Consider the following 55979-nt stretch of genomic DNA (forward strand, 5'->3'; position numbering starts at 1 on the left):
AGAGCGCCGACGACTACGAGGCGCTGCTACCCTGGAAGCTGGGCAAGCGGGAGCACGAAAAAAACGTCTAGGTCAAGTCTGCGGGAGGGACGTGCTTCGCTGATCGCTTACCAGAATCTGGCCTTCGCTCACACGTTCGGTGAGCTATTCCAGGAGGTTCTCATCGGATCTCGCGGTGAAGGGCATCCGCTGTCAGTGTTCACCCATGCGGACGGTGAGCAGTTCCAGGAGATCACTGCGGATACAAAGCTGAACCGCCTCAGAATCTGGCCTTCGCTCACACGATCGGTGAGCTATTCCAGGAGGTCCTCATCGGATCTCGCGGTGAAGGGCATCCGATGTCAGTGTTCACCCATGCGGACGGTCAGTAGTTCCAGGATATCTTCATCGATGCGATGGTAACGAGCATTCGCCCAAAGTCTTCCCATGCGGATGGTAAGCCGTTCCAAGGGGCCAACTTTCACTCGAACGTGCGAACCGATGGACCATAGCGTTCACTCATGCTTACGGTAAGCAAATTCAGGTGATACGTACCGGATGCAAACACAGCGTCTGCGATTACCCGGCGTCCCCGCATACCCGAGAGGATGCGAACAGCAAACCGGGTGAATGTTCGAACCTCTCGGCTTGCTCCGACCGAATTCTGGATGCTTTTGGTGAGTGAATTCGGCTTCACTGTCATAGAACATAGCTGTCATCAGTTGCGGCTGACCAGCGCGCCGATTTAACTCTCTCGCCTGAGCACCAATGCTCAATCTCAGTGTCCTATACTTCGGCTAGGCAAACTGTGAAAGTGTGACGGGCTGCTATGGCCAACGTTAGACATATTCAAGTTGGGTGCTCCGAGTCAGGCGAACGACAGGACGTCCCGCCGGAAGAGGGAAGTCGCAACTTTTTTGACAACCGAGAGAAGTCCTCACCATCCTGGATGCGCTCACCATTCACAAGGTTTCGAACCGGTGAGACAGCGGTTTCTCGATGTGTCACCGTGGCGGAATGGCAACTTGATTAAAGATCCTTCATACCGCCCGCACTGCCTCCTGGAAATCCTCACTTTGTATTTGGCTAACCGTTCGCTCAAGGTCTCTCCAGCTCTGGGAATCGCTCTTCGATTACCTGGAATCCCTCGCCATCCTTGAAGAACTCACCTATCCGCAAGGCTTCGAACCGGTGAAATATTGCGGGTTAGAAGTATCACCGTGCGGAGTATTGATTCGGCAGCTACCGATGACAGTGCATAGCACCCGTGACTTAGTTGGTAACCGCCCCCTGTCACGAGCCGGGCACACAGAGACGAACCGTGAAAACGGGCGACGACTCTTCTACGTGTGCTACCAGCGGCCCCGCATGCAAACTGCGCCGAGCCAGCATTCTCCGCGCGCGAGGATTCTGTCCGCAAACATCGTCGCTTCGTCCGTGCTTCATATTCTCGTCAGTGCTTCCGAATCGATTGACTTCGCCGACAACTGCGAAGCTTACCGATGGACAATTCGCATACGCCAGTTTTTTTTGCACACTCTCCTCGGACCCCTTATGCACAAAGGCAAGTCGCGACTTTTATTTAGCAATGCCAATCTAGCGAGTGGCTGTAATAGAGGAAAATTCGCGCGATTTGCGTTGCTCGGATCTTGCGCTCCTATTGCCGCCGCCCGCTCCAGCTATGCCTGACACGGTAAAATTCCATATCGCGAGATATGAGGTCGCAACTTTATTGTCCGTTTTAGGCAATTTTCCAAAAGTCGCAACTTTATTGTCCCGCGATACCAGATTAGAACTTCACCTTCAACTGAAACCCGATCGTGAATGGCAGATCGTCCGAGGGGATAGGCGGAATCACGATGAAGTTAGCCCCGACGCGCTTGTAATCGACCATCACGATCGGCGCGACCACCGGTCCGATCGTGTGGTTTCGGCCCAGGCCCCAGTTGCCGTAGTTATATCCCGAGATGATCCCGCCGATCGCCGCGATTCGTACGATGCCCCAGTGTGCAAACTCGGGCGCCCAGACGCCGGCGCCATAGTACGAAGGCCGACGCAGCGAGTTGCGAAAACCGCCGGCCGTCACCGCCCATTGATTATTGAGCCAGCATTCGACGCCAAGGCCAGGATTGAACTGCTCGAAGTGAGTATTGGGGTCGGGGTTGATGTGGTACGAACCGAGCATTGCGTCGACCCATACGCCGCCCTCACACCAGTTGCCCGCATGCGCCGCGGACGCCGCCGCCAGGCTCGCGGCAAGCGTCACGGCTGTGTGTCGAACGTGTTTCTTAATCTGCCGAAAATGCATGAGTTCTCCGTCACCGGTCGAGCGCCGGTGTCATCTGTGTTCTGGTTATTCTTGCTTGCCGTCCGTCGCGCACTGTACCTCAACCGGCACAGGCGATGTTGAGGACACGCTCGGACGCGCGGGCACAGGACGTGCCACGCGGCGCAGATGCAACCATAGCGGACAACCGATGGCAGAGCGGTGAACACGCGGCAGATGTTCACCTTCAACGTCTGAAACAGATCTAGAGGCCGAGATCGGACAGGCCAGGATGATCGTCGGGACGACGGCCAAGCGGCCAATGATAAAGACGGTCAGCCTCGCGGATAGGCAGATCGTTGATGCTGGCATGACGGCGCGCCATCAGTCCGTGCTCATCGAACTCCCAATTCTCGTTGCCGTATGAGCGGAACCAGTTGTTCGAGTCGTCGTGCCATTCGTAGGCAAAGCGCACGGCGATGCGGTTATCCGTGAATGCCCATAGTTCCTTGATCAGGCGGTAGTCGAGTTCTTTTGCCCACTTGCGGCGCAGCAGTCCGACGATCTCCGCGCGCCCATGCGTGAACTCGGCACGGTTGCGCCAGACGCTATCCGCTGTGTACGCGAGCGACACGCGCTCGGGGTCACGGGTGTTCCAGCCGTCTTCCGCGGCGCGCACTTTCTGGATTGCGGTTTCACGCGTGAACGGCGGTAGTGGCGGGCGGGTTTCGATCGGGTCAGCCATAGTGGTTCCTCAGTCAGGTTGCGGTGCGCCGGGATGGCGCTCGTTTGCTCGGGGACCTGCTCGCGGATTGGCCTGCGAGTTTGTCTGATTCGCTTACGGACTCGGTGTCGAGCAGGGCTTGGGCGGCCGCTTGCGCGTCGAGCGCGGCGTCGGCCTTGCCGCTCACCAGCGCCACGGCGATGGCGCCGTCGAGCAGGATCAGCCATTGGCGCGACAAGGGCGCGGCGCGGCGGCCGTCCATGCCCGATTCGGCCGCGTATTCATCGCACTGGGTTCGCACGAACGCGAGCAGGCGTTCCTTGTGTTCACGCGCGACGATCCGGATTGGATCCTCCGCGGAGGCGATTTCGCCGGCGGCGTTCAGAAACGCGCAACCGTGAAAGTCCTCCGACGCAAACCATTCGCGCAGCACATCGAACATGCCGAGCAGGTGTTTGCGCGCTGTCTTGCCCTGCCGCAGCGTGCCCGCGATAAACCAGTTCATCCAGCGTTCGTCGCGCCGCTCCAGCGCAGCGGCGACAAGCGCGTCTTTCGATTCAAAGTGCGTGTAAAAGCTTTTGCGCGCGGTGCCGGACTGCTTGACGATCGCCTCCACGCCGGTTGCGTGGATGCCACCGGCGTAGATCAACGCTTCCGCAGCGTCGAGCAGCCGTTCACGCGCGCTGCCGGACGCAGCCGATTCAATTTGGTTTTGAGTAGCCATGTGCGAAGGGTAGAACGATCATTCTCCTTCGTCAAGTTTTTGTGCGCTTCAGCGGATTGGGTACGCTTGCTGCTATCGTGATGACGATCGATCAACTGGAACGAATCTCATGAGTCGCTCTACTATCCGCGCAGTGTTTGTACGCGCGCTGCTCAGCACAACGCTGCTGACGGCGATGGCCTGCACGCCTCTGCAAGTGCTCACCCATACGGTCAGCCAGAACGAAGCGCGCGTGCCGGTGGGACGCTACGACCTCGATCAGGACCATTCCAGCATTACCTTCGACATCGATCACTTCAAGTATTCGCGCTTTACGATGCGCTTCGACCGTAAGAAGGGACAGCTCGACTGGAACGAAGGGGGGCTGGACAAGAGTAGCGCGACGATCACGATCGACGCCGCTAGCATCGATACGAATGTGCCGCTACTCGACAAGATGGTGAAAAGCGCGAGCATGCTCGACGTGTCGCGCTATCCGGAGGTGCGCTTCGCCAGCACGCGCTTTGAGCGCACTGGCGAAGCGCGTGGCACGTTGAGTGGCGATCTGACGATTCACGGCGTCACGCAACCCGTGACATTGGACGTGACGTTCAACGGTTTCGCGCCTGATCCGCTCACGAAAAAAGACACGCTCGGTTTTTCCGCAGACGGTCATTTCAGCCGTGCGAAGTTCGGCTTGGCAACGTGGTACCCGGCTGTCGGCGACGATATTCATGTGCGCATTCAGGCCGAGTTCGTTAAAACGCCCGCAGGCGCATGAGCACGGTGCGGGCGTTTCGTTTCAGGCAGTACAGTTGAGCGCGATGTCGTTTTAGCTCACGCAGTGGTCCAATCGAGAATCACCTTGCCGCTCTCGCCTGAGAGCATCGTGGCAAACGCTTCCTGATAATCGTCGACCTTGAAATGGTGAGTAAGGATCGGCGACAGATCCAGTCCGCTTTGCAGCATCGCGACCATCTTGTACCAGGTCTCGAACATCTCGCGGCCGTAAATGCCCTTGATTTCGAGGCCCTTGAAGATCACCTGGGTCCAGTCGATCGCAGTCTGCGCGGGCGGAATGCCGAGCAGCGCAATCTTGCCGCCGTGGTTCATCGCTTCGAGCATGCTGGTGAATGCGCTCGGCACACCGGACATTTCCAGCCCGACGTCGAAACCTTCGGCCATGTGCAGATCCGCCATCACGTCGCGCAGCGATTCACGCGAGACGTTCACCGCACGCGTCGCACCCATCTTGCGCGCGAGTTCGAGGCGATAATCGTTGACGTCGGTAATCACCACGTTGCGTGCGCCGACGTGTTTCGCAATCGCCACTGCCATGATGCCGATCGGCCCGGCTCCGGTGATCAGTACGTCTTCGCCGACCAGGTTGAACGACAGCGCGGTATGCGTAGCATTGCCGAACGGGTCGAAAATCGCGGCGAGATCGTCGGAGATTTCAGGCGGAATCTTGAACGCGTTGAACGCGGGGATCACGAGATACTCGGCGAACGCGCCTTCACGATTCACGCCGACGCCCACCGTATTGCGGCACAGATGCCGGCGTCCCGCGCGACAGTTGCGACAGAATCCGCAGGTGATATGCCCTTCGCCCGACACGCGGTCGCCGATCGCAAAGCCGCGCACTTCCTGGCCCATTTCGACGATTTCACCGACGTATTCGTGACCGACATGCATCGGCACCGGAATCGTCTTTTGGGCCCAGTCGTCCCATTTCCAGATGTGGATATCGGTGCCGCAAATCGCGGTGCGCGTGATGCGGATCATCACGTCGTTGTGACCGACTTCGGGTTTCTTCACATCCGTCAGCGTGAGGCCCGGTGCGCGTTCGAGTTTTGCCAATGCTTTCATGTGCGCCTCCGCTTCAGATGATGCCGAGTTGACGGCCAACGCGCGCGAAAGCCTCGACGGCGCGATCGATTTGTTCCGCCGTATGCGCGGCGCTCATTTGCGTGCGGATTCGCGCGCGGCCTTTGGGCACCACGGGGAACGAGAAGCCAATCACATACACGCCTTCCTTCAGCAACGCGTCGGCCATATTCGATGCGAGTTGCGCGTCGCCGAGCATGACCGGAATGATCGGGTGTTCGCCGGGCACGAGCGTGAAGCCGAGCGCGCTCATCGCGCGTCGGAAGTGCGCGCCGTTTTCGCGCACGCGCGCGCGCAGTTGCGCACCCTCGCCGCTTGCGAGCAATTCGAGCACTTTCAGCGTAGCCGCAGCAATGCTCGGCGTCAGCGTGTTTGAGAACAGATAGGGACGCGAACGTTGACGCAGCAAATCGACAACTTCCTGACGCGCCGCGACGTAGCCGCCCGATGCGCCGCCCAGCGCTTTGCCGAGCGTGCCGGTGATGATGTCGACTCGCGACAGCACACCGCAATGTTCCGGCGTGCCGCGCCCATGTTCGCCGACAAAACCGACCGCGTGCGAATCGTCGACCATCACGAGTGCGCCGTAGCGATCTGCGAGATCGCAAATGCCTGCGAGGTCGGCGATGATACCGTCCATTGAAAACACGCCGTCGGTGGCGATCAGCTTGAAGCGCGCGCCGGCGGCGTCGGCTTCTTTCAGCCTGGCTTCGAGATCGGCGAGGTCATTGTTCTTGTAGCGAAAGCGCTTCGCCTTCGAAAGCCGCACACCGTCGATGATGCTCGCGTGATTCAGCTCGTCGCTGATGATGGCGTCGTTTTCGTCGAGCAGGGTTTCGAACAGACCGCCGTTCGCATCGAAACAGCTGGAGTAGAGGATGCAGTCGTCGGTTTGCAGGAATGCGGCCAGTGCTTTTTCGAGGTCTTTGTGCACGGTTTGCGTGCCGCAAATGAAACGCACCGACGCCATGCCGAAGCCGTCGTTATCCAGACCAAGCTTTGCGGCCTCGATCAGCCGTTCGTCGTTGGCGAGACCGAGATAGTTGTTCGCGCAGAAATTCAGCACGTCCGTGCCGTTCGTGAGACGCACATCAGCCGACTGCGGGCTGGCGATCACGCGCTCGTTCTTGTAAAAGCCGTCAGCGCGAATTTGCTCGAGAGTGCCGCGCAGATGGGCAAGGTAAAGGTCACGCATGAACCAGACTCCTGAAAGGGTAGTGCGCCCGTGGCCGGCATGTCCGGCATGTCCGGCATTTGCGACGTCGAGACGGGCTGTTATAGTCGGCTGTCAGTTTTATCGGATATTTTCGTTTTTCCGAACTAAAATCCGGTATGTCGAACAACTCTAAACGATAGGTCAGTAAATGGCAAGTTCGGGAATCCGCCGCGCAGCAGCCAACGCGGCACCCACTTCCGGCGCGAACCCAGTCCCGGCGATCGCCGCGCCGCCTCGTGTCGGCGAACAGATTCAGCGTCTGCGCGCCGAACGGCGCATGACGCTCGACGACCTGTCGCGCGCGGCCGGTGTGTCGAAATCGATGCTCTCGGAAATCGAACGCGACAAGGCCAATCCGACGATCGCGGTCGCCTGGCGTCTGACGAACGCGCTCGGCGTCAGTCTCGATTCGCTGTTCGCGCCGCAAAAGGCGCCAGAGGCGATCGCCGTCTCCGGTCCGCACGACATCCCGACGTTGAGCGGGCACGAGGCCAAGTATCAGCTGCGTGTCTGGGGGCCGATCGAATTGGCCGGCAAGTTCGAGTGGTATGAGCTGACGTTGCAACCGGGCGGGGCGCTGGTGTCGAACGCGCACGAACCCGGCACGCGCGAGCATCTCACTGTCCTGCAGGGATCGATCGAGATCGAGGCGGCCGGCACGACGAAGCGGCTCAAGGCCGCCGACACCGCACGCTATGTCGCCGACGAGCCGCACGCGATCCGCAACGCTGGAAAGGGCGAGGCGAAAGCGTTGCTGGTGGTGATTCACGGCTGAGGTGCGGGCTCACCGTTGTTGATTATGGGCTGACTCGGGAGCGCTCGGGCTGAATTGTCCGTTCGGCTGAGGTTGCACGAGACACTGTATATTTGTACAGTACAGGGTATCGACTGGAGCCGATAATGAACGACCTGACGACCGACCAAGCCGAGCATGCTCTGGCCGCGCTGCGCTATCAAACCGCAGCGCGCGATCTTGAACACATCGTGCGTAACATCGCCGCGCGCTACATCGTCCAACAGGTGCCCCTCTCCTGGCGCCTGCTGCATGCAATCGAAGCCGAAGCATTGGCGGATCTCGGGTTTGCCAGCCGGCACGACGCGATCATGCTCGGCCTGTTCCAACGACCTTCCGAATTGCCTTATCCGGAATCGGACGAGACGGTGGACTTCGGCACGTCCACTGCGTTGCCGGCTGTGTTCGCGTTTGCCGTCTCTGCCTATGAAGAGGCGGCACGCCGCACCGCACAATCTTCGTCTGAAGACACTCCGCTAAAGCGCGCTCGGGCTTGGGGCGACTGACTTCAACGCTGCACTTTCATGGGTTGCCATCTACAATATGCGCAACTAACGGAAAGATTGCGTATGTCACCTCCTCATCTGTCCGACCCGATCCCGCGCCCTGCGCCGTCAACCGATCTCTTCGATCAGGAACGCGAAGACTGGCGCCGCGATCCACAAATCGCGTTCGACGCATGGCTTGCCAAGCAGCATTTCAGGCGCTCTTCTGCTGAAGTCTATCAAGCGCAGTGGGGACTTTTCCTCGACTGGCTTGCCGTTCGCCAAAAGAGCCTGGTCACGGTCGATACGCAAACCATCGCTGAATTCGTGGGCGGACTTGCGATCCGGAAACCGCAACGCGTCAGGTATTTACGGCTGATTGAACGGGTGCTGGACCATGTGCGCGAAATCGAAACCGCGTCGACCAATCCAGCCCGCTTCATTGCTCAGGATGGCGAAGCAGCATGGCGAAATGCACGCGACAACGAGCCGACCGGTTTTCTCAACCACGCCGAACGAGCCGCGCTCATTGCGCATCTGTTTTCGCCCTTGTCCGCCTTGTCCGCCGCGCAGCGGTGGAGAGAGCGGCGCGACCGTGCTTTGATTGCTGTGTTTCTCGGCGGTGGACTCAAGACGGGCGAAGCTGCGGCGCTTACAGTTAGTTGCGTGAATGCCGGCTCACCCTGGGTGGCGATCGAGTCTGCGAATCCGATGCTGACGCGGCGTACCCGGCTTGCGCCCTTCGCGGCGGCCATCCTCGACGCATGGCTTGCCGAACGGCGCCTTTCCGAACTGGCCGGCAATCTGGTCTTTCCCGCTTCGCCTTCAGGGCGCCCGATGCACAAGGCGACAATGCTGCGCGCAGTCGACGCGTTGATCGACGCGGCTGGAATTGCTGCGTCGCGAGTGTCGCGCGCCAGTCCGCAAACTTTGCGCAACACTTTCGCGGCAGACCTGTTCGAGAGTGGGGTTGAGGCAGAGCTGGTCGGGCAATGGCTGGGATTTGTACAGGCAGTGTCCGCCAACCGTTTGTATCGGGCGTGGCAAAAGTGGATGGACCAGCAGGATTCGCCGGTCGTTGATGAACCGGATCCATCCGCGTCGCCATTGCCCGCGCCCAGGCAGGACGGGCGTTTGACGAGGAAAGGGTGATCAGGCGAACCCTGAAAATACTCACCCTTGGGGTCCCGAATTTCCTCACCTTTGGTGATTTATCCGCTATTACGCCCGCGTCGAACGGTCATGCCGACGCCGCAATCGAACCGTTCGACAAAAACCGGCTAACCGCCTGCAGTCTTGACTCACCGAGGCCTGAAGAGTGATCGCATTCCGGACACTGCAGTTCGAAGTGGTGATCCACTTGCGATAGCTCAGGCTCACCTTCCTCACATTTTGGGCAGCGCAGCGGCAACATGACATGACCGTCCGCCGCGGTGCCGATCACCGTCAGCTCGTCGGTCGTGAGCCTGCCGGCTTCGACCAGCGAACACAGCAGACTCGCGATCGCGGGATCGATGCCTTGCTGGCTGCGCAGCGAGGCAACTTCTTTCGTCAAAACATCCACTTCGTTCGATTGCTCGCGTAATTGCGCGTCGAGCCGGTCGCCGCGCGCCTTGGCTGCGGCGATCTGCTGGATAAACTCGAATTCCTTGCGGCTTGCGTCCCGCACCCCCGACTGATAGGTGGCCGCCATGTTCCGTAGGGAGTCGAGTTCGACCAGCATCGGCTTCACGCGGCGCTCGGCTTCAGCGACGGCATCCTTGATCTGTTGCGCATAGTGTTCGGTGCTCTGCCGCAATTCGACATGCAGCGCGTCGATTCGGTCACGGAGTGCCGCGTTGGTCGCCTGTTCGGTATCGAGGCGTTGGCGCAGTGTTTCGTTTTCGCCATCGAGTCGGCGCACCGTTGCCTGCAAGCCTTCCTGATGTGCGGTTCCATGCGTTGTGGTGCTGGATAGCTCGGTCTCGAGTGCGCGAACGCGTTCCCACGCCGCTTCAGCTCTCAGTTCACTGCGCTTGATGGCCTCTTCCGAGACGTCGCGGCGAATTTCCGCTTCTCGTGCGCGTTGGTCGGCGGCGGTGACTTGAGTCTGAATTTCCTCGCGTTCACTGTCGAGGGTTGAGCGGGCATGCACGACGGCTTCTTCAAAGAGTGCGCCCAGCAGTTCTCCGGCGCGATCTTCGAGTGCTTTAGGGATAGCGCCGGCACCGACTTTTACGCGTGACACAGATCTGATGCGTTCCCAGAAGTGGTCGATGTCCTTCGGGATGTCACTTGCGCTGCCTGTTTGGGTCAGGTCGCGAACGGCCGCCATGGACGGGCGAATTCCCAGATCGAAAAAAAGTCGCTTGCAAGCATGTAGTGACAGTTCCTGCCGCCTTGCCCCGCTAGTCCTCAACGATTCAAGCTCGTCACGGATGGCTTGTCGTTCCTGATCCAGATTCATGTATACCTCGATGTCGCTCGAATTGGATGAATCATAACAATTTACGTATTGTTTGCTACGTATTTGTTGGGAGAGCGTGTTGTTTCGCTACGTGGCGTGTTTTAGGGCTGCTGGTAGGTCGCTAGATTGGTGCAAGCTAGTTTTTTCCGTGAAACAAAACGAAGACTAGCCAATAAGTCATTGTAACCAAAGAGATTTCATCAGTTTCTTTCTGATCGCTCACTGTTTCACGAGCGCGTCATGTGAGCTGAGGTGGTGGAAAGGTCTTGTCCGAAGGACACGCGGGGAAATGCTAGAGAGTAATAAAAGTAAACACCTTTGAACCCATGTTAAAACCGTTAACGCCATGGCAAACCCATACCAGGCAGGGGTTTCAGCCCGGCAAGGTGAAGCTTTACGGGAGGGGTGGTGAGGTCTTGCGGGAGGGTTGAGTGATGAGGTTCGGGGGCCTCGGTGAGTGGGTCCGGGACGGAACGTGAGCGGGTTCAGGAGCCACCCTAAAAGTGCGGTTTGGCTAAAGGTGAGATTTTGCGGGACCTGAGCGTCCGGGATCGCCCGGCAGCGCTCAAAAGTTGGTTCTGAGTCTGACAGCCCTGAAGGTGAGGGCTTTCGGGACCTCCGTGAACCTCAATTTTTGACCTTATTTGGGCCTCGTAAACCCCTTTGGTGAGTCAAGACAGGAGAAAACGCGAACCGAAGGTGAGACTTTCCGGGGCCGAGGCGTCATTTTTGCCTCAATTTTGGGCAATCTGGCGCTTAAGGTGAGGGTTTGCGGGAGCTGAGTGGGATTTCGACCGAAATTCTGTCTGCCGCATCGATGGAGCCGTTAGTCACCCTTGCGCAAAGGTGAGCGAATTCGGGAGGCGCGGTTCGAGGCGATCGCCAGCTCGTCAAATTACCTGTTTTGGGCCTGAGGTGAGGTTTTTCGGGAGCCTTTTTTGGGGCTCGTGATCGCTAAGGTGAGGAAATACAGGACCAAAACCGCCACGATGGGCCGGAAAAGCCCTACGGACGCTGTCAGAGCAGTTCCGATTTTGTGGCTGCTGAATTGTTAAGGTGAGGTTTTTCGGGGCCCCTCAGGTTGCGACTGGAAACGTCAGATTTCCCCGAAATGCTGTTAAAGGTGAGGATATACGGGGGCGTGTGCCCATAGCTCGGCTTGCGGCGATTCCATAAGTCAATGAAATCATTGAATAATTTTTGTGCGGCGCGCAAGGGTGAGGTTTTTCGGGGGAGCTTTTCTATGACCTGCGCGAGCCTCCTCAATGCTCATCGGTGAGGCTTTTCGGGAGTATTTATCGGTGTTTTTTCAGCTCTCCAGGTCTGGAGGCCGCGTCGTTCCCAGCGCTCGGCAGACGTTAAGGTGAGCTTTTTCGGGGGGAGTTTGTTGGGAGTTGGACCTCACGTTCGCGGTGTGAGGTGTTTGTTTGTCAGGTTCGGCCGCTTTTGCTCAAATGGATATGCGGCGATTGCCGTGCGTATCGTCGCCGCGAAGGCCATGCGGTCGCAATCGACGGGTGTGCCCACCGGCGGGTTTCGTGGCGGCGCCGGGCGTGCAGGCCGTCTGGCGCGCGTTGGCGAGTACTTCTCGCGTCCAACCCTGGATCCAGAGGGGCTGCGCTGGGAATAGTCCCGCGCGCGAGACCGTCGGCTTGCTGCCACCCCAGGTTTTCCCCGCGCGTCTCCCCTCCCCTATCGGCTGAAAATGAGCCGACGCCTGTTCGCGTCATCGATGCGACTCGAATACGCTCGGCTCGCAACATGCGTACCACCAAAATTCACGAGAATTTTTTGAGGTGAGAAGATTCGGGATCGAATGGCTCCGGTTCGCGGGAGGTCAGAAATCAGTCAGCATTTCGGGAGGCCGCGACCTGTAAGGATGCCCTGAACCTGGCGTGAAACGGGTGAGGTGAGGGTTTTCGGGAGTTGCTCGAGGTGAGTTGCGCCTCGTAAACTCACTTCACCGGGAACGGTGAGACCCGTGCTATAGACGCGTATCACCACAGCCGGTATGCTCTCGCCAAATCCCTCCTCGACCAGACGCATGGCCACTAAGCGCGCGAAGAAGACAGACGTAGTCAGCCCGAGCTCGGCCGAATTGCGCAAGGCCGTCGAGGCGATTGCGATCCAGCCCAAGAGCGGCAAGATCACGCTCCTCACCCGCAAGCTGTTCAACGTTCTCCTTGCCGTCGCTCAGCAAGCTGACGAGTCGGGCGACACGTATCGGGCCTTGCTGTCCGACATCGTCGCCAATTCGGCATTCGATTCGAATGACACCGCGCTCGTCAAAGAGCACCTGCGGCGCATGGTGTCGGTGCAGGTCGAATGGAGTACCGGCACGTCCAGCCAGAAGCCCGGACGGAAATGGGGTATTTCCACACTGATTGCCGACGCGGAAATTCTCGAAGACCCCACCACCCGCCGCGTCTGGGTGGAGTTCTCGTTCGCACCGAAGATCAAGAAGAAGCTGCTCGACCCGGTTCAGTATGCGCGGCTAAGTCTGCAGTTCCAGAGCCAGTTGCGCAGTAGCGCGGGTCTCGCACTTTATGAGATTTGCGTTCGCTACTTGACCAATCCGAGCCATCTGACGATGCGCGAAACGTGGGAATGGTGGCGCCCTATTCTCTCTGGTACACCGGACACCGAAGCGGGTGACGAGGCGAAGCGCGAGTACAAGTACTTCAAGCGCGATTACCTGCGCCCGGCCATTGCCGAAGTGAATGCGGTCACCAACATCTTTGTCGAATTGATCGAGCACCGGGAAGGGCGGCGTGTTGCCGAGATCCAGTTCCGCGTGACGGAGCGCAAGCAGCCCATGCTTGCACTCGACGAACACCCGAATGTGTTCGACAGTACGCTGGTCGACCGGATGGTGAAGATCGGCATTCCGCTGAAAGAAGCGCAAACACTGTACGCCGATAGCGAAGAAAATCGGATTCGCGCGGCTCTGCAGATGACCGAGCAACGCATGCGCAGCACGTCGTTGCCCGCTGTGCGCAGCGCACCGGCACTGTTCAAGGACGCGTTGAAGAAAGGCTATGCGCCGCCGGTCGAAGCGCTGCCGTCCGGTAGCGGTGGCAAGGCTGCGGTGGCCGCGCCGGCGGACGACCTGAAAGCGCGTCTGCTTGGCGAGTACTCGGCGGTTCGCCGCAAGGAAGCGCGCGAGCTTTACGACGAACAAGGTGAGTCCGAACGGGAGATCGCGCGGAAATCGTTTGAGGAAGACGTGTTGCCGGATCTCGGCACACACATGCGTGACGACTGGCGTCGTCGTGGACTGGACTCGAAGATCGTCGAAACGGCATTCTTCGATTGGCTGGCTCGCAAAACCTGGGGCGAACCTACCGATGGCGACCTGCTCGCCTTCACGCTGAGCCAATCGCGCGCGGCGTAATCGTCAACAGCGCGTCAACCGCGCGTCGAGAGCGCATCAAAAAAACGGCGGCCACTTTCGTGCGCCGCCGTTTCTTTTCCTGCTGGTGCTTTTCCTTCGTTACTTCAGCATCTTTTCAATCTGACGAAGAATGTCGTCACGCTTTTCGCGTGTGAGACCCTTCAGGCGCAGTTCGATTCGATCGTCTCCATACGATTTCAGATCGCCGACTGCGACACCGCCGAGCTTGATTTCCAGACGCTGCGCATAGCGCTGCCGGCCCGCCGGCTTGGTGCTTTCCTGCGCGCTCGCCCTGCCCTTCACGATGTCCGCGACTTGCCGCGTGCTCAGGTCGTCCGAGAGGATTTTGTTGATCAGGCGCAGCGTAGCGTCGGCGCCGCGGGCCGTGTGATAGCGGCCCACCTGATAGGCCATGTTCGAGCCGAAACGGTCCGGTCTTGCGACCATCTCATGCATCACCACCTCGGGCAGCTTCGCGATCGACAGGGCGACCGCGACGGTCGACTCGTCTAGTCCGAGATGTTCGGCGAGCTCCTTCTGGCTCTGGAAATGCCGGTCGTCCAGAAAGCGTTTCCAGACGACGGCGTTGTCGAACACGGTCTGCGAATCGCGTTGGACGTTGAGGTCGTAGCCAAGCTTATAGCTTTGCATGCCAATCGGCAGATCGATCACGATCGCCTTCACCGATTCCTTGTTCGCTTCTTTAAGCGCTCGCACCCGCCGTCCGCCGTCGCTGACGAAGTAGGTGCCAGGATTATCGTAATCAGGAATGACGTGAATCGCCTGCTGCTGGCCCTGCTTCGCGAGATTGACAGCAAGCTCGGCAATCGACGCCTTCAGATAGAAATGGCGCGGATTGAATGGGCTCGGCTTGATCGTTTTGAGCGCAAGTTCGATGACCTGGCCCGGCCTGTAAGCGTGCTCGATTCGCCACGTACGGTAGGCCATCGACTCATTGGTGATTTCGGCGGCATCGACTTCCGGGACGTCCTGGGACATGACCGGCTGGATGGTGCGGCTCGGTACATCGCCCGTCGTGGCGCCATTCTTGACCAAACCGTCGATCGCATTCAGGCGGTCGAGAGCGGTTCGCTTTTCGCTGCTGGTCGTATCAGGACGTGCTTGAAAGCCTTTGGCGAATTGGGAGGGTTTCATTCAGGGTCCTTTCTTTATGCGCATAAACTCAGGGGAGCAAGGCTGCGATCTCGTTGGCGCACGCCCTTACTTCGATGGCGGCGAGCTTGGCGCCGCGATCGTTCATCTGAAGCACGGTCTGCCCTAACGCCATTGCCTGCTTATAGGCTTCCCGCGTCGGGATCTGGGTCTTGAGCAGCGGGAAACCGAGCTCTTCCAACGCGCGCTTCAGTTCGCGCGTCAGCATCCGTTTCTCTTCGGTCTTATTCAGCAGAAAGACTGCGCGCAAGTCCTCGTTCATGACCTGGGCTTGTTGCACGAGCTTCACCAGTCCGACGCTCGACCAATAGTCTGCAGGTGACGACGACGTTGGCATGATCGCGACGCTCGCCGCGAGCAACACGACGCCAGACACTTTTTCTGTGATGGAGGGAGGACAGTCGACGACGATGATGTCGTAGTCCGCCACGAACTTCTTGATCTCGCGGTGGATCTGGCTACCGGCTTCGGAGAGGTTGACCACCGGAAAGGGGATACCGGTGTCGCCATCTGATGACGCACTGGCCCAGTGAATCAGTGTGTTTTGACCATCTGCGTCTACGACGAGGACGCGTTTGCCCTTCTCATGGAACGCAGCGCCGAGGTGCATCGCGATTGTGCTCTTCCCGACCCCGCCCTTCTGCTGAGTTACCGCGATGATTTCTGCTGCCAATCTTCACCTCCTCTTTTTAGACGCAGATGGATTTTACCTGGATGAATTCGCATTTCAATCGTTTTTGTGTAAACGCGAGAAGAATTAGCCGTTTGGGATAGGTTTATGCGCATAAAGGAAGTGGCGTGGTTGAGCTAAGGGGAAAGGGCCGTGAAGTGCTGTCGGCAGCTACTGGTTTGCGGGAGTCTGGGGGATGCCGGACGCGGTGGGGTATCGCAGGGGAGAGGTTACGATACGGTCAAGTGCGATGTGGGGTGACGCCCCGGGGTATAGCTGGAGGTGTCTGTCATCTCGGATTCGACGCTACCCCACTTGGGTGCGTCGCTTTAGTAGGGCGCCGGCTGATGACGACAAGAAACATATGCCGCTCATGAGCGTGACCGCGAGCCATTTTGAGTCAGTGGCTTTATGCGCATAAAATCTTCGGGCGCTATCCATGGGTCGAGCCGTCGCTGGTGTTGAGGTAAGGCCGGACGAATGGAGACATGATTCTGTCGGCACGGCACGGCACGGCACGGCACGGCACGGCACGGCACGGCACGGCACGGCACGGCACGGCACGGCACGGCACGGCACGTGGGACTGCCTCCATACATACAGAGGCAGTCCCACACAACAGAAGTCAAAGCGTACCGCAGCGCGGCGCGTGCCGCCCCAACGCACATGACGACAACCTTCCTAGGCGCGCTTTATGCGCATAAACCGAACGCCACCATCACCGGCAGGCAATGCCCCCTCCCTTACCGCGCGAAATCCAATCGTCCCGCGCCGCCCCACGGCCCCACCCGATTCCCGGTACCCGCTAAAATCCCCCACAAAAACCACCCTCAACCCAATCCAAACCACCCTATCCGCACAACCATGATCACCATCTACCACAACCCCCGCTGTTCAAAATCGCGAGCCACGTGCGACCTGATCACTGGCACGTACAACAGCGCAAACGAAGCAACGGAAATTGTCGAATACCTGAAACAGCCGCTCACGGTCGCGCAGCTAGAGCAACTCAACGCGCAGCTAGGCTGCGCTGTGCGCGAAATGATCCGCGACACCGAAGTCGAATACAAAACACTCGGACTCTCCGACGCCACGCTGAGCGACGCTCAGTTATACGAAGCATTGGCGAAGCATCCTATCCTTTTGCAACGACCGATTGTCGTGCGAAACGGGCGAGCCGTGATCGGCCGCCCGCCGGAAAATGTCGAAGCGTTATTCGCCTAGGCGTCGAGACTTTACGACCTAAGTGACCTAGGCTTTGGCAGGCAACGCAGCGTCCTTCGTCACGATCTTTGTCGGGATGATGCGCAGTTCGCTGAATGTGTCGGCAATACGTTGTTGTTCTGCAAGTACGCCCGCGTCGACGGGCTTGTAGATGTGTGCGTAGTGCCGCAAACCCGCTTCGATCACGCCTGCGTCGAGCCCCTGAATCGGCGCGAGCTGAGCGGCTGCTTCGCTGTAGTGGCCGCGTACCCACGCGCCCTCTTTACCCACCTCATCCATCACGATCGCAAGTACGTCACCGTTTTGCTGCGCAAACGGCCGCGCGCTCAGGAAGAACTGGTGGTGATTCACGATACCTTCGGCGTCGGCAAGCAGCCGGGCATTCGACTGGCGTTTAGCGGCCTCGAGGAACGGGTCCCAGATCGCCCATGCGTCGATCGCGCCGCGTTCGAAGGCCGCGCGCGCATCGGCGGGCGCAAGAAAAACCGGTTGGATGTCGCTGTACTTCACACCGCTCTTCTGCAAAGCGGCGACCAGAAACCAGTGAACGTCCGAGCCTTTATTGAGCGCGATCTTTTTGCTCTTCAGATCGGCCAGCGTTTTGATCGGCGCGTCCTGATGGACAAGAATGCCTTCGGCATGCGGCGTCGGGATTTCATAAGCGGTGTAGACGAAGTTTGCGCCGGCCGCCTGCGCGAACACCGGCGGCGCCTCGCCGACATAGCCGAAGTCGATCGCACCGACATTCAATCCTTCGAGTAACTGTGGCCCGGCGGGAAACTCGGTCCACTTAACCGTGATGCCAAGCGGTGCGAGCCGCTTTTCGAGCGTACCGTGCGCCTTCAGCAACACGAGCGTACTGGCCGCTTTCTGATAACCGATACGAAATTCTTTCGCGTGAGCGTCAGCGGCGAAGACAGACCTGGAGACAACAGGTAAGGCCGCCGCGGCCAGCGAGGCGCCCACGCCGGCGATAAACGCGCGGCGGTTGAGCAACGGATGACGGGACATAAAAGTGCTCGTTAAAAGACGGACGCAAAACGGACCGATTGGCTCTGACGATAATTCGTCTGCAAGCCGGGACGAACCGATAAATTCGCATAAGCAAATCACGCCGGAGGGCACGGACTCGCCAGCGGTGCTTATCTGCATGCCGCGCTGCGTCAAGTCGCAGTGCCCCGCTACAATCCTTCATGCGCGCGCAGTCGCGGCGGCGTCAATCGAAAAAGGGACATCGTGAATATGACGACAACACTCGCGGCGTGGTCATCCCACGACACTCAACTGATTGTGTCGTGCGTGCTCGGGCTTGCACTGATCATCATTTTCATCAGCGTGCTGAAGCTCGCGCCGTTTTTGTCGATTCTGGTCGGTACATTCGCGGCGGGCTTTTCGGCCGGTCTGCCGCTGGAGGCGGTGGCCAGCGCATTCAGCAAAGGCGCCGGCGCCTTGCTCGGGGATGTCGGCATCATCATCGCGCTCGGCGCGATGCTTGGTGCGCTGATGGCCGAATCGGGCGCGGCCGACCGGCTTGTCTCGACCATCCTCAAACATTCCACGCCACGCACGCTGCCGTGGATGATGGCGCTGGTGGCGATCATCGTCGGCTTGCCGCTGTTCTTCGAAGTCGGATTGGTGATGATGGTGCCGATCATTTTCGTGATGGCACGCCGCTCGCAGCAGCCGATCCTGCGCATTGCGATTCCCGCGCTCGCGGGCATGACCACGCTGCATGCGCTGCTGCCGCCGCATCCGGGTCCGCTGATCGCGGTAAGCGCGCTCCATGCCGATCTCGGGCTGACGCTCGGTTTCGGCCTGATCGTCGCGATTCCGGCGGTCATTCTCGCGGGCCCGGTCTACGGCATCTGGTTATCGAAACGGATGCACGTGGTCGAACCGAAAGAGATGGGCGAACTTTTCACCGCGCATCAAAGCACAGGTGAGCCGCCGAGTTTCGCGATCTCGCTCATCACGATCCTGTTGCCAGTCGTGCTGATGCTTGGCCGCACGGTCGCCAAACTTCTGCTTCAACCTGAGACCTTCCTGTTCAACACACTCAATTTTCTGGGTGAGCCGTTGGTTGCATTGGGCCTCACCGTGCTGTTCGCCGTGGTGGCGCTGGGCTGGTCGCGCGGCATGGCACGCGACCGGGTCGGCGGCATTCTGCGCAAGAGCCTGCCGCCGATCGCTGCGCTGCTGCTGACCATTGGCGCAGGCGGTGGCCTCAAGCAGGCGCTCGTGGTGGCGGGCATCAGCACGACGATCGGCAAGATTGCCATTGGCGCGCATATGCCGCTGATTCTGCTGGCGTGGCTGATCGCCGTCGCGCTGCGGCAGGCTACGGGTTCCGCGACGGTTGCGACCACCACGACCGCCGGTATCGTCGCGCCGGTCGTCGCGGGACTCAGCACGACGCACAATTCGCTGATGGCACTCGCCATCGGCGCCGGTTCCGTGTTTTTCTGCCACGTGAACGATGCGGGTTTCTGGATGGTGCGCGAGTATTTCGGACTGCAATTGAAGCAGACCGTTATGGTCTGGTCGGTGCTGCAGACGATCGTATCCGTCGTCGGCCTCGCATTGACGTTTACGTTGTGGACCCTGTTGACCTGAAGCTGGCATAGGGATCGCAAGCGGTGGCAGGAATTGACGCTCAGCTGGCAATTCCGCATGACCCTGTCCGCTTACACTGCTTTTGCACAAGGCGAGGCGCAGTCCCGCACCTCACTCCCCCTGCCGATGCGGAGCCACCATGCTTGAACTGAGACCGTCCTGCGAAGGATGCGGCAAATCACTGCCGCCGAACGCGCCCGACGCGATGATCTGCACGTACGAATGCACCTTCTGTGAAGTGTGTGCGCTCAGCGCGCTGCGCAATGTATGTCCGAACTGCGGCGGCAATTTCCAGCATCGCCCGATCCGCACCCGTGCTCAATTGGTCAAACATCCGGCTCGAGCCGAAGCGCATCCCGTCTTCATCGATGAACCGTCGCACGCAAGCTTCTTCGAGCGTTACCGGAACACGCCGCCTGGCGATCGCTGAACAAGCCAACGGCCGCGGGCAGCGTTCAAGGTGGCCGCCGTTCGCCGCGCAGCCTTCGAGACCGCCGCTCGGCGCACCGCTAAAAGCCGGATGCCGCGCTTCAATCGTCGCTGCCGCCTGCCCCAGGCGTCGCAATCCCGCTCGCCGTGCGCGCCGCCACGCGCAGCAGACGGATCTGTTTGCGGTAATTGCGGCAGCCGCTGCAAGTTGGCAGATGCAGCCGGATCGCGACCCATTCGCTGGTCGTCAAACGGCGGTCGAGTGCGTCCGACAACAGGCGCGTGATGTGCTTACACTTCCCCATTCGCATCCTCTCTGGATAGGCCTTTTTCGCTCAGGCAAGTACGCAAGCGAAGGCGCGCGCGGTAGATCAGCACGCTGCAGTGATTGGCGGTCATCTGCAGTTCGGCGCAGATCGCTTCGGTTTCTAGATCGAGGAATTCACGCATCATGAACACGCGCCCGATGTGCTCGGGCAGGTGTTCCAGACACTTCTCGAACAAGGTCCAGAATTGCTGCTGACGCAACGCGGTTTCCGGCGTCGGCCATGGTTGCGGCTTGGACTCGCGCGACCAGTGGCCGTTGTCCTTGAAGAGTTCGCGATCGAGCAGCGCCTCGCCGTCGATTTCGGATTCGAGCGCCGACAGGTTCACCGTGCGCTGCCGGGCGCGCAAGGTGTCGACGAGCTTGTGCCGCAGGATGCCGAATACCCACGTCTTGTGCTCCGATTGCGCGGCAAACCGGTCGGCTTGCGTCCAGGCAGCGGCGAGCGCCTCCTGGACGGCGTCTTCGGCGGCAGCGGCGTCGCGTAGTTGCAAACGCGCGAAGCGCAGCAGGTCGCGCCGCAGTTGCGTGAGATAGACGGGGTCGTCGAGCGCTGGCCCGCTCACTTGCGCCATGGCAGGCTCCGTGGCTGCGCTTGCGGTTGCCGCACGTTTTCTTTTGAATCGTTGTGGTTCATAGGCAGGTCGCTCTCCTCGCGCTGTTCCCGGACGTGTGCGCCATTCTCCCGCACGTTCCTGCACAAGCGAATCGGTATTGAACATGTGCCCGCCAGCAAGCGATGACCTGATCACCTTAGTCGTGCCGCAACGGGATTTATGACAGAAAAAAACATTATTGCGCAAAATGAAATCAAGGCTGTCGTGACGAACCTTAACGTTCAGCCTAGACGTGAGACGTGCGGGCGGGCACGTCTCAAACTCGCCGCAAATGCATGTCCAGATTATTTCATTATTTGAAAAAAAGTCTTCTTGTCTTCGGTATTTTTAGGCGGACACTGAATCGCTATTCTTCAATCCATCGATCGAACCCGATCGCGAGCCAAACGCTGAAGAGGAATAGCACCATGAAACGCATTCTTACCGCCCTGATCGCATCCGTCGCCCTGTTTGCTGCTGCTTCGGGCGCGGCTCAAGCTGCCGCACCGGCACAATGCAACGGTCCGGCATCGTACTGCAACGTGTTCTTCGGCAACTAATGGTCTGGTGGACGCCGCCGGACAGCGGTCCGGTGCAAGCCTGCTGACGAGGCGGGTTCTCGAAGTCAAAAAAAGGGTGCCGATGAGGGCGCCCTTTTTGCATTTAGGCCGACACGTTTGACGTGCGTTCAAGGCATCCTCGGAACATGGCGGCAGGGCCTCTCCATTGGCGTGCGAGTGTCGCGAAACAGAAAGCGGTACGCAATACGCGGCACTCCGAAGCAACACCCGCGCCCGGCGGACAAATGCGCCGAATGCTCACTCTTCTAACGTGTTACAGTGGGTCAACAGCTTGCAGTTCTCCTGCGCGTCCTAGGCAGTCCCTCAGGCATCAGCCTCTCATCACAGTGCCCTGAATCCAACGGGGTCCTTTTCTTCTACTCTGCTTTGCGGTGTCGTCAGGCGTGGCCTGACAGAAGCGGCCGTTGTTTACGCGCATCGTCGATCGACACCTGTTTTCCGCTGAAACGCCGCAACTCGCCCGGCGTCGCGCCAACCATACAGCGACCCATTTCAAGCGAGATCCTTCACCGGAGACGACCACCATGAGCAATACCATCAGAAGCTACCGGGGCCTCGAGATTTATCCGCTGGTTTATCCACACCAGCCGCGCTCTCCCGACGGCGCCCGCCATTACGACGCGGGTTTCGACGCCGCGGTGCGAATCTGCCGGCGCGGCACCGACGACACCTTGACCAGTAGCCGCGTATTTCGCGTGCCGAGCCGTACGCCGTTTGGCGCGGCAGGCGATGCGCGCATTGCCTCGGCGAGTTACGCGGAACGAGTGATCGACGGCATGGTTGTCGGCCAGTCGATCGCCGGGCTTTGATGCGCGCACCGATGGCAAGTCACGTTTCCAGGCGCCCGCAGGGCGCGAATTCCACACCGCTGACTGGTCGCGCGAACTACCAGGTCGCCGCGTCGTCACGTCGTACATCCAGCGGGACGGTGCCGACGCTGAAAGTGATCCGGTTGAGCGACGAGCGCGTGATCTACCCCTTTCAGGGCCACGCGGACATGCCGTTCTTTGAAAATGCCGATGCCGCCCAACTGTTTGCCGAGACGTACGGCTGGCAGCTTGTGGATGGCGACATCGCCGTTCCGGAATGAATGATCAGACTTATGATGACTGGCTGGATTTTCATCCGACCGGGCAGCGAAGAATGTCCATTTGCCTCAAATCGCTCAAGACCGAAAGCATGCTTGATTGACAAGGCAAAAGTACCAGTTATCCACAAGGTTATTCAGTAAATCTGTGGATAACTTTGGGTGCAACCGGGTTATCCACCGGTGACAGCTTTCGTGGTCTGATCCTGCACAGCCAGAAGAGGGTGTTTTTGTACTCGCCGTCGCCATGCCGCGAGGCTTTTGCCTATGATGGACAGTTCGTACCCTTTTGCGCGTCAAGCGCCTCACCTGAAGGAAAGCGAATCATGGCCCATCACATCGCAGTTGTCGTCGGCAGCTTGCGTCGCGAGTCGTTTAACCGGCAATTGGCGCAAGCCGTGATTTCACTCGCGCCCGCGGACTTCACCTTCGAGTTCATCGACATCGGCTCCTTGCCGCTCTACAGTCAGGACCACGACGCCGACTATCCCGAAGTCGCCAAACATCTGAAGCAGCGCGTCGAAGCTGCCAACGGCCTGCTGTTCGTCACGCCCGAGTACAACCGCTCCATGCCAGGCGTTCTGAAGAACGCACTCGACTGGGCTTCGCGGCCGTGGGGCACCAATTCGTGGCGCGGCAAGCCGGGTGCGGTATTGGGTACCTCGGTCGGCGCGACCGGCACGGCGCTGGCGCAACAGCATCTGCGCAATGTGCTGGCTTACCTCGATGTCCCGACGCTCGGCCAACCTGAAATGTTCATCAAGCATGACCCGGCGGCCATCAACGAGAAAGGCGAGATCGTGAACGACGGCACGCGTAAGTTCTTGCAGACTTTTGTCGATCGCTATGTTGCGTGGGTCAAACTGAACACCGCTGCCTGACTGCCAATTCGGGTAAATTCGGGCGGTTTTGCAAACCCCCGTTCAGACTGAAAGCGCCGACGTTGCCGCAACCTCGCGGCACGCCGGCGCTACGGCTCCCCCGTTTAGACGTGGTGGTGCCCCGTGACCCGTTCCCAGCCATGACGCACGGCGAGCTTGAAGCGCTCCCACGTGCTGTCCGGCGAAGTAGTTTCCCAATGACGCCGGGCTTCCGGTTCGACGTCATCCCACGGCCTGTCGCGATAACGCGCGTCTTGACCGATCTCCGTACCGTAACGATAGGCCGGCACGTAATCTTCGTACCGCCCGTTTCCAGCCGCGTATTGCTCGTCGTAGTGCGCGCGGAAATCTTCTTCGTATTCCAGATACTCATTCGGAATCTGCTCACCTGAACCCGCAGTCGGCTGCCCCGCTTCGGAGACAACTTCCGATGGCCGCATGATCGCGCCTGAGCCTGGCATCGAACCGGCAGCGATCGCGTTGCGTTCCGCTTCGCTGACCAGCGGGTCGATGACAGGCTCGTCGACCGGGCCGAACACCGGCCGCTCAGCCGGCGGCGGGACGAACGGCTCGGCGTCAGTGCCCATGAGCGGTGACGGATAGAGTGGATCGGACGTGCTTGCAGGCCGAGTGGTTGAACTCGCCGTGGTTGCCTCGCGCGTTGCCACGCCGGGCGTCGCTACGCTCGATGTGTGCGGCGTGCCGGGCATCACGGCGCCGATGCCGAGTTCGTCGAGTATCGAATGATCGCGGCTCGATTCCGGCTGCGTATCCCAGTCGGGCGAACGCTCGCCGATGTCGGTTGCGCCCAGCCTCGTCAATGTATTGCGAGCGAGTTCCGCGTGCGATTCGCTTGCCGCGCTGACACAGACCAGTACGGCGCCGCGTCGCACGGCTTCGGCGTAGCGAGTCGTTTCCGGCGGGCGGGAGCCTGTCGCGAACAGACTCGAAAGAAAGCGCTCGATGTTGGCCAGTATGCCGGAGTTGGCAACCTCATCGGTTGCGGAGCCAACGGAGGGTTCCGGATTCGCCTGCAACTCGATCGTTTCGCGTGCAAAACCGGTCTGTACAAGCGTGTTGCGCGCGGCTTCTGCTTGAGAATAAGTGTCGAATAAACCAATCACGATGTGTCGCATGGCTGTCTCCCGGCGTATTTCGGTGGAATGGACGGCGCAAGAACGCGTCGGCCTCCTTCCCTGAAAAAACGCCGCAACGATCATGCCGGGCGGCCACGATCTAGCCGCACGCCCGCTACGGCCTGTCTGCGCCGATCTGGCCACGCACGGACCGTGGCATACCGCTGCGCGCTTTTACAACCGCCGGTAATTGGCGGCGACGCTGAAAAGGCCGGCTTTAGCCAGCTGGATGCGCCGCCGCAGACGGGTCCGTGCCCGCATGCGCCAGGTCGTGCTGGACCGCTTGCAGGAGCTTTTCCAGCAATGCGATATCGAAAGGTTTGGACAGCACTCGCACGTCCACATGCCGCGCACGGTCGAGTTCTTCCGCGTAGCCGGTGACCAGAATGACCGGCAGCCTGGTGTCGAAAGCCAGCACGGCTTCGGCCAGATCAATGCCGTTCATCGTGCCGGGCATGTGGATATCCGACAACACCAGATCGAACGGCAGCGGCTCGCCGGTGCGTGCCTGCCTGGCGTGGGCGTCGTCGAACAGGCGCAGCGCGGTATCGGCGTTGAACACACACGTGACCTGGTGGCCCATCATCTGCAACAGAGCCTCGGTGCCGGCGGAGACTTCGTCGTTGTCCTCGACCAGCAGAATCCGCAGCCCTTGCGGCGTGCCGCTTTCCTCGACGCCCGTTTCGGCCGGCAATTCGGCCTCGGGCGCGGCGGTGGCGCGCGGCAGATAGAGGCGCACGGAGGTGCCCGCGCCGATTGCGCTGTCGATCGCGGCGAGTCCGCCGGAGCGCTCGCAGAAGGCGAAAACCTGCGGCAGCCCGAGACCGGTGCCCATGCCTTTCGGCTTTGTCGTGAAAAGCGGTTCGAAGGCGCGCGCGAGCACTTCAGGCGGCATGCCGCCGCCGGTATCTTCGAGTGAGAGTTGCACGAAGTCGCCGGTCAACGGAAAACCGTCCTCATGGCGGAAATTGATATTGGCGCCCCGCACGGTGAAGCGCCCGCCATTGGGCATGGCGTCGCGCGCGTTCACGGCGATGTTGATCAGCGCCAGCTCGAGCTCGGCGACGTCGACACGCATCGGCCAGATATCGGCGCCGAGGTCGATCACCAGCGAAATTTTCGCACCGAGCGACGCGCGCAGCAGTTCGCGGCACGCCGGCAACCAGCGCTCGAGCGCCAGCGTCTCATTGCGCAACGGCTGCTTGCGCGCGACGCCGAGCAATTGCCGGGTGAGCGATTGGCCGCTCTTGAGAGCCCGCTCCATCGCTGACAATTCCCGGTCGAGCCCCGGCGCGCCGCGCCGCCGGGCGATCTGCAGGTTGGCGGAGACGATCATCAGCAGGTTGTTGAAATCGTGCGCGACGCTGCCGACCAGATTGCCGAGCGCCTCCATCTTGCGCGACTGGCGATACGCGGATTCGATCGAGCGGCGCATCGAGGCTTCGGCCTGCCAGCGCTCCCACGCTTCCTCTTCGGCACCGAGGCGCCGCAGCGACAGCCAGATCACGCACCACAGCACGATCGACGGCGTGAACATCGACAGGATCAGGACGCTCAGATGCCGGTACCAGGCGGCCCAGATCGCCGAGGTGCGATAGCTGCACGATACGTACACCGGATAGGCGCCGACGCGCCGGAACGCGAGGATGACATTGTCGTCGTCGATGTCGGAACGCATCCGTACGACGCCGGCCCTGCGCCCTTGCGCGAGCGCTTCGGCCAAAGGCGAATTCGGCGTCATCGCCGCCGGCTCGTGCGGGCGGCGTGGAAAGTGCGCGAGGATTGCGCCGTCGCTGCGTAGCAGGCTCATGGTCATCGGCGTACTGTCGTTGCCGCCGAGCAGTTCCCGATAGAACGCGTCGAAATAGCTGGGCCGCAGGGCCACCGAGACGACCCCGCCAAACGAGCCGTCTGCGGCGAGGCGCTCCACACCGGTGTTGAATACCTGCTCGCCCACCACATGCCCCGCCATCACCTTTGAGACATGCTCGAGGCCTTTGCCGTCGCGAATGCCGGTGAAATCCTCGCGATCGGCAATCGTCAAGGCCGGCGCGGGATAAAAACGGCTGGTGGCGAGCAGATCACCCCCATGGCCGAAAATCGAAACGGCCGCCACCTGAGGATACCCACCGCCCATGGTGCGCAGCTTCTCGTGAATCTCGCCTTCTTTAGCGCGAATGCCGTCGTCGTCCAGATTCTGTGTCAAATCGACGATGCGCGAGTCGAGCGTCTCGTTCATGTCGAACACCTTCAGCGCGTGTTCTTCCGCCACGCGCACGGTGCGCAGCGTTACGTCGGTCGCGTCGGCCATGCGCGCGCGCAGATCGTTGAACGCCATTGCCGCGACGTACACACACGGCAGCACGATCGCTGCAATCAGCAGCGCGATCAGCGTGATGCGCCGGACGTGGAAATTCTGTTCCGGCACGGCGGGGAACCGCGCCTCGTGCTGGGGGCTAGCGGGAAGGCGGCTCGCTTTGGACGGGTCGAACCGGTCTGGTGTCATGGTCGATAACGCTATGGTCGTTCGGGACGAAAGGGCCGGGAGTCGGCCACATACAAAAAGCATAGACATGTCGCGGCAGTACTGGTTACCGTCACACATGGTCGGCGCCTGATTTGTCTACTGTTTGAATCAGTGACGAATCGAGAAGCGCAAACGTACACAAAAGTATAAATGTAAAAGAAAACCTTCAAGATCTACCAAAATATTTTCAGAAATAGTGTCTATTGGGAAAATCTCTTTAACCAACGCGATATTGGTGTATTGCCTTTCCGCCGTTTTGCTTCGAAAATCGACGTAACTACAAATAATGTGTCCGCCATGCTCGGATGCATATGCCGCGAGGGCCGCCTGACAACGCGTACAACGCGTGACGGAAGGCGCTCGCGGAAACACGCGCGCGGCAAGGGGACCATCCTGATCCATGAAGCCGCGCGGATTCATCTACGGGGTAGGCTTCGAACATGCCGGTCATAGCCGTCGTCCACCGTGCTCGCACGCGTCCATGCGTGCTCACGGGTTCCGTCAAAAGCGCCTCGCCGCGCGCGCTCCCCGTTCGTCTGCAAGCTGTATTCTCGCAAGCCTCAGCCCGCTTTGCCGCTGGTCGACAGACCTCGCGCTAAAGAAATCGCCTCTGCCCGCCGTTAACGCGCTAGAGCTAATTCCGCTTACCGACCCGCCCCATGCCTTTGCCTATTGTGATCGCCGACGATTCGTTGCTTGCCCGCAAGGTGCTCACCAAAGCATTGCCGCCGGACTGGGATGTCGACGTGTCCTATGCAGCGAACGGGCGCGAAGCGCTCGGGCTGTATCGCGAAGGCAAAGCGTCGGTGATGTTCCTCGACCTGACGATGCCCGACATGACCGGCTATCAGGTGCTGGAAGCATTGCAGCACGAGGACCTGAACACTTTCGTCATCGTCGTCTCTGCCGATGTTCAGCCGATGGCCCAGTCGCGCGTGCGCGCGCTTGGCGCCGCCGCATTCATCGCCAAGCCCGTGACGCCCGAGGCGGTACTTCCCATCCTCAAGGAGTACGGGTTGTATGTCTGAGCCAGTCCTCAACGAAGACCAGCGCGACGCGCTGCAAGAGGTCGCCAATCTGGCGATGGGCCAGGCCGCGACGCGTCTCGCGCGCCTGCTCGATGCATTCATCGAATTGTCGGTGCCGCGCGTGAAGGTGGTGGCCGTGAGCGATGCGGCACAGGCGCTGCGCGAGATGACCGGGATCGAGGACACGGTGAGCGCGGTGCGCCAGGGTTTTCGCTCCGACATCAAGGGCGAAGCGCTGGTGATCTGCCGCAGCGACAGCATCGACAAGTTGTGTTCGCTCGTGAGCGATCCGTACTCGCGCTCGAGCTACGAGGCGGTGAGCCAGAAAGAACTCGTGTTCGACGTCGCGAACGTCCTGACGGGCGCGTGTGTCTCGTGCATTCTCGACCAGCTCGGCCGCACGCCGGTTTTCTCCGCGCCGGGCCTGCTCGGCGAAGCGATGACACTCGACGAAGTGTTCCAGCCCGGCGTGCTGCAATGGGAAGTCGCGCTGCTGGTCGAAGTCAATTTCGCGCTCGAGGACCAAAGCTTCCGCGCGCACCTCGTGATGCTGATGGCCGAAGAATCGATCCGGCATATGAACGAGGCGCTCGACGCGCTGTTGTCCAGCCTATGAATGTGCCCACGGACTCGTTGAGCGATCTGGTCGTCGAACGTGTCGGTTTCGGCATTTTCGTGCTCGATCGCGACATGAACGTGCTCATGTGGAACCGCTTCATGCAGGATCACAGCGGCTTGTCGCCGGAACAGATGGTCGGCAAATCGCTCTTTGCCCACTTTCCGGAACTGCCGCGCGTGTGGCTGTCACGCAAGATCGAAAGCGTGTTTCAGCTCGGCAGTTTCGCGTTCAGTTCGTGGGAGCAGCGCCCGTATCTCTTCAAGTTCGATCACGACCGGCCGATTACGGGTGGCGTCGATTTCATGCAGCAGGACTGCACATTCATGCCGCTGATGCGCGATCGCGAGGTGGTGGCCGTGTGCGTGACCATCTCGGACGTCACGCACGTCAGCATCGTGCAGCGCGAGCGTGAAGAGGCGGTCGCCAAGCTGCAGGAATACGCGGACCGCGACGGCCTCACGGGCATCGCCAACCGGCGTTTTTTCGAAGCGCGCCTGCGCGACGAGTTCACGCGCTGGCAGCGCTACGGCGGCGAGATGTCCGTGCTGCTGTTCGATCTCGATCACTTCAAGAAAATCAACGACCAGTTCGGCCACGGCGTCGGCGATACGGTGTTGCGCGTGATGGCGCAGCGGGTCGCCGAGGTGGTGCGGGTGCAGGACACCTTCGGGCGTTTCGGTGGCGAGGAGTTTGCCTTGCTGTTGCCATGCACGCCGCTCGAAGACGCAATGCGGGTGGCGGAAAAGATCCGCTGCACGATCGCCGACACGCCGGTCGAAGTGCAGGGCGCGGGCGTGCCGGTGACGGCCAGCGTCGGCGGCGCGGCGGCGCGCGTGGGCGTGCCGGCGTATGACGTGCTCATCAACGAAGCCGACGCGGCGCTGTATAGCGCGAAGCGGCAGGGACGCAACCGCTCGGTGGCTTTCTCCTGAGCCTTTCCCGCCAGGCCGCCGTACGGCGCACGTTACCCGCCTCCTCGCGCTCCGGCCCTCCTTCTGCCCCTTATTGACCCCAAAACTGCGGCATCTCACAAAGGTTGTTATACTTTTCGCCGTTTCCGGCATCCCTGCCGGGTGTTTCGCGCGTGTCCGCGCGCGCGGGCCGTTTGCCCCGCGCCTGTCTTGCGGGTAGGCATTAAAACTTCTTGAACGCCTTTCAGCGGGCGCCTCCAGCGGAGATCGTCTTGGCTGTTTCCAATCTTGTCGTGGACGAACCAGAAATCGACGCCGCTGCCGCTACGTCCGGCAGCTCGTTTTATCTCGCGATGCGCATCCTGCCGGCTGCGCAGCGCGACGCGATGTATCAGGTCTACGCTTTCTGCCGCGCTGTCGACGACATTGCCGACAGCGACATGCCGCGCGCCGAACGCGCCGCCGCGCTCGAGTGCTGGCGCGCCGACATCGATGCGTGCTACGCCGGCGCACCGCGTGCTTCCTTGCGCGCGCTGACGCGGCACATTCATACGTTTCACCTGCAACGCGAAGATTTTCACGCGATGATCGACGGCATGGCGATGGACGCCGCCGCCGACATCTGCGCGCCCGACGAGGTCACGCTCGACCTGTACTGCGATCGTGTCGCCAGCGCGGCGGGCCGCCTATCGGTGAGGATATTCGGGATGCAGGAAGAGCCGGGGCGTTTGCTCGCGCACCATCTGGGCCGCGCGCTGCAACTGACCAACATTCTGCGCGATATCGACGAAGACGCCGGTATCAACCGCTGCTACCTGCCGCACGAATTGCTGGCGCGCGAAGGCATCGCGGTGACGAGCCCGACGCAGATCGCCGACGATCCGTCGCTGCCGCGCGTCTGCGCGACGCTTGCCGAGCGTGCCAAGGAGCATTTCGCTGCCTCCGACGCGATCATGGACCGCGAGCCGCGCAACCATGTGCGTGCGCCGCGCATCATGTCGGGCGTCTATCGCGTGCTGCTCGATCGCACGCTCGAGCGCGGCTTCGACATTCCGCGGACGAAGGTCAGCAAGCCGAAACTGCGCCTGCTGTGGATCGTCGCGCGTTACGCGCTCTTCTGAGCTGATGCCAAAGCTCGTCCATGTGATCGGTGCCGGCCTCGCCGGCCTGGCTGCGGCGGTGCAATTGCAGCGCCGCGGCGCACAAGTCGTGTTGCATGAAGCGGGCCCCCTGGCAGGTGGCCGTTGCCGCTCGTATTACGACCCCAAGCTGGGCGCCACCATCGACAGCGGCAATCACATGGTGCTGTCCGGCAATTTCGCCACGCTCAACTATTTGCGCGCGATCGGCGCCGCCGACGAACTGGTCGGCCCGGCCCAGCCCGAGTATCCGTTCGTAGATCTGGCGACGCGGGCGCGCTGGACCGTGCGCCTGTCGCCGGGCCGTCTGCCCTGGTGGATCTTCGACTCGAACGCGCGCGTGCCGAATACCGGGCCGAGCGACTATCTGGCGCTTGCGCCGCTGCTGTTCGCCAAGCCCGGGCGCAGCGTGGCGCAGACCATGCGCTGCAATGGCCCGCTGTGGGACCGCCTGCTGCGGCCGCTGTTTCTCGCGATGCTCAATGTCGAGCCGCGTGAAGCGTCGGCGGAGCTCACGGGCGCGATGGTCAGGGAGACGCTCCTCGCCGGTGGTCTGGCATGCCGGCCTCTGGTGGCGCGCAACGGTCTGGGCAGCGCCTTTGTCGACCCGGCGCTGCGGTTGTTGCAGCACGGCGGCGCGGGCATCCGGCTCGGCGCGCGACTGAAGGACATGGAGTTTGCCGCCCCCGGCAGCGTTTCGGCACTGAATTTCGCCGACGAGCGCATCGCGATCGAAGCAAATCAGGCGGTGGTTCTCGCGGTGCCGCCGGAAATCGCACAGACGCTCGTGCCCGGTTTGCGCTCGCCGAATCGCTTCGCCGTGACCGTCAACGTGCATTTCGCGGTCGAGCCGCCGTTCGGGATGGCACCGATCACCGGGCTGCTCAATGCGACGGCCGATTGGCTGTTCGCCTTCGAGGGCCGCGTGTCGGTCACGATCAACGCCGCGGATCGCCTGCTCGACACACCGCATGAAGCGCTCGCGAAAACCATCTGGGCCGAAGTGGCTCAGGCCGCCAATTTGCCAGCCGAGCCGATGCCGGCCTGGCAGGTCGTGATGGAAAAACGCGCGACGTTTGCCGCGTTGCCGGACCAGGAAACGCTGCGCCCCGGCACGCGCACTCGCTGGAACAATTTGATGCTCGCGGGCGACTGGACGGCCACTGGCCTGCCCGCGACGATTGAAGGCGCGATCCGCTCCGGCCAGAAGGCCGCGGACACGTTGCTGAATCAACCGATGGAACGCCGATGAACGACTTATCTCAAGCCCAGCCGCTGGACGCCGTCCTGCCTGAATTCGCCGATGCGGCGCCGACTGTGTCGAGCGCTGCGCCGGTCGCCGCGCCGCAAGCGTCCGCCACGCCGCTCGACGCCGCGATTACGCGGGCGACCGATGCGATCCTCGCCGCGCAGAAGCCGGACGGCCACTGGGTCTACGAACTCGAAGCCGACGCGACGATTCCCGCCGAATATGTGCTCCTCGTCCACTATCTCGGCGAAACGCCGAACGTGGAACTAGAGCAGAAGATCGGCCGCTATCTGCGCCGCATCCAGCTGGCGGACGGCGGCTGGCCGCTTTTCACTGACGGCGCGCTCGACATCAGCGCCAGCGTGAAGGCGTACTTCGCACTGAAGATAATCGGCGACTCGCCGGATGCCGAGCACATGGTCCGCGCGCGCGAGGCGATTCTGGCGAATGGCGGCGCGGAAACGGTGAATGTGTTTACGCGGATTCTGCTGGCGCTGTTCGGCGTGGTGTCGTGGCGCGCCGTGCCGATGATGCCGGTGGAAATCATGCTGTTGCCGGTGTGGTTCCCGTTCCATCTATCGAAAGTGTCGTACTGGGCGCGCACGGTGATCGTGCCATTGCTGGTGCTGAACGCGAAGCGGCCGGTGGCGCGCAATCCGCGCCGTGTGCGTATCGACGAACTGTTCCGCGGCGCGCCGGTCAACACCGGCATGCGCGAGCGGGCGCCGCATCAGCATCTCGGCTGGTTCCGTTTTTTCCGCGGCGTAGACGTGATGCTGCGCATGATCGACGGCCTGTTCCCGAAGGTGACGCGCGAGCGTTCGGTGCGCGAGGCGCTGCGTTTCGTTGACGAGCGGCTGAATGGCGAAGACGGCCTCGGTGCGATTTTCCCGGCGATGGCCAACTCGGTGATGATGTACGACGTGCTCGGCTATCCGGCCGATCATCCGAACCGCGCAATCGCTCGTCAGTCGATCGAAAAGCTGCTCGTCATCAAGGATGACGAAGCATATTGCCAGCCATGCCTCTCGCCGGTGTGGGATACCTCGCTTGCGGCGCACGCGCTGCTTGAAACCGGCGAAGCGCATGCCGAGCAAGCGGCTGAACGCGGGCTCGCATGGCTGCGTCCGCTGCAGATTCTCGACGTGCGCGGCGACTGGATTTCGCGCCGTCCGAACGTGCGTCCTGGCGGCTGGGCGTTCCAGTACAACAACGCGCACTATCCGGACGTCGACGATACGGCCGTGGTGGCGATGGCGATGCAACGCTCGGCGGCGGTGACGCAATCGGATGTCGATCGCGAAGCCATTGCGCGCGCGCGCGAGTGGGTGGTCGGCATGCAGAGCAGCGATGGCGGCTGGGGCGCGTTCGAACCCGAAAACACCCAGTATTACCTGAACAACATTCCGTTCTCCGATCACGGCGCATTGCTCGATCCGCCGACCGCAGACGTGTCGGGCCGCTGTCTGTCGATGCTCGCGCAACTCGGCGAATTTCCGCAGGGCAGCGAACCGGCGCAACGCGCGTTCGATTACATGCTGAAGGAACAGGAATCGGACGGCAGCTGGTACGGCCGCTGGGGCCTGAACTACATCTACGGCACGTGGACCGCGCTGTGTTCGCTGAACGCCGCAGGCCTGCCGCACGACGACCCGCGCATGAAGCGCGGCGCGCAGTGGCTCCTGTCGATCCAGAACGAAGACGGCGGCTGGGGTGAGGGTGGTGAGAGCTACAAGCTCGACTATCGTGGTTACGAGCGCGCGCCGAGCACGGCTTCGCAAACCGCATGGGCGTTGATGGGCCTGATGGCGGCAGGCGAGGTGAATCACGAGGCGGTTGCGCGTGGCGTCGAGTATTTGCAGCGCGAACAGCGCGAGCACGGCCTGTGGGACGAAACGCGCTTCACGGCAACCGGTTTCCCGCGTGTGTTCTATCTGCGTTACCACGGCTATCGCAAGTTCTTCCCGTTGTGGGCGTTGGCGCGCTTCCGTCATCTGAAACGCAACGGGCTGACGCGCGTCGCGGTCGGGATGTAACGGATGGCGCTTTCGACAACGCCGTCAGCCGATGCCGCCCGCAGTACCTTGCCGGTGATCGTGGTGACGGGTATGGCGTTCGAAGCGCGCATCGCGCGCGGCGAGGGTGTCGAGGTGGTCTATGCGGCACGCGCCGATCTGCTGGAGCGGGCGTTGAGCGCAGCGGTCGCGCGCGGTTGTTCCGGGATCGTCAGTTTCGGGACGGCGGGTGGGTTGGCGCCCGACCTGGAGCCGGGCACGCTGATTGTCGGGGAGGCTGTCGTGGGGCCGTTTGGGCGGCTCGAGACTGATCGGTTATGGGCTGACAGGCTCGCAGCCGGGCTATCGATAGGGCCGCTGGCGGCGCGTTTGCGGCGTGGTCTGACGGCTGCCGTGACTGCGCCTTTAGTCTCTGCTGACGACAAGCGGGTGTTGCATCGCTCGACGGGCGCTTTGGCCGTCGACATGGAATCGCATATTGCCGGTGCGATGGCGGCCGCGCATGGTGTGCCGTTTGCGGTTTGTCGTGCGATTGTCGATCCGGCCTGGCGGACGTTGCCTTCCGCTGCTACCGCCGGCTTGCGGGATGATGGCACCACGGCTTTGGGGCCGATCTTGCGGGAGCTGCTGCGGCAGCCCTCTCAGCTCGGGGCGTTGATTCAGGTTGCCGTCGATGCGCGGGCGGCGCGGGTTTCGCTGGTGCAGGCGAGGCGTGCGATGGGGGAGGCTGGGGTTTTGCGGATGGCTACTGCCTGAAGGTGTGCCCTGACGGTGTTGGCCTTTCCTTGTTTTCTTAGTGGTTTATTAGCGTTGCCCCTGTGCGGGGCGGCACCTACTTTTCTTTGCCTGCTGCAAAGAAAAGTAGGCAAAAGAAAGCAGCTCAAACCGCTAACTCTTAAGCGGGTCCCCCGCGCAGTTGCGGTAGTGGTGCATCTGGAATCTGTGTTCTCGCACATTCCGCCCTGGTGACAAGGCTGTCATTCTTCCGGCGGCGCTCCGCGCGCCGAAGCGCTCTTCATCAAACCGCCTCCTTCGCTCAGACGCGCTATTCGTATTGATCGCCACCGTTTCCGTTTGCTGCGCTTCGGCGCGCCCCGGCGCGCTGTGCGCGCGTCGAGGCTCCTGACTCAAATCCCTTATTGCGTCGCCGGGACGGCTTCCTGCGGGTTCTTGCCCGTCGGCGCAGTTTGCGGTACCTGTGCCGGTGCCATTGCGCCCGATGCGGCCGCAGGTGCAGTTGCTGGGGCGCTCACTGTGTCGCCCTTCGGCATCACCGCCGGGGCGCCTGTGGCGCTTCCTGATGCCGCGTTCGGGGCTTCGGGTGCGTCGCCCGGGTCGGCGTAGTTCGGCAAACCTGCCGCTGCGCCTGAAGCACCCTTGGCGGGCGCGGCCGCGCCGGAGTCGTCCTGGTCCTCGTAGTTCGGGAGCGGCACGGCGTTTTCGCCCGTGCCGCGCAGGCGCGCTTTACGTTGCTGGGTATAGGCGTCGCGAACGAAGGAATACTTGTCGAGCGCTGCCTGCTGCAGTAGGTCGGATGCGCCAAGCAGGTCGGAACGTACGCTCACGAACTGCAACACGTACAGGGGATTGCGCACCGCCGGCTCGATGTAGTTCAACGGGTTGAACTTCACGTCCACGATCAATCCCATGCTGTCACGTACCGTGCTCGGACCAAACAGCGGCAAAACAAGGTACGGGCCCGACGGGACGCCCCAGTGGCCCAGCGTCAAGCCAAAATCCTGGTTGTGCTTCGGCAGGCCGGCCGGCGTCGCCCAGTCGAGCAGGCCGCCGAGTCCAAAGGTCGAGTTGAACGCGAAGCGCACGAGATCTTCGGTCGCGTCGGTGATCTTCAGTTGCAACAGATTGTTGGCGGCGTTGGTCAGGTCGCCCAGATTCGAGAAGAAGTTGCTCACCGCCGTTCGCAACGGCTGCGGCGTCACCTTCTGGTAACCCTTGGCGACCGGAACGGCGATGAAGCGGTCCACGCCGTCATTGAAACTGAAGATCGCGCGGTTTGCCGGCTCGAACGGGTCGCCCGGTTTGCGGTCGGGGCCGGTGGCGCAGCCAGCGATCAGACTGGTAGCCGCCAGCGCTAGCACGGTGGTTCGCATCTTCATACTTATATTCCTTTGTGCTTCGCGCGACGTGGCCGCGGCTTGCCCATCAGCACGGGTTGGAACACCACCGCGCCGATCAGGGTGCAAAACAACGAGAGCGCCAGCAAGCGTCCCATGCTCGACGTCCCCGGGTGGTGCGACAGCCAGAGGCTGCCGAACGCCGTCGCCGTGGTCGCCGCGCTGAACAACACGGCATGCGTAAGGCTCGACTGCAAAAGGCTGGTCTGGCCATGGCGCCAGGCCATGACAAAGTAGATCTTGAATGCTACGCCGACCCCCAGCATTAGGGGCAACGCAATGATGTTCGCAAAGTTCAGTGGCATACCAAACACCACGCATAACTCCAGCGTCACGAGGGCGGACACCAGCAGCGGAACCAGGGTGCGCAGCATATCGCTGAGCCGCCGCAACGCGATCCACAGCAGGATGGCAATCGACAGCAACGCGTAGCCGGCAGCCTGCAGGAACGCCTTGATGATCGTGTCGGCGGAATTGAGGATCGAAATCGGGCCGCCGATCGCGTCCGGTTCGGCCTTCTTCACCGCGTGGACAAAGCGGGCGAGCGTCGCGTCGTCGTTCGGATCAGCACCGGCTTTTATCCTCGGTGCGATGTCCACGAGCGCGCGGCCGTCCTTGGAAACCCAGTTCGTGTATATCTCCTTGGGCAGGTTGTCGCGAGTAATCTCGGTCGGCTGCAGCAAATCCGCCAGTTGCTTCAGCGCAATACGCAGCGGCTCGGACATCGCGGTTTCGGCGCGGTCGCGTGTGGCAGCGTCGGCGGCGGCCAGTTTTTGCAGCGTCGCGGACAGATGCTGGGCTTCGGCGGCGCCTGGTCCCGGGTGGTCGTCGGCGGCGAGCGAGAGCTGGTTCGATGCGCGCTTCAACGCGGCAACGCGTACCGTGTCCGTGGCTTGAGGCGAGGGCTGTTGCTGCAACGCGGGCAAGAGTTGCTGCGCGGCGCTCGCAATCAGCATCAGCTTTTGCTGCTGCTCGGTCGGAACGAAGGTGTCCAGCGTGGTCACGCGGCCCACCTCCGGCAGCGCGCGCAGACGCGCGGCCGTCTTGTCCGCATCGGCGAGCGTGGGCGCCAGCACATTCACGTTGTTGACCGCCGCTTCCGGCGAATCCTTCAACGACAACAGCGTCGCCATCGATTCCGTGTGCGGGTCCTTCAGATGCAGCGGGTTGAAGTCGAAGCGCAAATGCGTGAGCAATGGGGTGGCGCCGAGCACGACGATGAGCGTGCCGATCAGGACCGGCTTGCGGTTGCGATCGAGGAAATCGTCGACAGGGGCGAGCTGCTTGAAGCCCGGCGAAGTGGGTTCGCTCCGCGGTCTGAAGACTTTCAGCAGCGCCGGCAGCAGCGACATGTTGGTGAAGTACGCGACGAACATGCCGACGCCGGCGATCTCACCCAATTCCGACACGCCGCGGTAAGCCGTTGGCAGGAAGGAGAAGAAGCTCAGCGCGACCGCCACGGCCGCGAGGGTCAGCGGCACGCCGATGCTGTGCGCCGTATGCATGAGGGCCGCGGAAATACGCTCGTCGCGATTGCGCTCCTCACGATATTTGACGCCGAACTGCACGCCGAAATCGACCCCGAGCCCGACGAACAGCACCATGAAGGCGACCGAAATCATGTTGAGCGCGCCGACCATCATCAAGCCGAGTGCCGCAGTGATCGCGAGTCCGACGAACAGCGTGATGAACACGGCGACGATCATGCGGCCCGAGCGCAGCGCCAGCCACAGAATGACCAGCACGACGATGAAGGTGCCGATGCCGTTGAGCACTGCACCGTCCTGGACCGACGCGAATTCTTCGTCCGCGAGGGGCTGTTGACCCGTCAGGCGGACCGTGGCGCCATAGCGCGTATCGAGGTGCAGCGAAGCGGCGGTGTCGCGGATCGCTTTGGACGCGGTCGCACCGGGCTCCAGCGCGTCGTAGTTCACGACCGGCTGCACCGTGACAAAGGCGCGCGCCGGATCCGTGGCGGCGCCCTTGTCGACCAGGGCACGCCACGAGAACGCCGCCGGCTGGCCGGCCAGCACGCGGTCGAACGTGGTCGCGCTTTGCGACAACAGATGGCTCATGTCGGCCAGCTTCACCTGACCGAGCTGCAATGGCAGCAACAGGCTCGTGGTGAGCGTGCCGGCGAGGCCAGTCAGGCTCGGATCGTGCGCGAGTGCATTGACGAGCGGACGGGACTGGACGAGCTGCGAGGTGGTCGACAGGACCTCATCGGTTGACGGGAACAACAGACCATTGTGTTCGAAGAACGGCCCGCCGGCGGGCTGCGAGACGGCAATGAACTCCTTCGGATCGGCTTTGAGCGCGGCCGTCAGGGCATTGGCGGCCGCGTCGGCGAATTCCGGGGCACGGGCTTCGACCACCACCAGCACGGTGTCACCGCGATGCGGGAAGGCCGTGTCCATGGCATGTTCGAGCGACGACCATTGCTTGTCGGTCTCGACCAGACGGCTGATATCCGTGTTGATCTTGAAGTTATGGGCTACATAGATGCCGCTCAAAACGGCGAGCACGAGCGACACGGCGATGATCCGAAACGGATGACGCACCGAATAGGCAACGAGACGGACAATAGATGACTTCAACATGTAGGCGGAGAGGGCCTTATCGCGGGTGGCGTTTTTAACGAAAGTGCACAAGTATACAGAGCCGGAGCGGTTCGACTCCACTTCGCTAGCAAGGACGGCTCCCGGGCGGTGGTGAAGGGGTGGGAACGCAATATCGGTATACTGGTCTATCCTGCTTTCGCTGCGGGCTCGTTAGCCTGCCGGCGCTTACTTTTTTGGGGTTTGGCGAGCGTATGAAACGTTATCTGTCTGCTTTTCTGGCCGCGGCCGTGGTGTCCACTGCGGTCTATGCGCAAAGCGCGCCGGATGCGGTGGTGAAGAGTGCCGTCGAAGGCACGGTTGCCGCGATGAAGGCTGATCCGCAGGCACGCGGCGGCGATATGGCGAAGATTACGGAGCTGGTCCAAACGCGATTTGTCCCGGCGACCGATTTTCAGCGGACCACGCGGATCGCGGTAGGTAAGGCATGGAGTACGGCGACCCCCGAGCAGCAGAAGCAACTCTATGAACAGTTTACGTTGCTGCTGGTGCGCACGTACGCAGCCTCGCTGTCGCAGTTGCGCGATCAGGATGTGAAATTCAAATTCCTACCGGCCAGCGCGTCAGCCGGCGACAAGGACACGGTCGTGCAGTCGCACGTGATCAGCAATGGCGGCGACGATGCCATCGATTACCGGATGACCAAGGGCGCCAACGGCTGGAAGATTTACGACATCAACATGATGGGCGCCTGGCTGATTCAGGTGTACCAGACGCAGTTTGCTGACCAGCTAGCCAAAGGCGGCGTTGATGGTTTGATCAAGTTCCTGACCGCGCACAACGCACGAAGCGCAGGCTGAAGTTACGCAAAAACGAAAAAGCGCGGTGGCCTGATGGCCACCGCGCTTTTTTTTACACATCCACATCACAGGGCGGACAAAACCGCCCCTGGCACAGCTTAGTGTGCGGAAGCGGAAGCCGCCGTCTGCACCTTCTTGCCCGTACCAGCACGCCCAATTTCTTCGAGCTTGATCTCGACGTGGCGCGAGAACACGTACTCAGCCGGACGCTGCTTATCCAAAGCAATATCCTTGGTGAAAGCACCGGAAGTCTTCGGGCCGCGCAGGCTAACCTTCAACGCCTTCAACGGATGCGCCACCGTATCCATCACGGCAGTCGCTTCAAAGCCGCAGTGCACCATGCAATCCGCGCACTTCTCGTAGTTGCCCGTACCGTACTTTTCCCACTCCGTGGTTTCCATCAATTCCTTGAAGGTCTTCACGTAGCCTTCGCCGACCAGGTAGCACGGCTTCTGCCAGCCGAACACCGTCCGCGCCGGGTTGCCCCAAGGCGTGCACTCGTACGTCTGATTGCCGGCCAGGAAGTCGAGGAACATGCCCGACTGGCTGAACGACCAGTTCTTGCCGTTGTTGCCGCGCTTGAAAATCTCGCGGAACAGATGTTTGGTCTTGTCGCGGTTCAGGAAGTGCTGCTGATCCGGCGCGCGTTCGTACGCGTAGCCCGGCGAGACGGTGATGCCGTCCACGCCCATCGGGCCCAGCGTGTCGAAGAATGCAGCGACGCGTTCCGGCACGGCGTCGTTGAACAACGTGCAGTTGATGTTCACGCGGAAACCGCGGCGCTTCGCTTCCTTGATCGCGGCGACAGCCTTGTCGTACACGCCTTCCTGCGACACCGAGTGATCGTGCGCCTGCTGGTCGCCGTCCAGGTGAACCGACCAGACGAAGTACGGATTCGGCTCGTAGTCGTCCATCTTCTTTTCCATCAGCAACGCATTCGTGCACAGATACACGAACTTCTTGCGTGCGATGATGCCCTTCACGATCTGCGGCATTTCCTTGTGCAAAAGCGGCTCGCCGCCTGCAATCGAAACGACCGGTGCGCCGCATTCGTCGACTGCGCCGAGGCATTCTTCGAGCGACAGACGCTGATTCAGGATGGGATCCGGATAATCGATCTTGCCGCAGCCATTGCAGGCGAGATTGCAGCGGAACAGCGGCTCCAGCATCAATGCGAGCGGGTAGCGTTTGTTACCAGAGAAATGCTGACGCATGATGTAAGCGCCGACCCGGACTTTCTGTAGCAGCGGAATAGACAAGACGTCCTCCTTAAACTTCGCGTGCAGCGAGTGGTTGCATCAATTTCGATGGCAACTTGAATTCGACTTTCTCTTCACGGCCCGCCATCGTCGTGACACTGACAGGCCCCAATGCGCGCAGCGCATCGATTACGTTCTTCACCATCTCTTCCGGTGCCGAAGCACCGGCCGTGATGCCGACAGTCTGCACGTTCGCAAACCACTCCGGCTTCACTTCCGAACCGTCGGCGACGAGATAGCTCGCCACGCCGGTTTCGCTGCCTATTTCGCGCAGCCGGTTCGAGTTCGAACTGTTGGTTGCGCCGACCACGAGCAGCACCTCGACCTCTTTGCTCAGTTCGCGCACCGCCGCCTGGCGGTTTTGCGTCGCGTAGCAGATGTCGCGCGTGTCAGGACCGACGATGTCGGTGAAACGGCGCAGCAAGGCGTCGATAATGCCCCGCGTGTCGTCGACCGACAGCGTGGTCTGCGTGACGTACGCGAGCGGCGTATCGAGCGGCAGGTCCAGATGCGCGACTTCGGCTTCGCTCTGCACCAGCAGCACCTTGCCCGGAATCTGGCCGATCGTGCCTTCCACTTCCGGATGGCCTGCATGGCCGATCAGGATCAGGGTACGGCCCGCAGCCACATACTGGCGCCCTTGCACGTGAACTTTGGTGACGAGCGGGCAGGTCGCGTCAAGTACGTCGAGGCCACGTTGTTCCGCGTCACGCTCGACGGTCTGCGCGACACCATGCGCGCTGAAAATCGCCACGGCGCCTTGCGGCACCTCGTCGAGCTCTTCGACAAAGCGCGCGCCTTTCTGGCGCAGGTTGTCCACCACGTGGCGATTGTGAACAATCTCGTGGCGAACATACACGGGCGCGCCGTGTTGCTGTAACGCGCGATCGACGATTTCGATTGCGCGAACAACACCCGCACAAAAGCCGCGGGGCTGAGCAAGGATGACTCGCATAAATTGGCGAACTCCGACTGACGCGGGTTTCGAAGAAGTCGGTAATTATGACTTTATCGCCGCGACCATCTATTTAGTTGACGTCTTGAGCCCCGGCGCCGAGCCGGTACAGCAAAACCAAACGCGCATTCTAACGCTATCAGGCGGGCTTTGCTTTGGTGCACCCGCCAAGGTGTTGGGCTGCCGCTGCAGCACGTATTCGGTGTCCGGCGCCGCATCCGTGGCGCGTGCGGCAACAATTGCACACTGCACCGGTTTGGCGGAACCCTTAAACTACGTGGTCCTGCGGCGCACGTTTGCGGCCGCATTACAGAAAGGTTTCGAGGCTCGCTGGATGGACGTCGATCAATACGAAAATTTTCCGGTCGCGAGCGTGCTGCTGCCAAAGGCGCTGCGCGCGCCTATCGGCATTATCTATCAGGTTGTCCGCACCGCCGCCGACATCGCCGATGAAGGCGACTGGAGCCCGGCCGAACGGCATGCCCGGCTCGCCGACTTCCGCGCCGGCCTCGACGCGGTAGCGGAGCGGCGCGCGGCGCCGGTGCACCCGCTCCTGTTCGGCAAGCTCGCCAGCGTGGTCGCCCAGTATAAACTGCCGCTCGCGCCGTTCTACGATCTGCTCCATGCATGCGGTCAGGACATCGACACCAGCCGTTACGCGGACCGGGCCGCGCTGCTCGACTATTGCCGCCACTCTGCAAGCCCGATCGGGCATCTGATGCTGCATCTGGTAGGGGCTGCCACGCCGGAGAATCTCGCCGATGCCGACGCAATCTGCACGGCCTCGCAACTGATCAGCTTCTGGCAGGACGTCGCCGCCGACTGGAAAAAAGACCGCCTGTATCTGCCTCTCGCGGACCTGCGGCGGTTCAATGTGACCGAGGCGCAGATCGCGAGAGGCATAGTCGACGATGCCTGGACGAAGCTGATGGCCTACGAAATTTCGTTCGTCCGGGCCACGCTGGTGCGCGGCGCGCCGCTCGCATTGCGTATCCCGGGGCGCTTGGGCGTCGAGCTGTGCGGCGCCATCCACGGCGGCCTGCGCATCCTCGAGCGGATCGAAAAGGCCGGCTACGACGTGTTTCGCGAGCGGCCGGTGCTCAACACTTTTGACTGGTGCGTCGTCGCGGTACGCACTGTGGTGATGCGCCTGTCGCGGCGCGTCGGCGTGCAAGCGGGTTCACTTGAGGGTAATGCTTAATGGCGGTGGTTCTGTTTCTCCTGTCGTGTCTGTCCCTGCTGATCTGGTGCGTGTTGCTGTTCGCGCGCGGCGGTTTCTGGCGGGCGCGTCCCGCCACGCCGCTCACCCTCGAAGCGCGCGAAACATGGCCGGCAGTCGCCGCCGTGGTGCCGGCACGCAATGAAGTCGATGTGATCGCTCAAGCGGTGACCACCTTGCTCGAGCAGGACTATCCGGGCGAATTCCACGTCATCGTCGTCGACGACCACAGCACCGACGGCACCGCCGACGCCGCCCGCGCCGCCGCGTTGCAACTGCAATGCCCGGATCGCCTGACGGTGCTGAGCGCGAAGCCGCTGCCGCCGGGCTGGTCCGGCAAGGTGTGGGCGCAGTCGCAAGGTATCGAGGCGGTGCGCACGCTTGGCCTGCCGGCCGATTTCCTGCTGCTGACCGATGCCGACATCGGCCATCCCGCCGACGCCGTCGTGCAACTCGTCGCCCGTGCGGATGCGGAAAAGCGCGACCTCGTCTCGCTGATGGTCCGTCTGCGCTGCGATTCGTTCTGGGAAAAGGCGCTGATTCCGGCCTTCGTCTTCTTCTTCGCCAAGCTGTATCCGTTCTCGTGGGTCAACAACCCGCGCAACCGCACGGCCGCGGCGGCGGGCGGCTGCATGCTGGTCCGGCGCAGCGCGCTCGAAGAAGCGGGTGGCATCGAGTCGATTCGCGCCGAGCTGATCGACGATTGCAGCCTCGCCGCGCGGATCAAGCATCGCGGCACGGGGCGTCATCCGATTCGTCTGGATGTGGCGGCGCGCAGCGTGTCGCTGCGTCCTTACGATAGCTGGCGTGAGATCTGGAACATGATCGCGCGCACGGCCTTTACGCAGTTGCGTTACTCGCCGTTTCTGCTGGCGGGCACGCTGTTGGGCATGACGATCATCTACCTGGTGCCGCCGGTGGCTGCGCTGGTGCTCGGTCCCCTGGGCTGGCCCGCGTGGCTTGCCTGGGCGCTCATGTGCTGCGCGTATGCGCCGATGCTCAGCTATTACCGCCGCTCGCCGCTGTGGGCGCCGTTTCTGCCGCTGGTCGCGCTGTTCTATGTCGGCGCGACGGTTGCGTCGGCGGTGCGCTACTGGCGCGGCAAGGGTGGTCAATGGAAGGCGCGGGTGCAGGCGCCGGTGCAGGAGCGCTGAGACGCGGCCGCCCGGAGATTCATCAGATGAAAAAAGCGGCGCTCTCGGGCGCCGCTTTTTTTTGCATCGACTTGGGCATCAGCCCTTGGTGAGCATCATGTACATCTGGATCACCATGTCGGGCGAGAACGTGAACGGCACCCAGCCGTGGCCGGTGTGGCGCATCACCAGCAGACGGTCGCCGTTCGACTGTTTCTGGACGGCCATGACGGGATTCTTCGTCGATACGAAGCGCCAACCCGGCGGGATGCCCGGCGGCGGTTCCGGCGTCATCGAGGCGCGCGCGTTCGACAATTCCTCGATCAGTTGCCCGATTTGCTCAGCACGCAGCGCGACCGTCTGGCCGCCGATCGTCATCGTGATTTCGTTCTGCGCGGGGCGGTCGATTTCGAGCGTGGGCTGCAACTGGGCGGCCGGCTCTTCGCCAGGCGCGGGTGCCGATGCCGGCTCCGCTGCTTCTACCGCGACCGCCGCCGCTTCCGGCGCAACGTCTTCCGCGTTCGATTCGGTCGGGACGTGATTCGCCACCGGCGCTTTCTGCGCAGCGGTTTCTGCGATTGTCTCGGGGATGTTTTCGGCCTGCGGGGCCACGACAGCCTGGATGAGCTGATCGACGCCCATTTCCAGCGCGCCGAGCTGTTCGTGAAGATTCATGCGAGGTTTCTCTGGTAAGACCTACGATTTTACCTGCTGCGCGTAGGCTTTTACCTTTCGCAAACAAAGTGACGTTGTAACAAAGTGCGTGCAGGCGATGCCGGAACACCCGGTGCCGCCGGCGTGATCTGGGTGATGCTGCTTACGCGCGCGGGCTCGGCGTAGCCTACGCGACTTGGGTGATTCAACCTAGGCGGGGCGGCGCCACTTATCCCGCCCGTATCAGGGCTTCAGATACCCGGCCTGCCGGAACCATTCGAGCGCATCGCTCAGGCCCTCGCGATAGGGCCGCGCGCGATAGCCGAGCTCGCGTTCTGCCTTCGCCGACGTGAAGTACATCTTGTTCTTCGACATCTTCAGACCGTCGACGGTGAGGAACGGTTCGCGCTTCGTGATCTTGGCGACCGCTTCGGCGCCCACCGCGAGCGGGTAGAGCGGCCAGCGCGGCAAACTCAGCGTCGGCGCCTTGCGGCCGGTCAGCGCGGCGATATCCGCGAGCATTTGTTGCAGCGGCAGATTTTCGCCGCCGAGAATATAGCGCTCGCCGATCTTGCCGCGTTCGAGCGCGAGAAAATGGCCGGCGGCCACGTCATCCACGTGCACGAGGTTCAGCCCCGTCTCGACGAACGCGGGAATCTTGCCGAGCGCGGCTTCGACGATGATGCGGCCGGTTGGCGTCGGTTTGACGTCGCGCGGACCGATCGGCGTGGACGGGTTGACGATCACGGCGGGCAGGCCGTCTTCGGCGATCATGCGCTCCACCGCGCGTTCGGCCAGCACCTTGCTGCGCTTGTACACGCCGATTGCCTGGTCGGCTTTGAGCGGCGAGGTCTCGTCTGCGGACTGGCCGGAGTTGGTGACCTTGAGTGTGGCCACGCTGCTCGTGTAGACGATGCGTTCGACGCCTTCCTTCAACGCCGCCCGCATGGTCGCTTCGGTGCCTTCGAGATTCGAGCGCTCGATTTCACCCGGGTCCGGCGCCCACAGACGATAGTCCGCCGCCACGTGCAGCAGGTAGCGCACGCCGCGCAGCGCGTTACGCATCGACGTTTCGTCGCGCATATCGCCGACGACGATTTCCGCATCCAGCGCCTCGACGTTTTTGCGCGGACTGGTGGCGCGCACCAGCACGCGCACCTTGAAACCTTTCTGCTGCGCGATGCGCGCCACCGACGAGCCGACGAAGCCGGATGCGCCGGTGACGAGCACGAGATCGCGATTCTGTTCGGTCATTCTCTTTCATTCCCTGCGTGACAGTCGACGGATTGTACGTGTCGCGCGTGGCGCGTGTCGCGCCGGGCGGCCTAAGCGCGCAGGCGAACTGAGACCTCGCCGAGCATTCTCGTCGCGACGCGACTAGAATGCCGGCTTGAAAGAATGTAATGAGAGGACGGCATGGCCCCGGATCTGGATCAGCGGATCGAAACATATTACGTGCGGGTGCGCGGCACCGTGCAGGGCGTGGGCTTTCGCCACGCCACCGTGCGGCAGGCCCACGCGCTCGGTATCAAGGGATGGGTGGCGAATCTCGACGACGGTTCCGTCGAAGCCATGTTGCAGGGCTCGGCCAACCAGGTCGACCGGATGCTGTCGTGGCTGCGTCACGGGCCGCCGGCGGCGCGCGTGACCGAAGTGACCGGCGAAGAGCGTCGGACTGAAAAGCGTTTCGAGCGTTTCGAGCAGCACTGAGCGGCTTCACACAATAGGCTTCACGCAAAAGAAAAGGCGGCGCGCCATCATGCCCATGGCGCGCCGCCTTTTCACGTTTGCCTGGCCGCTCCGGTCAGCAACCGGGCGTGCTCAACGCGCCACCAGCAAGCTCTCCGCAAAGCCCCATCCATCTTCGATCCACTGATGGCTGCACACGAAGCCGGCATCGTCGGCGATCGCGGGCATTTCGTCGGCACGATATTTGTGGCTGCTCTCGGTCCAGATCGTTTCGTCTGCTTTGAGCGAGACCGTCAATTGCGCCGCGCCCACGTGCGCGGTGACATCGCGTTTCGCACGCAGGTGCATCTCGATGCTGCGGGCGTCCGGATTGAAGCGCGCGACGTGCTCGAACGCATCGAGCGGAAAATCGCCGTCGAGTTCTCGATTGATGCGCGCCAGCAGATTCAGATTGAACGATGCGGTCACGCCGATCGAATCGTCGTAAGCGGCCACCAGCACCGGCGTTGGCTTGATCAGATCCGTGCCGAGCAGCAGCGCGTCACCAGGTGCGAGCATGGTGCGGATATCGCGCAGAAAACGCGTCGCCGCGAGTCTGCCGAAGTTACCGATCGTACTGCCAAGAAACAGGACGAGTAACCGTTCGTCCACCGCGCGGTTCTTGCTCACTTCGGCCAGTCCGGCGAGGTAATCGCGTTCATAACCGACGATCGAGATCCGCTCGATGTCGCCGAGTTCGCGCCTGCACAACTGCAACGCGCTGCGCGAAATTTCAATCGGGAAGTAAGAAGTAGGGCGCTTTTTACACAGCGCTTCCAGAATGCGCCGCGTTTTGCGGCCGCTGCCGCTGCCCAGTTCGGCGACGGTGACGTCGTGCGGCAAGTGCGCGACGATGTCTGCCGCGTGCTTCGTGAGCAACCGTTCCTCAGCGCGTGTCACGCCGTATTCGGGCAGGACAGTGATCACTTCGAACAGCGCGGAGCCGACTTCGTCATACAGATACTTCGACGGCAGCTCTTTCTGCGGCGTGTGCGTGAGTCCGGCGCGAACCTCGGCGGCGAAGGTGGCGCGTAATAGGTCGGGCGATGCGTCGTGCGAGAGGGCTGGCTGGGTCATGCTGGCTCCAGTAGTCACATTCGATGAGCGGGATTGCTGGCCGGGCGGCGGCATGCGCGTAAAACACAGTTGATGCATGCCGTGGGAAAGAAGGGCTGGCCCGGTCCGCGTGGACTGCCTTTGCCGGCCCGGCTCATTGATGCTGCAGATGACGCTTGCAAATGACGCTTGCAAATGACGATTGCAAATGACGATTGACGGTTGCGACGGATATCCAGGATGTCTCGGATGACGTTGCAAACGGTGTCGCCAGACTTCGTAGCAAGATTCGCGCTTGAGCAACTGCACGGGAACTTGCCGGCGTTGCAACCGCGAATTCGCCTGTTGCGCGTGAAGTTATGTTCTAGTGCATCGGCGCGTGATGCGCACGGGGAAAATTGCTCTTTACTGCAAGTTGCGAGCGGGCGCGTTGGCCGGGAACCCGTCTAGAATGCCCGCTTGCATCGCATATCGAAGATAAAAATGCAGCGCTTGATCCGCACTGCCTGTTTGTGAGACTTCACTTCTAATGACAACGATTCGAGGCGCGCAGCCGTATGCTGCGCCGCACACACCTGCATCTGCACACGCCTGTTCACCTGTACCGCGTGCCGAAGCGATTGCACCACAGGCCGCGCAATGAACCAGTATGACCCAAAGCGCGGTATCGCGTTGTCGATCGGTGCGTCAGCGATGTTTGCATTACTGTCCGCTTACGCCAAGCTGCTTGCGCCGTTGAGCGGCCTCGACATTTTCGCGTGGCGTATCGTGTGGACCGTTCCGGGCGCCCTGTTGCTGATCGTGTTGCGCAAGCGCCTGCCCATTCTTCGGCAACTTCTTTACCGCATGGTGACGGAGCCGAAACTCGGCGTGGCGATGCTTGTCAGCGCCGTTTTGCTGGGCGCGCAGTTGTGGGTGTTTCTATGGGCGCCGCTGCATGGGCGCATGCTTGAAGTTTCGCTCGGTTATTTCCTGTTGCCCTTGGTGATGGTGCTGGTGGGGCGTTTCTACTATCACGAGCGCCTTGACGCTTTGCAGTGGCTGGCTGTTGTCTGTGCCGCTTTGGGCGTTGCGCATGAACTGTGGATGACGGGCGCGTTTTCGTGGCCGACCTTGCTGGTCGCGCTCGGTTATCCGCCGTATTTCGTGCTGCGCCGCAAAATCAACCAGGATTCGCTGGCCATGTTCACGGTTGAAATGGCGCTGCTGCTGCCGGCGGCAGCCGTGTTCATCATCATCGGCGGTTCGTTGACGACGATCGGCGGCCGTATCGACATGTGGTGTTTGCTTTTGCCCGGGCTCGGCGCGCTCAGCACCATCGCGCTGGCTTCATATCTGAAGGCGAGCCGTTTATTGCCGGTCGCTTTGTTCGGCATCCTCGGCTACGTCGAGCCGGTGTTGCTGGTGCTGGTCTCGATCACCTTGCTCGGCGAGGTGCTGAACGCCGCGCAGTTAGCCACCTATATTCCTATCTGGATCGCGGTTGCGCTGACGGCATTGCATAGCGTGCGGCTGGTTCGCTTTGCGACGCGCTGAGCCGCGTTTCAGCGATGCGCTGCCGCGCGATCCGCATTGATCCGCGTCGCGCCGACCTGCGCCTCGATTGCTTTGCGCAGTGCCGGCCGCCAGCCGAAACCGAACAACGCTTCAGCGAGTACGAATAGCGGCCCGATGAGCAGACCGATCAAGTCGTCGACAAATGCCGGCTTGCGATGTTCGTATGCCACATGGCCGATGAACTGAAACACCCAGCCGACCACGAAGAGTCCGATGCCCGACGCGAGCCAGGTGAGCGTGGTTTGCGCGGCGAGCCACTGTCCACACGCGACGCATAACACCGATACCACGGCCATCATCACACCGAGCGGCACGTCGAGCACGAGGTAATAAAGGGTGGCAGCGGCGAACAACACCCACGCGGGCGAGAAGGTAAGCGGCGACGCAAATGACAGCGCGCCGAAGCTGAAAGCGGGCCGGCTCAACAACACAGCCAGCGCCAGCACAATCATCGGAATACCGATGAAATGCGTGGCGATATTGCGCCGGTCACGATGGTAGGCCGCGTATTGCGTAAGCTGTTGCGTCAGCGTTCTCATGGATGCCGCTCCTGAATCAAAGTCAGCATAATCGCGGGCAGCGAAATTTGAAACCATCGGGTAGCCGACAATCGGGCACGGATACCGTCCTATGACTGCGAGTTTTTCATCAAATGAGCTTGGCCGCCTGCTGGCGCGCAGCGCGTGGTTTCGCTCGGCGCCCGCTGCCATGCAAGCGCAATTGATCGAAGCGGGGTGTGTCGAGCGCCTGGCGGCCGGCCAACGGCTCTTCACGCGCGGCGATTCCGACGACGGCCTCTATTGCGTGCTCGACGGTCTGGTGCGAATCGGCGCGGCGAGCTCGGCCGGCAAGGAAGCGTTGCTCGCGGTCATCGAGCCGGTCAACTGGTTCGGCGAGATCGCGCTGTTCGATAACCGGCCGCGAACCCATGATGCGTACGCCGAACGCGATTCCGAACTGTTTCACGTGCCGCGCGCCGCGCTTGCCGCGCTGCTCGAACGCACGCCCGAGTATTGGCATGTCTTCGGTTTGCTGTTGACGCAAAAGCTGCGCCTTGCTTTCGATGCCATTGAAGAAGCCGCCTTGCTTCCCGCCGCACCGCGCGTGGCGCGCCGCTTGTTGCTGATGGCTGGTGGTTACGGCGAACCCGGTGCATTGCGGCGCGTACTCAAGGTGCCGCAGGAGGACCTGGCAATGATGCTGGCTTTGTCGCGGCAGACGATCAATCAGGTGCTCAAGCAGTTCGAAACGCAGGGTGCATTGAAGCTGGGCTATGCGGAAATCGAAATCACCGACGTGCAAAAGCTCAGTGCGCTAGCCGATCTGGATCCCGCAGCGGTTTGAAGGCCTCGATCTACTCGCAAAGCGCGGCGCGGCCTCCCGCTCACCTACGAAAAGAACGCAAAGGGCAACGTGGCGGCCAGGTAGACAGCGATGCCCGTCGAAGGCAATCCCGCTGCGATGGCGATGACCGCGACCGCGGTGCTCGCGCGCCGCTGCATCTTTATAGGGATTTTACGGCGCAGCCTTATTTCTTTGGCGATTCGCTACACCAACCCCGGTAAGGTCGAGGTACCCCGGTCAGGAAGCGAAAATATGCATGGAAATGGCGCTCTGGATGGTGTGCAAACACAACGAAAAGCAGACGTTCATCCGGTATTCGGACTGAAGACGATGCTTGCGGCGATCGTTTTCTCGCTCGCCACCGCTTCGCACGCGGCAGACGTGCAGTCAGCTGTGGCAACTCCAATTGCCACCACGAGCGAATCATCGTCTGAAGCGGGCTTACCGGCTCTCAGCGATATCACCGCTTTACTGCGCGCACAGTTTCGCGTTGCTCCGATGGAATCGATGAAGATCGCACGCGCAGTGCTGATTGAAGCCGACCGCCACGCCATCTCGCCGATATTGCTACTGGCCGTGATGGCGGTCGAGTCGAGTTTCGATCGCTACGCAGTCAGCGTTGCAGGCGCGCGAGGGCTCATGCAGATCTTGCCCGCTGCGCATCCGCAATTGATTGCGGGCACAACCGACTTGTCCGATCCGGCGATCAACGTGCGAATCGGCTCGGCCATTCTGCGCGGCTACATCGACGCAAGCGGGGGCGATCTCGACGCCGCGTTGCTTCGCTATAGCGGCGGCGGCCGTGGCTATGCGCGTCGGGTCGTATTGCGGATGCAACGCTTCGACGCAAGTTTGCGCCGCGAATGATGATCTGATTCGCGGCGCAATGACGTGCCCATTGAAATGCAGCCTCTTACTCGTTAGCTCATTACGCCGGCAAACTCGGCGCGCAGGTCCTGCAACCTGTCGCGTGCGGTACTCAGGCGTTCGACGAGTTGTGCCGAAGCGCGCGTGATCGGCATACGCGTTTCATCGGTCATTGAATGATCGAACGCCAGCATCGCCTTGATCGCGGACGGATTGGGCGCGGCGAACAGCAGACGCAAGACGGGCAGCAGGCTGGCGAACAGATTGCGCTCGTCCGGCTCGCGATCGGCCCGGATCAATTCCTGTACGGCAACCAGAAGGTCCGCGCAAACATGTGCGCTTGCCAGAATGCCCCCTGTGCCGCCGTTGTTCAGGCAGGTGTCCAGGGCTTCGTCCGTCCCGCACAACACATTGATCGGCAGGCCGCGCAGCATGCTGAAATGTTCCTTCACGCATTCCTTGATCGCGACGATGTTGCTGTGTTCGACCAGGCGCGCGACCGTGCCCGGTGCGATCGTCACGCCGGTTCGATGCGGCACGTTGTACAAAACGATGGGGCGTTCGGTGGCGAGTGCGACTTGTTCGAAATGCCACTGCACGCCGGCCTGATCCGGGCAAACGTACGACGGTGGCGACACCAGGTAACCCGCGCAGTCCCAGCGCTCATAGCGCTGAATATCGTGCAGGACGTCGCGCGTATTGGATCCGCCGACGCCGATCAGCATCGGCAGACGGGAGCCGATCACATCTTTCAGTGCCTGCAGCACGGTGAGACGTTCGGATTCCTGTAACAAAGCGGCTTCGCCCGTCGTGCTCAAGGCAACAAAACCGCTGATCTCCGTGCTCAGGTAGTAGTCCGCGAGGCGCTGCAACGCGTCGACGTCGACTTCGCCATGACGAAGCGGGGTAACGATGGGCAACCAGATACCTGAAAACATGATTAGCGCACCTTTGCGACGGCTTGGCGGCGCTTCAACGGTCCGATCAGTGCTGCGGGGAGTGTCGAGATCAGCGTATGCATCGTGAAATCGAGGTCGTCGAGCGCAATATCGAGTTGCACGCGCACTTCTTCGCGCACGGCCTCCGTGCTGACCACGTACACGCCGAGCGGTGAATGAAGCAGTGTGCGGAGCTGGGTGCCAGGAAGGTCGTGCGAGGGGGGGGGGGCAGGGTCACCTGCAAGCGGGCGCGGGCCGCGCGGAAGGGAATGACATTGTTGCGTTGAACCGGCGGCGCGCTGAGCGGCTGCGTGTCGAAGCTGTCGATTGATTGCGTGAGAGCCATGTGTTGTGGCGTTCGTTGACGCCATGGTTGATCAAGACAGTTCGAGATTAGACGTCTACGGGTAAACGCAGTGCAAAAATTGGGGTGTCCGTTGAAAAAAACAGGCGGGTTCGAGGAGTCGCTCGAATTGAGCCATGGTGCATGGGGCTGGCAAATATACTTAGCATGAGCTTCAACCAGGTTCATGCGACGCGCCCATAAAAAAAGGCGAGTCGCGAGACTCGCCCTCCCTGAACGGCAGTGTTCGGCTTCGATTAACTACGCATGCGTGGCCGATGCGTGCCGAAAACCGATCACGTGTTATTGCGTCTTGGTCGTGTCGGTCTTTGCGCCGTCGGCTTTTGCCGGGGCATTGCTGGCCTCTTTCGCGCTCTCCGTCTTTGTCTTGCTTGCGCTTGTGTCGACAGCGGTCTTCTTGGTGGCTTTATGCGCCTTTGCCGTGTGGCTGGCGGAAATCTTTTTCACATGCGCTTTCGTAGCGGCCTTGGTCGGCGCTTTTGTCGTCGCCGCGCCGTTGTCGGCCGCGCCGGTTTGCACGGCGGTGCTCGCCTTCAGATTCGCTTGACCGGCGGGTTGCGTTTGCGCGGGTTGCGCGGCCGCCGGTGCTGCGGTTTGTGCGAAAGCGGTCGACACGACGAGAGCGGAAGCGAGAGCAGCGAAAAGCGTCTTCATGATGTAACTCCTGGTTAAACCGGTTGTTCTTTGTGTCGCGGCTGAAATGTTTCAGCGCTGCCGGTTTAACGTTGGCCGGAGGACAGCAGTTGACGATGCTCTGGTGACAAAACGTAACGGCGGATACATATTGCCGTGCGCCGTTCAGCCGCCGCCACTGGCGCCGAGCTGAAGCGGCACAATCGTAAAAGCAGGATCAACGGGTATTGCCGAGTACCTTCTGTGCAGTTGCATCGACGGCCTGCCGCATCTTGTCGACCAATTCGTCGATCTGCGCATGGTCGATCACCAGCGGCGGGGCGACGATCAGCCGGCCGTTCGTCGAGCGCACGATGGCGCCCAGTTCGAAGCCGACCGTCCGGCTATGCCACGTCAACTCGGCTTCGTCGCTAAAGCGCTCACGCGTGGCCTTGTTCTTCGCGAACTGTATCGCGGCCACCGCGCCCACGCCCTGAATCTCGCCGATCAACGGGTGATCGGCGAAGGCGTCACGCAATGCCTTCTGCAGATACGGACCCGTATCGTTCTTGGTGCGCTCGACAAGACGGTCTTTCACGAGGACATCGAGATTGGCCAACGCGACCGCCGCCGCGACCGGGTGACCGGAGTAGGTCAGTCCGTGTGCGTAGACACCGCCTTTTTCGACCAGGGCCTCGCCGATCTGCCGGCTCATCACCAGACCGCCCATCGGCACGTAACCCGACGTCAGACCCTTCGCAATACAGATCAGATCCGGCTCGAAGCCGAAATGCCGATGCGCGAACCACTCGCCGGTTCGCCCGAAACCGCCAATCACTTCGTCCGCGCACAACAGCACGTCGTACTGACTGCAAATGCGCTGGATCTCCTGCCAGTAGCCGTCTGGCGGGAAGATCATGCCGCCCGCCCCCTGAAATGGCTCGGCGACAAAGGCACCGACCCGGTCCGCGCCCAGTTCGAGAATCTTCTTTTCGAGCGACAACGCGGCCTGCTTGCCGAATGCTTCGGGGCTCAGATCGCCACCGTTCGCGTACCAGTAGGGTTCGTCGACGTGCGTCACATTCGGAATCGGAAGGTCGCCCATTTCATGCATGAAGCCCATGCCACCCAGCGACGCGCTGCCGACGGTCGATCCGTGATAGCCATTGATTCGCCCGATCAATACCTTTTTGCTAGGTTTGCCCATGATGTCCCAGTACCGCCGGACGGTACGAATGAGTACTTCATTCGCTTCGGAGCCGGAGTTCGTGTACACGACATGACTAAACCGATCGCCCAGCAGCGAGAACAGTCGTTCCGACAATTCAATCACTGCGGGGTGCGTGGTGTGAAAGAACATGTTGTAGTACGACAGTTCCTTCATCTGCTGTGACGCTGCATCGATCAGTTCCTGACGACCATAACCGACGTTGGTGCACCAGAGGCCAGACATGCCGTCGATGTAACGGTTTCCGTCGTTATCCCAGAGATAGACACCCTCGCCTCGAACCATCACGCGCGGCCCTTCGTTGTTCAGCGCTTTCTGATCGACGAAGGCATGCAGGTGATGGGCAGCATCGCTTTGTTGGTAATCGCGGGTGGCGCGGTGCGGGAAGTTAGGAGCATTCATGTTCAAGGTTCCAGTTGTGTAACGTGTAACGCCGGATCAGTAGCTGATCCACGTCGTCTTAAGCCCGGTGTATTTGTCGAGCGCATGCAACGACAGATCGCGGCCGAATCCCGACTGACGGAAACCGCCAAACGGGGTTTGCGCGCTGAGTGCGTCGACGGTGTTGACGGAAACCGTGCCGGCGCGCAAGCGCGACGCGACGCGATGTGCGCGTGACAGGCCGCCCGTCCAGACCGACGCGGCGAGTCCATAAATCGAATCGTTGGCGAGTTCGATCGCCTCGTCCTCGGTGTCGAATTTGAGCACCGACAGGACCGGACCAAAAATTTCCTCGCGCGCAATCGGATCGCTTGCGTTCACATCGACAAAGATGGTCGGCTCGATGAAATACCCTTTGCCATCGACAAGCCGTGTTCCGCCGCCGGTCGCCAGCGTCGAGGTCGTGCGCCCGCGCGCGATCCATTCTTTTACCCGCTCAAACTGAGAGCGGTCGACGATTGCGCCCATGCCGCTGGCAGGATCAAGCGGGTCGCCCGGCATGAAGTCGCGCGAATGGGCGATCAGGCGATCGACAAATTCATCATGGATCGAGCGATGTACCAGCAGTCGTGAATTAGCCGAGCACACTTCGCCCTGATTGAAGAAGATGCCGAAGCACGCTTTGCGGGCCGCAAGATCGAGATCGTCCGCGTCTTCGAAAACCAGATTCGGACTCTTGCCGCCGCATTCGAGCCAGACCTGCTTCATATTGGATTGCGCGGCGTACTCGAGAAATTTCTTGCCGACGGACGTCGACCCCGTAAATGCCAGGACGTCGACGTCCGGATGCAATCCGAGCGCGCGTCCTGCTGTCTCTCCGAACCCGGGTACGACGTTCAGCACACCCGGGGGCAGTCCCGCCTCAAGCGCGAGTTCGGCAAGACGCAGGGCAGACAGCGGCGATTGCTCCGCGGGCTTCAGCACGACGCTATTGCCTGCCGCAAGTGCAGGGGCGATTTTCCAGGCCACCATATC

At 61.4% G+C, this 55979-nt stretch carries 53 protein-coding genes (1 of these 53 running past the window's edge); 26 read left to right on the forward strand and 27 right to left on the reverse strand.

Features of this window, described 5'->3' with window-relative positions; all coding sequences use genetic code 11:
- Positions 1 to 1768 precede the first annotated feature (1768 nt).
- The 3 genes from KHO31_RS35005 to KHO31_RS35015 all read right to left on the reverse strand — a co-directional run bounded on the left by KHO31_RS35005 (position 1769) and on the right by KHO31_RS35015 (position 3693).
- Positions 1769 to 2287 (reverse strand): hypothetical protein, encoded by a 519-nt coding sequence (locus KHO31_RS35005; protein WP_201124041.1) that lies wholly within the window; start codon positions 2285 to 2287, stop codon positions 1769 to 1771.
- Positions 2288 to 2510: 223 nt separating this feature from the next.
- Positions 2511 to 2990, reverse strand: a complete 480-nt coding sequence (locus tag KHO31_RS35010) for a nuclear transport factor 2 family protein (protein WP_201083640.1) — start codon at positions 2988 to 2990, stop codon at positions 2511 to 2513.
- 13 nt (positions 2991 to 3003) lie between these two features.
- A complete protein-coding gene (locus KHO31_RS35015; RefSeq protein WP_211625456.1) occupies positions 3004 to 3693 on the reverse strand; it encodes a TetR/AcrR family transcriptional regulator in 690 nt (229 codons plus the stop codon).
- Between the two features lie 109 nt (positions 3694 to 3802).
- Here KHO31_RS35015 and KHO31_RS35020 point away from each other — a divergent pair, with 109 nt between their 5' ends.
- A complete protein-coding gene (locus KHO31_RS35020; protein ID WP_201086863.1) occupies positions 3803 to 4453 on the forward strand; it encodes a YceI family protein in 651 nt (216 codons plus the stop codon).
- Between the two features lie 56 nt (positions 4454 to 4509).
- Here KHO31_RS35020 and tdh read toward each other — a convergent pair whose 3' ends face one another.
- Positions 4510 to 5541 (reverse strand): L-threonine 3-dehydrogenase, encoded by a 1032-nt coding sequence (tdh, locus tag KHO31_RS35025; protein WP_154566436.1) that lies wholly within the window; start codon positions 5539 to 5541, stop codon positions 4510 to 4512.
- A gap of 13 nt (positions 5542 to 5554) precedes the next feature.
- Positions 5555 to 6754, reverse strand: a complete 1200-nt coding sequence (locus KHO31_RS35030; RefSeq protein ID WP_211625458.1) for a glycine C-acetyltransferase — start codon at positions 6752 to 6754, stop codon at positions 5555 to 5557.
- A gap of 169 nt (positions 6755 to 6923) precedes the next feature.
- Between KHO31_RS35030 and KHO31_RS35035 the strand changes: the two genes are divergently transcribed.
- From KHO31_RS35035 to KHO31_RS35045, 3 genes are all read left to right on the forward strand, one after another.
- On the forward strand, positions 6924 to 7550 hold the full coding sequence (locus KHO31_RS35035; RefSeq protein ID WP_201086862.1) for a helix-turn-helix domain-containing protein: 627 nt from the start codon (positions 6924 to 6926) through the stop codon (positions 7548 to 7550).
- Between the two features lie 125 nt (positions 7551 to 7675).
- Positions 7676 to 8074, forward strand: coding sequence for a DUF2471 family protein (locus tag KHO31_RS35040; RefSeq protein ID WP_201083630.1), 399 nt, complete (start codon positions 7676 to 7678; stop codon positions 8072 to 8074).
- Between the two features lie 63 nt (positions 8075 to 8137).
- Positions 8138 to 9205 carry a tyrosine-type recombinase/integrase gene (locus tag KHO31_RS35045; protein ID WP_201124035.1) on the forward strand — a complete coding sequence of 356 codons (1068 nt, stop codon included), beginning with the start codon at positions 8138 to 8140 and terminating at the stop codon, positions 9203 to 9205.
- A gap of 88 nt (positions 9206 to 9293) precedes the next feature.
- Here the strand turns inward: KHO31_RS35045 and KHO31_RS35050 are convergent, their stop codons facing one another.
- A complete protein-coding gene (locus KHO31_RS35050) occupies positions 9294 to 10499 on the reverse strand; it encodes a DNA-binding protein (protein WP_211625460.1) in 1206 nt (401 codons plus the stop codon).
- A 2044-nt stretch (positions 10500 to 12543) separates the two neighbouring features.
- Here KHO31_RS35050 and KHO31_RS35055 point away from each other — a divergent pair.
- Complete coding sequence (locus tag KHO31_RS35055) at positions 12544 to 13893, forward strand: replication initiation protein (protein ID WP_201083623.1); 1350 nt, start codon at positions 12544 to 12546, stop codon at positions 13891 to 13893.
- 99 nt (positions 13894 to 13992) lie between these two features.
- On the opposite strand, the gene KHO31_RS35060 is transcribed toward KHO31_RS35055, so the two are convergent.
- Both KHO31_RS35060 and parA read right to left on the reverse strand, forming a co-directional pair.
- The gene (locus KHO31_RS35060; RefSeq protein WP_201083621.1) at positions 13993 to 15048 is read right to left on the reverse strand and encodes a ParB/RepB/Spo0J family partition protein; all 1056 of its coding nucleotides are present in this window, start codon (positions 15046 to 15048) and stop codon (positions 13993 to 13995) included.
- Positions 15049 to 15076: 28 nt separating this feature from the next.
- Positions 15077 to 15739: a ParA family partition ATPase gene (gene parA, locus KHO31_RS35065; protein ID WP_063498136.1), complete on the reverse strand. Its 663-nt coding sequence runs from the start codon at positions 15737 to 15739 to the stop codon at positions 15077 to 15079.
- An 861-nt stretch (positions 15740 to 16600) separates the two neighbouring features.
- On the opposite strand from parA, the gene arsC reads away from it, so the two are divergent.
- Complete coding sequence (gene arsC, locus KHO31_RS35070) at positions 16601 to 16960, forward strand: arsenate reductase (glutaredoxin) (RefSeq protein WP_201086866.1); 360 nt, start codon at positions 16601 to 16603, stop codon at positions 16958 to 16960.
- Between the two features lie 27 nt (positions 16961 to 16987).
- Here the strand turns inward: arsC and KHO31_RS35075 are convergent, their stop codons facing one another.
- Positions 16988 to 17971 carry a sulfonate ABC transporter substrate-binding protein gene (locus KHO31_RS35075; protein ID WP_211625462.1) on the reverse strand — a complete coding sequence of 328 codons (984 nt, stop codon included), beginning with the start codon at positions 17969 to 17971 and terminating at the stop codon, positions 16988 to 16990.
- Positions 17972 to 18196: 225 nt separating this feature from the next.
- On the opposite strand from KHO31_RS35075, the gene KHO31_RS35080 reads away from it, so the two are divergent.
- Together KHO31_RS35080 and KHO31_RS35085 are read left to right on the forward strand one after the other, a co-directional pair.
- A complete protein-coding gene (locus tag KHO31_RS35080) occupies positions 18197 to 19573 on the forward strand; it encodes a GntT/GntP/DsdX family permease (RefSeq protein WP_201107732.1) in 1377 nt (458 codons plus the stop codon).
- A 139-nt stretch (positions 19574 to 19712) separates the two neighbouring features.
- Positions 19713 to 20003, forward strand: coding sequence for a DUF1272 domain-containing protein (locus KHO31_RS35085; protein ID WP_211625464.1), 291 nt, complete (start codon positions 19713 to 19715; stop codon positions 20001 to 20003).
- Between the two features lie 100 nt (positions 20004 to 20103).
- Here the strand turns inward: KHO31_RS35085 and KHO31_RS35090 are convergent, their stop codons facing one another.
- Entirely contained in the window at positions 20104 to 20307 is a 204-nt protein-coding gene (locus tag KHO31_RS35090; RefSeq protein WP_201083610.1) for a zf-HC2 domain-containing protein, read from the reverse strand.
- Positions 20294 to 20902, reverse strand: coding sequence for an RNA polymerase factor sigma-70 (locus KHO31_RS35095; protein WP_211625466.1), 609 nt, complete (start codon positions 20900 to 20902; stop codon positions 20294 to 20296). Before KHO31_RS35095 ends, KHO31_RS35090 begins: the two co-directional genes overlap by 14 nt.
- A gap of 449 nt (positions 20903 to 21351) precedes the next feature.
- Here KHO31_RS35095 and KHO31_RS39790 point away from each other — a divergent pair, with 449 nt between their 5' ends.
- From KHO31_RS39790 to KHO31_RS35110, 4 genes are all read left to right on the forward strand, one after another.
- Positions 21352 to 21483 carry a hypothetical protein gene (locus tag KHO31_RS39790; protein WP_256737959.1) on the forward strand — a complete coding sequence of 44 codons (132 nt, stop codon included), beginning with the start codon at positions 21352 to 21354 and terminating at the stop codon, positions 21481 to 21483.
- 545 nt (positions 21484 to 22028) lie between these two features.
- Positions 22029 to 22313: a hypothetical protein gene (locus KHO31_RS35100; RefSeq protein WP_201083607.1), complete on the forward strand. Its 285-nt coding sequence runs from the start codon at positions 22029 to 22031 to the stop codon at positions 22311 to 22313.
- 11 nt (positions 22314 to 22324) lie between these two features.
- Positions 22325 to 22594, forward strand: coding sequence for a DUF6723 family protein (locus KHO31_RS35105; RefSeq protein WP_236061791.1), 270 nt, complete (start codon positions 22325 to 22327; stop codon positions 22592 to 22594).
- A 323-nt stretch (positions 22595 to 22917) separates the two neighbouring features.
- Entirely contained in the window at positions 22918 to 23472 is a 555-nt protein-coding gene (locus KHO31_RS35110) for an NADPH-dependent FMN reductase (protein WP_211625468.1), read from the forward strand.
- Positions 23473 to 23576: 104 nt separating this feature from the next.
- Here KHO31_RS35110 and KHO31_RS35115 read toward each other — a convergent pair whose 3' ends face one another.
- The 3 genes from KHO31_RS35115 to KHO31_RS35125 all read right to left on the reverse strand — a co-directional run bounded on the left by KHO31_RS35115 (position 23577) and on the right by KHO31_RS35125 (position 27537).
- Positions 23577 to 24608, reverse strand: coding sequence for a hypothetical protein (locus tag KHO31_RS35115; protein ID WP_201107730.1), 1032 nt, complete (start codon positions 24606 to 24608; stop codon positions 23577 to 23579).
- A 217-nt stretch (positions 24609 to 24825) separates the two neighbouring features.
- The gene (locus tag KHO31_RS35120; RefSeq protein ID WP_201086858.1) at positions 24826 to 27114 is read right to left on the reverse strand and encodes a hybrid sensor histidine kinase/response regulator; all 2289 of its coding nucleotides are present in this window, start codon (positions 27112 to 27114) and stop codon (positions 24826 to 24828) included.
- A gap of 129 nt (positions 27115 to 27243) precedes the next feature.
- The gene (locus KHO31_RS35125) at positions 27244 to 27537 is read right to left on the reverse strand and encodes a hypothetical protein (RefSeq protein WP_211625470.1); all 294 of its coding nucleotides are present in this window, start codon (positions 27535 to 27537) and stop codon (positions 27244 to 27246) included.
- Between the two features lie 257 nt (positions 27538 to 27794).
- Here KHO31_RS35125 and KHO31_RS35130 point away from each other — a divergent pair, with 257 nt between their 5' ends.
- From KHO31_RS35130 to KHO31_RS35160, 7 genes are all read left to right on the forward strand, one after another.
- Positions 27795 to 28163, forward strand: a complete 369-nt coding sequence (locus tag KHO31_RS35130; RefSeq protein WP_169486305.1) for a response regulator — start codon at positions 27795 to 27797, stop codon at positions 28161 to 28163.
- Positions 28156 to 28779, forward strand: coding sequence for a chemotaxis protein CheC (locus KHO31_RS35135; RefSeq protein WP_201083586.1), 624 nt, complete (start codon positions 28156 to 28158; stop codon positions 28777 to 28779). The genes KHO31_RS35130 and KHO31_RS35135 overlap by 8 nt, the downstream gene beginning before the upstream one ends.
- Positions 28776 to 29714, forward strand: a complete 939-nt coding sequence (locus tag KHO31_RS35140) for a sensor domain-containing diguanylate cyclase (RefSeq protein WP_201083581.1) — start codon at positions 28776 to 28778, stop codon at positions 29712 to 29714. Before KHO31_RS35135 ends, KHO31_RS35140 begins: the two co-directional genes overlap by 4 nt.
- 251 nt (positions 29715 to 29965) lie before the next feature.
- A complete protein-coding gene (gene hpnD / locus KHO31_RS35145) occupies positions 29966 to 30814 on the forward strand; it encodes a presqualene diphosphate synthase HpnD (RefSeq protein WP_211625472.1) in 849 nt (282 codons plus the stop codon).
- Positions 30815 to 30818: 4 nt separating this feature from the next.
- Positions 30819 to 32084, forward strand: coding sequence for a hydroxysqualene dehydroxylase HpnE (hpnE, locus tag KHO31_RS35150; RefSeq protein WP_211625474.1), 1266 nt, complete (start codon positions 30819 to 30821; stop codon positions 32082 to 32084).
- Entirely contained in the window at positions 32081 to 34117 is a 2037-nt protein-coding gene (gene shc / locus KHO31_RS35155) for a squalene--hopene cyclase (RefSeq protein ID WP_211625476.1), read from the forward strand. The genes hpnE and shc overlap by 4 nt, the downstream gene beginning before the upstream one ends.
- A 3-nt stretch (positions 34118 to 34120) precedes the next feature.
- Positions 34121 to 34852 carry a phosphorylase gene (locus KHO31_RS35160; RefSeq protein WP_211625478.1) on the forward strand — a complete coding sequence of 244 codons (732 nt, stop codon included), beginning with the start codon at positions 34121 to 34123 and terminating at the stop codon, positions 34850 to 34852.
- 380 nt (positions 34853 to 35232) lie between these two features.
- Here the strand turns inward: KHO31_RS35160 and KHO31_RS35165 are convergent, their stop codons facing one another.
- Positions 35233 to 36213, reverse strand: coding sequence for an MlaA family lipoprotein (locus tag KHO31_RS35165; RefSeq protein ID WP_201086854.1), 981 nt, complete (start codon positions 36211 to 36213; stop codon positions 35233 to 35235).
- Positions 36214 to 36215: 2 nt separating this feature from the next.
- Complete coding sequence (gene hpnN, locus KHO31_RS35170; RefSeq protein ID WP_211625480.1) at positions 36216 to 38831, reverse strand: hopanoid transporter HpnN; 2616 nt, start codon at positions 38829 to 38831, stop codon at positions 36216 to 36218.
- Between the two features lie 212 nt (positions 38832 to 39043).
- Between hpnN and KHO31_RS35175 the strand changes: the two genes are divergently transcribed.
- Positions 39044 to 39649, forward strand: a complete 606-nt coding sequence (locus KHO31_RS35175) for an MlaC/ttg2D family ABC transporter substrate-binding protein (RefSeq protein WP_201083542.1) — start codon at positions 39044 to 39046, stop codon at positions 39647 to 39649.
- A 98-nt stretch (positions 39650 to 39747) separates the two neighbouring features.
- On the opposite strand, the gene hpnH is transcribed toward KHO31_RS35175, so the two are convergent.
- Entirely contained in the window at positions 39748 to 40908 is a 1161-nt protein-coding gene (gene hpnH, locus KHO31_RS35180) for an adenosyl-hopene transferase HpnH (RefSeq protein ID WP_201083540.1), read from the reverse strand.
- A gap of 10 nt (positions 40909 to 40918) precedes the next feature.
- A complete protein-coding gene (ispH, locus tag KHO31_RS35185) occupies positions 40919 to 41863 on the reverse strand; it encodes a 4-hydroxy-3-methylbut-2-enyl diphosphate reductase (protein ID WP_201083533.1) in 945 nt (314 codons plus the stop codon).
- A gap of 334 nt (positions 41864 to 42197) precedes the next feature.
- Here ispH and hpnC point away from each other — a divergent pair, with 334 nt between their 5' ends.
- Together hpnC and KHO31_RS35195 are read left to right on the forward strand one after the other, a co-directional pair.
- A complete protein-coding gene (hpnC, locus tag KHO31_RS35190) occupies positions 42198 to 43064 on the forward strand; it encodes a squalene synthase HpnC (protein WP_201083650.1) in 867 nt (288 codons plus the stop codon).
- A complete protein-coding gene (locus KHO31_RS35195) occupies positions 43064 to 44236 on the forward strand; it encodes a glycosyltransferase (RefSeq protein ID WP_201086852.1) in 1173 nt (390 codons plus the stop codon). The genes hpnC and KHO31_RS35195 overlap by 1 nt, the downstream gene beginning before the upstream one ends.
- A 78-nt stretch (positions 44237 to 44314) precedes the next feature.
- On the opposite strand, the gene KHO31_RS35200 is transcribed toward KHO31_RS35195, so the two are convergent.
- Entirely contained in the window at positions 44315 to 44890 is a 576-nt protein-coding gene (locus KHO31_RS35200; protein WP_201086851.1) for a hypothetical protein, read from the reverse strand.
- A 222-nt stretch (positions 44891 to 45112) separates the two neighbouring features.
- On the reverse strand, positions 45113 to 46123 hold the full coding sequence (gene hpnA, locus KHO31_RS35205; protein WP_201083524.1) for a hopanoid-associated sugar epimerase: 1011 nt from the start codon (positions 46121 to 46123) through the stop codon (positions 45113 to 45115).
- A gap of 162 nt (positions 46124 to 46285) precedes the next feature.
- Between hpnA and KHO31_RS35210 the strand changes: the two genes are divergently transcribed.
- A complete protein-coding gene (locus KHO31_RS35210) occupies positions 46286 to 46579 on the forward strand; it encodes an acylphosphatase (protein WP_201083522.1) in 294 nt (97 codons plus the stop codon).
- Positions 46580 to 46690: 111 nt separating this feature from the next.
- On the opposite strand, the gene egtD is transcribed toward KHO31_RS35210, so the two are convergent.
- Entirely contained in the window at positions 46691 to 47674 is a 984-nt protein-coding gene (gene egtD, locus KHO31_RS35215; protein ID WP_201083520.1) for an L-histidine N(alpha)-methyltransferase, read from the reverse strand.
- Between the two features lie 618 nt (positions 47675 to 48292).
- On the opposite strand from egtD, the gene rarD reads away from it, so the two are divergent.
- Complete coding sequence (gene rarD / locus KHO31_RS35220; RefSeq protein ID WP_201107722.1) at positions 48293 to 49189, forward strand: EamA family transporter RarD; 897 nt, start codon at positions 48293 to 48295, stop codon at positions 49187 to 49189.
- 8 nt (positions 49190 to 49197) lie between these two features.
- Here rarD and KHO31_RS35225 read toward each other — a convergent pair whose 3' ends face one another.
- Positions 49198 to 49749, reverse strand: a complete 552-nt coding sequence (locus tag KHO31_RS35225; protein ID WP_211625482.1) for an Mpo1 family 2-hydroxy fatty acid dioxygenase — start codon at positions 49747 to 49749, stop codon at positions 49198 to 49200.
- A 91-nt stretch (positions 49750 to 49840) separates the two neighbouring features.
- On the opposite strand from KHO31_RS35225, the gene KHO31_RS35230 reads away from it, so the two are divergent.
- Together KHO31_RS35230 and KHO31_RS35235 are read left to right on the forward strand one after the other, a co-directional pair.
- Positions 49841 to 50554, forward strand: a complete 714-nt coding sequence (locus KHO31_RS35230; protein WP_211625484.1) for a Crp/Fnr family transcriptional regulator — start codon at positions 49841 to 49843, stop codon at positions 50552 to 50554.
- Between the two features lie 279 nt (positions 50555 to 50833).
- Positions 50834 to 51421, forward strand: a complete 588-nt coding sequence (locus KHO31_RS35235; protein WP_236071662.1) for a lytic transglycosylase domain-containing protein — start codon at positions 50834 to 50836, stop codon at positions 51419 to 51421.
- 53 nt (positions 51422 to 51474) lie between these two features.
- Here KHO31_RS35235 and KHO31_RS35240 read toward each other — a convergent pair whose 3' ends face one another.
- From KHO31_RS35240 to KHO31_RS35260, 5 genes are all read right to left on the reverse strand, one after another.
- Positions 51475 to 52359, reverse strand: coding sequence for a 4-hydroxy-tetrahydrodipicolinate synthase family protein (locus tag KHO31_RS35240; RefSeq protein WP_201083511.1), 885 nt, complete (start codon positions 52357 to 52359; stop codon positions 51475 to 51477).
- Between the two features lie 2 nt (positions 52360 to 52361).
- A complete protein-coding gene (locus KHO31_RS39610; RefSeq protein ID WP_236071665.1) occupies positions 52362 to 52517 on the reverse strand; it encodes a hypothetical protein in 156 nt (51 codons plus the stop codon).
- Positions 52518 to 53005: 488 nt separating this feature from the next.
- Complete coding sequence (locus KHO31_RS35250; protein ID WP_201083507.1) at positions 53006 to 53377, reverse strand: hypothetical protein; 372 nt, start codon at positions 53375 to 53377, stop codon at positions 53006 to 53008.
- A gap of 196 nt (positions 53378 to 53573) precedes the next feature.
- Entirely contained in the window at positions 53574 to 54965 is a 1392-nt protein-coding gene (locus KHO31_RS35255) for an aspartate aminotransferase family protein (protein WP_211625487.1), read from the reverse strand.
- 36 nt (positions 54966 to 55001) lie between these two features.
- Positions 55002 to 55979: the 3' portion of an aldehyde dehydrogenase gene (locus KHO31_RS35260; protein WP_201086865.1), read on the reverse strand. It continues 495 nt past the right edge of the window; the window shows 978 of its 1473 coding nt (coding positions 496–1473); its start codon lies beyond the right edge, outside the window; its stop codon occupies positions 55002 to 55004.

It is taken from the genome of Paraburkholderia domus, from assembly GCF_905220705.1.
GTDB classification, from domain to species: domain Bacteria; phylum Pseudomonadota; class Gammaproteobacteria; order Burkholderiales; family Burkholderiaceae; genus Paraburkholderia; species Paraburkholderia domus.

What these genes read in the sequence shown, in the direction of transcription:
- KHO31_RS35195 (WP_201086852.1), top strand. Translation starts at nt 43,064, where the DNA reads ATGGCGGTGGTTCTGTTTCTCCTGTCGTGTCTGTCCCTGCTGATCTGG.
- KHO31_RS35135 (WP_201083586.1), top strand. Translation starts at nt 28,156, where the DNA reads ATGTCTGAGCCAGTCCTCAACGAAGACCAGCGCGACGCGCTGCAAGAG.
- KHO31_RS35040 (WP_201083630.1), top strand. Translation starts at nt 7,676, where the DNA reads ATGAACGACCTGACGACCGACCAAGCCGAGCATGCTCTGGCCGCGCTG.
- KHO31_RS35125 (WP_211625470.1), bottom strand. Translation starts at nt 27,537, where the DNA reads ATGGATCAGGATGGTCCCCTTGCCGCGCGCGTGTTTCCGCGAGCGCCT.
- KHO31_RS35165 (WP_201086854.1), bottom strand. Translation starts at nt 36,213, where the DNA reads ATGAAGATGCGAACCACCGTGCTAGCGCTGGCGGCTACCAGTCTGATC.
- KHO31_RS35045 (WP_201124035.1), top strand. Translation starts at nt 8,138, where the DNA reads ATGTCACCTCCTCATCTGTCCGACCCGATCCCGCGCCCTGCGCCGTCA.
- KHO31_RS35240 (WP_201083511.1), bottom strand. Translation starts at nt 52,359, where the DNA reads ATGTTTTCAGGTATCTGGTTGCCCATCGTTACCCCGCTTCGTCATGGC.
- KHO31_RS35105 (WP_236061791.1), top strand. Translation starts at nt 22,325, where the DNA reads ATGGCAAGTCACGTTTCCAGGCGCCCGCAGGGCGCGAATTCCACACCG.
- KHO31_RS35200 (WP_201086851.1), bottom strand. Translation starts at nt 44,890, where the DNA reads ATGAATCTTCACGAACAGCTCGGCGCGCTGGAAATGGGCGTCGATCAG.
- KHO31_RS35130 (WP_169486305.1), top strand. Translation starts at nt 27,795, where the DNA reads ATGCCTTTGCCTATTGTGATCGCCGACGATTCGTTGCTTGCCCGCAAG.
- KHO31_RS35095 (WP_211625466.1), bottom strand. Translation starts at nt 20,902, where the DNA reads ATGGCGCAAGTGAGCGGGCCAGCGCTCGACGACCCCGTCTATCTCACG.
- KHO31_RS35085 (WP_211625464.1), top strand. Translation starts at nt 19,713, where the DNA reads ATGCTTGAACTGAGACCGTCCTGCGAAGGATGCGGCAAATCACTGCCG.
- KHO31_RS35050 (WP_211625460.1), bottom strand. Translation starts at nt 10,499, where the DNA reads ATGAATCTGGATCAGGAACGACAAGCCATCCGTGACGAGCTTGAATCG.
- KHO31_RS35250 (WP_201083507.1), bottom strand. Translation starts at nt 53,377, where the DNA reads ATGAAGACGCTTTTCGCTGCTCTCGCTTCCGCTCTCGTCGTGTCGACC.
- egtD (WP_201083520.1), bottom strand. Translation starts at nt 47,674, where the DNA reads ATGACCCAGCCAGCCCTCTCGCACGACGCATCGCCCGACCTATTACGC.
- hpnA (WP_201083524.1), bottom strand. Translation starts at nt 46,123, where the DNA reads ATGACCGAACAGAATCGCGATCTCGTGCTCGTCACCGGCGCATCCGGC.
- KHO31_RS35115 (WP_201107730.1), bottom strand. Translation starts at nt 24,608, where the DNA reads ATGCGACACATCGTGATTGGTTTATTCGACACTTATTCTCAAGCAGAA.
- KHO31_RS39790 (WP_256737959.1), top strand. Translation starts at nt 21,352, where the DNA reads ATGAAACGCATTCTTACCGCCCTGATCGCATCCGTCGCCCTGTTTGCT.
- KHO31_RS35030 (WP_211625458.1), bottom strand. Translation starts at nt 6,754, where the DNA reads ATGCGTGACCTTTACCTTGCCCATCTGCGCGGCACTCTCGAGCAAATT.
- KHO31_RS35255 (WP_211625487.1), bottom strand. Translation starts at nt 54,965, where the DNA reads ATGAATGCTCCTAACTTCCCGCACCGCGCCACCCGCGATTACCAACAA.
- KHO31_RS35110 (WP_211625468.1), top strand. Translation starts at nt 22,918, where the DNA reads ATGGCCCATCACATCGCAGTTGTCGTCGGCAGCTTGCGTCGCGAGTCG.
- KHO31_RS35100 (WP_201083607.1), top strand. Translation starts at nt 22,029, where the DNA reads ATGAGCAATACCATCAGAAGCTACCGGGGCCTCGAGATTTATCCGCTG.
- KHO31_RS35230 (WP_211625484.1), top strand. Translation starts at nt 49,841, where the DNA reads ATGACTGCGAGTTTTTCATCAAATGAGCTTGGCCGCCTGCTGGCGCGC.
- hpnC (WP_201083650.1), top strand. Translation starts at nt 42,198, where the DNA reads ATGGACGTCGATCAATACGAAAATTTTCCGGTCGCGAGCGTGCTGCTG.
- KHO31_RS35140 (WP_201083581.1), top strand. Translation starts at nt 28,776, where the DNA reads ATGAATGTGCCCACGGACTCGTTGAGCGATCTGGTCGTCGAACGTGTC.
- hpnE (WP_211625474.1), top strand. Translation starts at nt 30,819, where the DNA reads ATGCCAAAGCTCGTCCATGTGATCGGTGCCGGCCTCGCCGGCCTGGCT.
- KHO31_RS35020 (WP_201086863.1), top strand. Translation starts at nt 3,803, where the DNA reads ATGAGTCGCTCTACTATCCGCGCAGTGTTTGTACGCGCGCTGCTCAGC.
- KHO31_RS35060 (WP_201083621.1), bottom strand. Translation starts at nt 15,048, where the DNA reads ATGAAACCCTCCCAATTCGCCAAAGGCTTTCAAGCACGTCCTGATACG.
- ispH (WP_201083533.1), bottom strand. Translation starts at nt 41,863, where the DNA reads ATGCGAGTCATCCTTGCTCAGCCCCGCGGCTTTTGTGCGGGTGTTGTT.
- KHO31_RS35015 (WP_211625456.1), bottom strand. Translation starts at nt 3,693, where the DNA reads ATGGCTACTCAAAACCAAATTGAATCGGCTGCGTCCGGCAGCGCGCGT.
- KHO31_RS35055 (WP_201083623.1), top strand. Translation starts at nt 12,544, where the DNA reads ATGGCCACTAAGCGCGCGAAGAAGACAGACGTAGTCAGCCCGAGCTCG.
- KHO31_RS35010 (WP_201083640.1), bottom strand. Translation starts at nt 2,990, where the DNA reads ATGGCTGACCCGATCGAAACCCGCCCGCCACTACCGCCGTTCACGCGT.
- rarD (WP_201107722.1), top strand. Translation starts at nt 48,293, where the DNA reads ATGAACCAGTATGACCCAAAGCGCGGTATCGCGTTGTCGATCGGTGCG.
- tdh (WP_154566436.1), bottom strand. Translation starts at nt 5,541, where the DNA reads ATGAAAGCATTGGCAAAACTCGAACGCGCACCGGGCCTCACGCTGACG.
- KHO31_RS35160 (WP_211625478.1), top strand. Translation starts at nt 34,121, where the DNA reads ATGGCGCTTTCGACAACGCCGTCAGCCGATGCCGCCCGCAGTACCTTG.
- shc (WP_211625476.1), top strand. Translation starts at nt 32,081, where the DNA reads ATGAACGACTTATCTCAAGCCCAGCCGCTGGACGCCGTCCTGCCTGAA.
- KHO31_RS35120 (WP_201086858.1), bottom strand. Translation starts at nt 27,114, where the DNA reads ATGACACCAGACCGGTTCGACCCGTCCAAAGCGAGCCGCCTTCCCGCT.
- KHO31_RS35210 (WP_201083522.1), top strand. Translation starts at nt 46,286, where the DNA reads ATGGCCCCGGATCTGGATCAGCGGATCGAAACATATTACGTGCGGGTG.
- KHO31_RS35035 (WP_201086862.1), top strand. Translation starts at nt 6,924, where the DNA reads ATGGCAAGTTCGGGAATCCGCCGCGCAGCAGCCAACGCGGCACCCACT.
- KHO31_RS35175 (WP_201083542.1), top strand. Translation starts at nt 39,044, where the DNA reads ATGAAACGTTATCTGTCTGCTTTTCTGGCCGCGGCCGTGGTGTCCACT.
- KHO31_RS35090 (WP_201083610.1), bottom strand. Translation starts at nt 20,307, where the DNA reads ATGGGGAAGTGTAAGCACATCACGCGCCTGTTGTCGGACGCACTCGAC.
- hpnN (WP_211625480.1), bottom strand. Translation starts at nt 38,831, where the DNA reads ATGTTGAAGTCATCTATTGTCCGTCTCGTTGCCTATTCGGTGCGTCAT.
- arsC (WP_201086866.1), top strand. Translation starts at nt 16,601, where the DNA reads ATGATCACCATCTACCACAACCCCCGCTGTTCAAAATCGCGAGCCACG.
- KHO31_RS35225 (WP_211625482.1), bottom strand. Translation starts at nt 49,749, where the DNA reads ATGAGAACGCTGACGCAACAGCTTACGCAATACGCGGCCTACCATCGT.
- KHO31_RS35005 (WP_201124041.1), bottom strand. Translation starts at nt 2,287, where the DNA reads ATGCATTTTCGGCAGATTAAGAAACACGTTCGACACACAGCCGTGACG.
- KHO31_RS35075 (WP_211625462.1), bottom strand. Translation starts at nt 17,971, where the DNA reads ATGTCCCGTCATCCGTTGCTCAACCGCCGCGCGTTTATCGCCGGCGTG.